This is a genomic window from Aeromonas sp. 9A (assembly GCF_963900955.1).
GTDB classification, from domain to species: domain Bacteria; phylum Pseudomonadota; class Gammaproteobacteria; order Enterobacterales; family Aeromonadaceae; genus Aeromonas; species Aeromonas salmonicida.
Genome location: NZ_CAWRFG010000001.1, coordinates 3,387,869 through 3,443,431, shown reverse-complemented (window position 1 = coordinate 3,443,431; position 55,563 = coordinate 3,387,869). Strand labels below are relative to the sequence as shown.

Sequence of the window (55,563 nt, the reverse complement as noted above, 5' to 3'; positions counted from 1 at the left end):
ATTGTGTAATATTGTTGTTGATTATGAGAAACAGAGTTTTAATTAGCTCTCCCTTTATGATAATATCATTGGTGACAATATTGCTTTCATCTCTTTGGGAGGCTTATATTGGCGGTGCTGTTCGGCATAGAATGATATCAATGTTGCTATTATTCCCCTTGGTTTCCTTTCATCTAACGTATTGCAATAAGAAAGTTGGCAAGGATTAATATCTATGCTTTAAATTTCTGTACAAGGATAAATAATGGCTCTGATTTCACTTGCGATATCTACTATATCAAATAGAATAGATTTTCTAAAACTACAAGAATATTCAAGTGCTGAGTATGTGATTGTACATCAGCGACCAAATGAAGGTGATCCAAAAGTAATATCAAGTTTGAAAGAACGACACGACATAATATATGTCCCATTAGATAGCTCGGGTCTTTCTGTCAGCAGAAATACAGCAATTAATAAATGTAGCGGAGATTATATTTTTATTTTAGATGATGATGTCTTCTTTTCTTTTGACAGTATGATGATGGTAGTTGATCTAATGAGTAAGGATGATGTGGACATTGGTACATATTATCATAAATACACCAACGGAAAGACTACAAAAAATAAGGAATACTCTTTTTCTCACAATATGTTAAATATCGCCAACCCTTCATCAATTGATATTTGTTTAAAGCGGGAGTCGATAGTTGCAAGTGGAGTGCTATTTGATGAGGACTTTGGTTTAGGGACCAGTTCACCTTCAGGTGAAGAAATGATATTTTTATCTGACTGTATAAAGTCAGGTTTAAAGTTGAAAAGATATCCTATTGAGGTATGTATTCATCCTCCTGTCACATCAGGTAGCGACTTCTATTCTACCAAAGAAAAGATCTTAGCTAAGAAGGCCATGTTTAAAAGAGTGTATGGCCAGTTAGGTGGGATTATGTTTATACTTTTTATTTTGAAAAAATATCCTGCGGCATACAAGGCTGGCTATAGTTCGTTTTTCTTAAAACACTCACTTTTTAAGTAAGCTCACATCCGTGTGGTAATATTATTATGGACGCATCCCCCCTCGTTTCAATCGTTATGCCGAGTTACAATTCGGGCAAAACGATATCTGCAGCTATACAGAGTATTCTTCTGCAAGAGTATGATAACTGGGAATTGTTGGTTACAGATGACAACTCATCTGATGATACCGTCGCTATATTAAAAGCTTTTGAAGCGCAAGACCCAAGGATTAATGTTGTATGCAATGACACTAATTCGGGTGCAGGATTTTCAAGAAATCATTCAATCAGAAGGTCGAAGGGTAAATATATAGCATTCCTTGATTCAGATGACCTTTGGAATCCGGATAAACTGAAAGTTCAGATTTCTTTTATGGAGGAAAATAATTATTCATTTACTTTTTCTTCATATCAAATGTTTTCCGACGATGGCGAGGGCAAGGTTGTCCATGCTCCTGAATTCGTGACTTATAATGAATTGTTGTATGGTAATGTTATCGGATGTTTAACTGCAGTATATAATGCTGATATCTTAGGTCGTCAGGAAATGCCACTTATAAGAAAGAGGCAGGACATGGGGTTATGGTTGGCGTTGCTAACAAAGTGTGATAAAGCTTATGGTTTACCTGACGTGTTGGCAAGATACAGAACAGACTCTGGTATGACGCAAAATAAATTGCATGTAGCGAAATATCAGTGGGAATTTTACAGGACTGTAGTACAGCTGAACCTGTTGAAGTCTTCATGGTACTTCTTCTGGTATGCACTAAATGGTTTTTTGAAACATCGGAAATAAAACATGAAAATTGCTATTGCGGGTACGGGATATGTTGGCCTATCTAATGCAGTATTGCTGGCACGGCACCATGAGGTGGTTGCTGTTGATCTGATTGCCAGCAAGGTCGAGCTGATCAATCAAGGGCTCTCTCCCATCGTTGATAAAGAGATCGAAGAGTATCTGGCTGGCGGAAAGCTTAATCTGCGGGCGACTTTAGATAAAGCAGAGGCATATCAACAAGCCGATTTCGTCATCATTGCGACCCCAACAGACTATGATCCCGACACTAACTATTTCAATACCAGTACGGTGGAGTCAGTAGTCAAGGATGTGATGGCAATCAATCCTGATGCTGTCATGGTGATAAAATCGACCATTCCAGTTGGGTATACCGCTAGGTTGCGCAAGGATCTCGGTTATGAGAATTTGATTTTTTCCCCCGAATTTTTGCGTGAAGGGCGAGCTCTCTATGACAACCTGCATCCTTCTCGTATCGTGGTCGGTGAGCGTTCAGAGCGGGCTCAGGTGTTTGCCAACCTGCTGTTGGAGGGCGCGATCAAGAAGGATGTACCTGTGCTCTTTACGGACAGCACAGAAGCAGAGGCGATCAAGCTGTTTGCCAATACCTACCTTGCGATGCGTGTTGCGTTTTTCAATGAACTTGACACCTACGCTCAGTTGCATGGCCTCGATAGCCGGCAGGTGATTGAAGGTATTGGATTGGATCCGCGCATTGGCAGCCACTATAATAATCCCTCGTTCGGGTATGGTGGTTATTGTCTGCCAAAAGATACCAAGCAGTTGCTTGCTAATTACAATCAGGTTCCAAATAACTTGATTCGGGCGATAGTCGATTCTAATACAACCCGCAAAGATTTTATTGCGGATTCTGTTATCCGACAAAAACCGAAAAGAGTCGGGGTATATCGATTAGTCATGAAGTCGGGATCTGATAATTTTCGAGCTTCAGCCATACAGGGTGTCATGAAACGCATCAAGGCGAAGGGCATTGAAGTGGTTATCTACGAACCAGCCTTGACGGAAGTGGAGTTTTTTCATTCCAGAGTCATCACAGATCTGGCAGAGTTTAAAGCCAGTTGCGATGTGATACTGGCCAATCGACGCGTGGCTGAGCTTGATGATGTTATCGACAAACTCTACACTCGTGATCTTTTCGGTTCAGATTGACATTATTTTCCCCTTATAAAAATCATATTGAGGAATCAAGTGAGTTATCAACGTCGCCACTCACGCTGGTATGAGCGCATCATATTTACTCCTCCGGCACTGTTTATCCTCGGGGCCCTGCTTACGGTTTGTTTACCAGCAATAGAGCGCTGGGGATGGGGGTTTTGGTATCAAATGGATGCTGTCAGGATCAATACTCTGAGCGGTGCCTTTGTGGCGTTTCTGCTGACCGGGATTGTGCTGCATCGCTTCCTGCGCTATCCGGGCGCGAGTCCCGTTGCCTATATGATCCCGACTGTCACGACACTCTACGGTACTTTGGTGGGGGTTCTCTTTTTTCTGCGCCTGCCTTACAGCCGTCAGGTACTGTTCGAGTCGTACATGGTGGCTTTGCTCTGCTGCTGGCTGGCCTACTTCATTGGTCGCCGCTACCGCACCCCCAAATATGCCTTGTTGCCTTTTGGCGACTATCAGGCCCTGACCCGGCATGTTTGTGTGGAATGGCGATTGCTGGACAAACCCGATCTTGGGGCCGTGCGCTATGACGCCGTGGTGGCAGATCTGCGGGATGAGAAACTGGCAGGGGAGTGGGAGCGTTTCCTGGCGCGCTGTGCCCTGGCTCATATCCCTGTCTATCACATCAAGCAGATCAGCGAGACCCTGACCGGACGGGTGAAGATCGACCATCTCCATGAGAACCAGCTCGGCTCCCTCTTGCCATCCCCCGTCTATGCCTTCATCAAGCGGGGCATGGACATCCTGGCCGCGTTGATCGCCATCCCGCTGTTCTCCCCCTTGATGCTGGTGACGGCCATTCTTATCAAGCTGGAGAGCCCGGGCCCCGTGATGTTTCTGCAAAACCGGGTGGGTAAGGGCAACAAGGATTTTTGCATCTACAAGTTTCGCAGCATGTGCCAAAACTCGGAACAACACGGTGCGCAGTTCGCTCAAGATGGCGATATGCGCGTCACCCGGGTGGGCAAGGTGATCCGCAAGCTGCGCATCGACGAGCTGCCGCAGTTCTTCAACGTCCTTAAAGGGGACATGAGCCTGATCGGGCCAAGACCGGAGCAGCGCACCTTTGTCGATCAGTTCGAGCGGGAGATCCCGTTCTATATGTATCGTCATATCGTGCGGCCCGGGATCAGTGGCTGGGCCCAGGTGGTGCACGGCTATGCGGCCGATGCCGATGACACTCGGATCAAGATTGAGCACGATTTCTACTACATCAAGCACTTCTCCCTCTGGCTGGATGTGCTTATCGTGTTCAAGACCATCCGAACCATACTGACCGGTTTTGGCGCGCGGTAATCCCAGATGCGTATTTTGTTGCTCGGCGCTCGTGGTCAACTAGGACGAGCGCTTTTTGCTGCCCTGTGCCGGGATTATCCAGATTGGCAGGTAGTCGCACTTGGCAAGGTGGAGTGCGACATCACCGATCCCGATACACTGATCGGCGCCCTGGATCGCCATCAGCCTGATGTGATCCTCAATGGAGCAGCCTTCACGGCCGTCGATCTTGCAGAGAGCCAGTCAGAGTGTGCTTATAGCATCAATCATCAGGCGGTAGCACTGCTTGCCCGCGAGGCTAATACTAGGGGGATCTTGCTGGTGCACTTCTCCACCGATTATGTGTTCGATGGTTCAGGCTGTGCTCCCTGGCGCGAGGTTGATGTGCCATTTCCGCTCAATGTCTATGGTGCCAGCAAGCTGGCTGGCGAGCAGGCCATTCAGGCTCTCTGCCCCGGTCATCTGATTGTGCGAACCAGCTGGCTTTATGGCGGGGAGGGGACACACTTCGCCCGCACCATCTTGCGCCGTGCCAAGGAGGGCAAGCCCCTTGAGGTGGTGGGGGATCAATGGGGAACGCCGACGCAGGTGGACTGGCTGGCAACGTCTGTCCTACTGGTACTGACACAGGTCGTGAAGGCGCCAGACAGGGGGGGCCTCTATCATCTCTGCCCCGCAGACGAGACGAGCTGGCATGGCTTTGCCTCAGCCCTGGTAAAAGAAGGTAGTCGGCTTGGTCTGCTGGCGAGGCCCGTTCCGATAAAACCCATTCCATCTGAGAGCTGGCCCCAGGCAGCCCGTCGTCCACTCAACTCCAGGCTCGATTGCCGACGGTTTTCTGCTGTATTTGGCGTCAGGTTGCCGCCGTGGCAGCAACAGATGAGACATTGGCTTGCGGGTCTAGGTACTGTGGATTGATGGCCTGCATTTGCTTTGCACCAGATGACGGTATGTAGGAACAAAGCAAATGACACCATGCATCTGGGCAGATGATTGAGTTAGGTATTCTTTGCCTGGATAAGTGCGATGAACGTCATCACCTGACACCGATCAGGAGACCGTCTGCTCCGGGGGGCGTATGATGCTTGCCAGCGTGTCTGCAGCCCCTTGGAGTCAGATATGTTGAGATAGGACGTTAAAGACCGTTACGTATGCTGATATACACTTGCCCCTTACACCAAAGACTCTTCTATGCATTTTATTCCACTAAAAATTCCAGATGTTGTTCAGATTAACCACCAATACCATGAAGATGAAAGAGGTGATTTCATGGAGCTCTTCCGCCACGACCTCTTTACTCGTAGATGCGGTGATTTTGGTTTTGTTCAGGACAATCTGAGTCGCTCCCGGCAAGGGACATTGCGCGGGCTGCATTATCAGCGACAAAAGCCGCAGGGCAAGTTAGTACAGGTTATTGCAGGTACCATTTTTGATGTAGCGGTAGATTTGCGAGAGAAGAGTGCTACTTATGGGAAATGGGTTGGCGCTCGGCTTTCGGCTGCAGAGGGCGCATCATTGTGGATCCCACCCGGTTTTGCCCATGGTTTTTATGTGATGAGCGAGGAGGCTCATGTGCTGTACAAGTGCACCGATTATTATGCGCCTGAACTTGAGGCTACCCTCAACTGGTCCGATCCGACCTTGGCAATTGAGTGGCCCATCTTGGATCAGGTTCCATTGATTCTTTCTGAAAAAGATCGCAACGCACCTTTCTGGCTATGACTTCACCTTTAGGGCTCAATATGAATAAAAATATGCTTGATAGTTCAGATACCCAACTGCCCCGGGGATGGCAGCCACCCTCCAATGATGAGATCGATCTGCGTGAGCTGATGCTGGTGTTGTGGCGCCAGAAGCTGCTGATAGTGCTTATTGCTGGCGTATTTGCTGTGGGCGGTATCTCTTATGCGTTGTTGGCACCGCAGCAGTGGTCCGCTTCGGCAGTGGTTGCCGCGCCGAAGCCGGAGGACATGACACCGATGCGGAAAGTCTCGAAGCAGGCAACTGCATTGGGTCTTGGCGGTTTTCCCAGCGGAGAAGGTCTTTATCTGGAGTTTATTCAGGAGTTCAACAGTTACGAGAATCGTCGTGATTATCTCAAAGCCAGCCCTTTATTTGCCGAGGTGGTAAAAAGCCATGGGCTGGATGGCAAGGCGCAGGTACGTTGGTTGCGCGACTGGAGTAAATCCGTGACGGCTCAGCCTGTAGACAAGAAGGGGGAGGTACCGGGGGTTGAGCTCAAGTTTGCGGCCCCCACTTCCGAAAGGTCGCTGGCAATGTTGAAGGGGTATGTTGACTACATTGTCAAGTTGCAACAAAAGCAGTTGACACACCGACTTGCTGAACAGCGTGATCTGCAGTTGGATGGCATGAAAACTGAGTATCTGATCATGCAGGAGGACACAAGACGAGCCCTGCAACAGGAAATAGTAGAATTGGCGATGGCCAACAAAGTCGCCAAGGCGGCTGGTGTCAGCGCTCCACTGGAAAACTATAACGTTCAGGATCGCCTCCTCATTTCTCTGGGCTCGAAAGGTTTGGAAGAAAAGCTGTCATTACTGAAATCCATCGACCTTGAGGTTTATCAACCCAAATTGCAATCTCTGCAGGTAAAGATGGCACGCTTAAAAAGCATCTCTTTGGACGGTATTGCATTTCGTCCTTTCTCCTATCTGGACGCGCCAGATGAACCTCTTAGCCGCGACAAGCCAAAACGTCCGCTGATCGTGGTGTTGGCTACCCTGCTCGGTGGCATGCTGGGCGTCGGCATTGTGCTGGTACGCCATGCTTTCCGCCGGCCTGAACAGGCATAATATGTTTACCAAGTAAGTAATGGGGGGCTTTGCCCCCTTTCTTTTTTTGGGGTTGGTGATTGTGTTCAAAAGCATGAAAGCAAGGGGTCAGGGCCGATGAGGGTGACAACAAGGGTCTTTGGGGTGGTCAGTGTGCTGTATTGGCTGCTGGCCATGCATTTTTTCATGCACAACCCCGGTGGGGCCGGGCTCTATCTGCCATTCAATGCCTGGGGCTGGGTCTTTGCCAGCCTCGTCATCGGCCTGGGGTTGTGGCAGGTCACCCTGCAACAACGGTTGGTATTCTCGTCATTGCAGGCCTGGCTATGGCTTGGTGGATGCCTGTTGTTGCTACCCATGGCGTATCCCGGTTTTGAGCTTAAGGACTATGCCATTCCCCGGCTGCTTGGGCTGTTTGCCGGTCTGCTGTTTCTGTTTTGTCTGTACCAATGGCAACTGGCTCGTCAGGCCCGTGATCAGTTGCTCTATCTGTTGTTGGGGGCGGTAGCGATAGAGGCCTTGCTCGGGCTGGTGCAGTATTACCTGCTGACCCCGGGCAACTGGCTCGGTTATGACACTCGGGCCAATCGCCCTTATGGCATCTTTCAGCAGCCCAATGTGATGGCGACCTTTATGGCGACCGGACTTTCCCTCGCCATCTGGCTTGAGCTGCGCGGCAATGCCAATGTCTGGCTACGAGGGCTGCGCTATGGGGTGATCCTGGCGGCCAGCTTGCTGCTGGTCGTGTTGCAATCCCGGGTGGGACAACTGGGTGGCTTGCTGGCCCTGCTCCTGCTTGCGCCACTGTTGCATCGTCAGCATCAACTGGCCCGTATTCTTGGCCTGGTTGCGCTCGGTGTCGGCCTGGGGTTGGCGTCCCAATACGGGATCAGCGGCGTCAAGCGCGGGCTTGAGGTGTATCAATCCGGTGGCATGCGCTCCGTCTACTGGCCCTATGCCGCTAGGCTGATTGTGGAATCCCCCTTGGCCGGCTGGGGCTACGGCAGTTTTGAGACCACCTTCCTGCATCACTACATGGCCGACAAGGCGCTTAACCCGGCCATGGTGCAGATTGAATACAACCTCGATCACCCCCACAACGAGTTTCTGTACTGGGCGGTGGAAGGGGGGCTGGCCCCCATGATTGGCATGGTGCTAATGGGCGGTGCTCTGCTGTGGCGGCTTGCCAGGGCGGGTTGGGTCAAGGGGGGGGCGCTGCTGGCACTGGTGACCCCCATACTGCTGCACACCCAGACCGAATATCCGCTCTATCACGCCATCGCTCTGTGGTGGGCTCTGCTGCTGCTGATCCATGTGCTGGATGCGGAAGTGGAGGAGGGAATGCAGACAGTCAGCTGGCGTGAATATGTCTATCGCCCCTGGTTGCTGCTGCGCTTCCTGGCCATCGCCATCCCTGTGCTGGTTGTGCCCTTCATGCTCACTGCCATTCATACCGCCTGGGTGGTGACCAAGTACGAGCGCGGCGGTTACAAGGATCCAACCCTGCTGCTCGATGTCGTCAACCCCATGGCATGGTTGACCCGGGTGGAGTTTGACGTGAACTCGGTGCGGTTGATGGTGGGCTTGCAGACGGATAACAAGGCGGAGCTGGAAGCCTATCTCGACTGGGGTCAGGCATTTGTACGCCATACCCCCAGAGCCAATATTTACGCAAATATGGTGATCGCACTCGGTGCGCTTGGACGACAAGAGGAGGCGCAGGCGCTACGAACGCAAGCCTTGATGCTCTATCCGGGTGATCCCTTGCTAACTGGCTCGGCCGCCAAATCCGTGGCCACTGCGCTGGAGGGTAAACCCTCCTCCTGATGCCGGTGGCAGGTGCAAAGCAGGGCGGCAAGGTTGCGCGATGTTTCACCAACCGCATTACTGCTTCGTAAAAATAGCGCCTTTGCTGGACGGCAGAGGCGCCATGGCTAAGATAGTGGCCTCAACGTCTTGTTTTAGAAAGGGAGTATGAAATGGAGTTAGTGCTAGGCCCATTGGAAGCCCGCGTGATCGGCGCTCTAATAGAGAAAGAGATCTGCACGCCGGATCAATACCCCCTCTCCCTTAATGCCCTGGTCAATGCCTGCAACCAGAAGAGCAACCGTGAACCTGTGCTGGATCTCTCCGAGCTGGATATCCGCGCCGTGGTGGATGAGCTGATCCGCAAGCGTCTGGTCGTCAACACTGCCGGTTTCAATGCCCGGGTACCCCGTTACCAGCACCGCTTCTGCAATACCGAGTTTGGCACCCTCAAGTTCAGCGAGCAGGAGCTCGGTATCGTCTGCGAGCTGCTGCTGCGGGGTCCTCAGACACCGGGTGAGTTGCGCTCTCGCACCAACCGCCTGTGCAGCTTCGATGATGTTACTCAGGTGGATGCTGCCTTGGCTGCTCTGATTGAGCAGGGGCCTTATGTGGTCAAGTTGCCCCGCGAACCGGGCAAGCGTGAATCCCGCTATGCCCATCTGTTCAGCGGTGAGGTGGATCTACAGGCGCTGGCCGAGGCACCCCCTGCCAGTAGTTATGCCTCCCCGGCGGCGGACAGGTTGAGCGCGCTGGAAGAAGAGGTCGAAACCCTCAAGTCACAGTTGCAGGCTCTGGAAGCCCGTCTGGCGCAACTGGAGGGCTGACATTTCGGCACGTTTCTCCCTAAAGAGGCGCTACGGCGCCTTTTTTATTGTCATTTCGCCGAGGTTCTCCCCTCTTGGCATGTCTTCTTCCATCCTTTGTGATCCTCCGTGCCCCTTGGTTTATATGAGCCAGTCGGCTTTTTTTGAGTTATTTCGCGGTTAAGGGTCGAGCCGCCGCCGCTTTCCCGTTAAAATTCCGCTTTTGCACCTGCCCGTGAGTCTTGATGTCTGCGTTCACCCTCTCTTTCGATTGTTATGCCCTGCTCAGTGAGCTGCAGTTGCAGCGCACCGCCAGTACCCGCTATTTGCAAGAACAGCTGCAAGCGCAGATGCCGCTCGGGCGGGCGTTGATCGACAAGTTGGAGCAGTTGCAGCAGCAGGGACTGGTGCGCCTGCGCGGGGAGCAGCAGTGGAGTCTGACGGCTGAGGGAACCCTGGCGTTGATCCTGGCGGTACGTTCGGGAGCCTGCCCCATGCCGAACTGGGCACGGGTGCCCTCGGTCACCGGCCAGGAGATGGCGCAGGCGCTGGTACGGGAGCTCTGTCTTGGTGAGGCGGGTCAGGTGCCGACCTACTATCTTGCGGCTGATTTGCTTGGCCTGCTCGACGTGACCGATGCCCATCGCCTGCTGCCGGGCTCCAGCCCGCAATGGCAGCAACTGATGCTGATGCACTTCTCCCTGCAAACGCTGCTTGATGCCGAGCCAGGGGCGCAGTGGCCGCTCGCACCGGTTGCCAGCGCCTGTGCCCCCGAGCTGAAAAGCGTGAGCGAAGGGTTCGCCGCCGAATGGCAGTGGCTCTGTGGCGACCTTGCCGGCGAGGTCACCACACACTGGCCCGCCTTGCAGCAGTTGGCGGAGCAGGGGGGAGAGCAACCCCTTGCCGAACGGCTGCTCGGTGCCTTGGGCCAGTGGCAGGCAGAGGGCGCCAAGGGGCAGTGGCCGCTGATGTTCAGTGCTCTGCTCTGGCTTGGTTGGTTGCAACAAGCTGACCCCGTGATCGCCAGCGAGCAGCGAAAGAAGTGGCAACGTAGCCTGGGTAATCAGTTTCCGTTGCTGGCGGATCTGCTGGGTCAGTGGGCCGGTGATCGTCATGGTCAGGCGGTCGGTCTGTTCGACACCCTTCAATTGCCGCTGGAAGAGTTGCACTGGGGTTACCTCTGGCTCGATCTCTGCGCCCTTGCCCGGCACGGGGAGCAGAGCCCCCAGGTTGCCATACTGCACAAGTGGGATCTCTCCCATGTGCTGGAGGCACAACCCCATCACAGACTGATGGCCTTTTGCCAGGATCTGCTGCGACTCCTGTTGGGGCAGGGGGCGCAGCGCGCACCGCTGCAGCAACTGCGAGCCGCCAACGGGGATGACGCATCCGCTGACCAGGACGAAGACGACAAGACGCCCGCCTCGGCCAGCTGGCTCAACTGGCTGCAGGGGTTGGGGCGTTCCAGCGGTGTGCGCAAGGCGCAGGAGCGGCTGGTCTGGCTGCTGCATGCCGAAGGGCCCGAGCTTGAGTGCAAGATCCAGAAGCAGAGCACCAAAGGGGAGTGGACCGCCGGCCGCCGGGTCGATCCCGCTCTGCTCTCGACTCAATATGCCGCCCTGCTTGACGAAGAGGACTGGGCGCTGGTGCGCACCCTGCCCAGGGTCATGGGCCAGCTGCCACGAGAGGCCTGGGCTCCCCTTGCCACTCATCCGCGCCTGTTCAATGCCAAGGGGCAGAAGTTGCAACTGGCCGTCAGTGCGCCACTGTTGCAGATTGTCGCCACCGAGCAGGGCATGAGTGCCTTGCTGAGCCCGTCCGCCGCCGCGCGCGGTGCTCATATACTGCCGCTGGCACAGGATTTGTGGCAGCTTATCCTCACCCCCCAGGCGCTGCTCGATCGCCTGCCTGCACTGGAATCTATCCCCCTGTTGCCCGCCGAGGGCTTAAGCGAATTGCAGCGCACCCTGGACGCCATCCCCGATCTGCCCTGGCACAGCCAGGTGGCAGGTCTGCAAGGCAATGCCGAGCTGGCCCCCTGGCCCGGTATTCCCTCGGTACAGCTGGATTGGCAGGATGGCCAGCTGGCGGTCAAGCTGGTGACCCGGCAGGGTGAGTTGCCGCCGCTTCCCCTTGGCAAGGGGGAGGCCATAGTGCGCCAGGGGATCAAGGATTATCACTACTGGCAGCGAGATCTTCTCGCCGAGAAGGGGCAGGCCCAGCAACTGCGTAATTCACTACCCATCGGCCTGCCAGGGAGTGAGTGGCTACTTCAGGGGGAGCAGGCGCTGGCACTGGTCAACGCCCTGCCCGAGCTGGTGGATGCCGGTGTGGTCATTCACTGGCATCAGGACAGCGCCCGCCTCAAGAGTCTGGACGAAGCGGCCCTGAGCCTGCGCATCGAGCGGCGCCAGGACTGGTTCCAGGTAGAGGGGGCATTGGCCCTCGATGAGCACCAGATCCTCGATTTGCGTCTCATCCTGCGCCAGATGACGCCGGGTCAGCGCACCGTCCAGCTCGACGAGAAGACCAGCCTGATGTTGAGTGACAAGCTGGTGGAGCGGCTCACTATGCTGGGCGCCATGCTGGATGAAGAGCAACGCATCAACAACAAGCTGGCCTATCCGCTCACCCGCCTGCTCTCCGTCATCACCACTGAGGGGGATGACGCCTGGCACTCCCTGCAACAGGAATGGCAGCAGGAGGTGGAGTGCCCGGCCGAACTGTTGACCCCGCTGCGGGATTATCAGAAGGACGGGGTACGCTGGTTGGCGACCCTGGCCCATCATGGCTTCGGTGCCTGTCTGGCCGATGACATGGGCCTGGGCAAGACCCTGCAAGCGCTCATAGTGCTGCGCATGCGTCAGCACCTGGGTCCGGCGCTGGTGGTGGTGCCAAAGTCAGTGGTCACCAACTGGCAGGAAGAGGTGGCGCGTTTCGCCCCCGAACTTGAGGTGGTGGTATTCGAGAACCCTTCCGAGCGGGAAGGGGTGATCCGCGATGCCAGGGCCGGCCAGGTGATCCTGCTCAACTACGGCATGCTCGGCAGCCTGGCGGAGGCGCTCAAGTCCCGCCGCTGGTCGAGCATGGTGCTGGACGAGGCGCAGCAGATCAAGAATGCCGGCACCCAGCGTGCCAAGCTGCTGTTCCAGCTCGAAGGGGATTTTCGCCTCGCCCTCTCCGGCACCCCCATCGAGAACCACCTTGGGGAGCTGTGGAGCCTGTTTACCTTTATCAACCCGGGTCTGCTCGGCAGTCTGGGCGAGTTCAAGCGCCGCTTCGGCAAGGCGGTAAAAGATCCCCAGCACATGGCGCTGCTGCGGGCTGTGATCAGCCCCTTTATTTTGCGTCGTCTCAAGCAGCAGGTGCTGACCGAGTTGCCGGACAAGACAGAGATCATTCATCACATCAGCCTCTCCCCCGAGGAGCGCCAGTTGTATGAAGCAACCCGGCGCGAAGTGGTGCAGCAGGTGCAAAGTGCCGATGGCCGCGCCCTGATGCACGTGCTGAGCGGCCTGACCCGGCTGCGCCGGCTTTGCTGCTCACCGGAACTGGTGATGCCCGAGTGGTCCCAGACCAGCAGCAAGCTGGACGAGGCGATGGCGCTGCTGGACGAGGCCATCGGCAACGGTCATAGAGTGCTGGTGTTCAGCCAGTTCGTCGATCTGCTGAGCCTGCTGCGTGCGCGCATTGAACAGAAGAAGTGGGATTACTGCTATCTGGATGGCGGCTGCTCCGCCAAGTCCCGCCAGGACTCCATACTGCGCTTCCGGCACGAGCCGGTGCCGCTGTTCCTCATCAGTCTCAAGGCGGGGGGCACGGGCCTCAACCTGACCCAGGCCGATACAGTGCTGCACCTGGATCCTTGGTGGAACCCGGCTGTGGAAGATCAGGCGAGCGATCGGGCCCACCGCATGGGGCAGACCCAGCCGGTGACTGTCTATCGGCTGGTGTGCGAGCAGACGGTGGAGGAGAAGATAGTCGCCCTGCACGACGAGAAGCGGGCGCTGGCCGATGGCCTGCTCAGCGGCCAGTCCGAAGTACGTGGGCTGGATGTAGAGAGCCTGCGTGCCCTGCTGATGGGCTGATCAGGCTGACGCCATGTACAAGGGGGGATCGCCAGCAGGCGATCCCCCCTTCGTTTATGTCTGTGTCTGCAAAGGAGATCCCGTCAAAGAGGCGGCCGCTCAGCCAGGCCAGCAGAGCGGCGAATTGGCATCTTGCCGCACCATCAGGAGAGGGGAGTCTGCCGGTTCGTGGCTACCCCTGATAGAGGTAGAGGTGCAGCCGTTCTATGATGGGCTCACCGCCAATCTTGCGATCCCGTCGCGCCTGCCGCAGCTTGGGCGGGTAGTGGCCGAGGTGGGTGACGCCGGGTTGGGTGTCCGAGCAGAGCAGCAGGGGCAGGCTCGCCTTGAGCTGCTGCTTGCGGGGCTCCCTGTCCTGCCAGAGCAGGTTGATCATGGGGTGAGTCTTGACCGGTCGCCGGATCCTGAGCTCGGCATCGGCAGGCAGGCGGCGAAGGTCATAGACCTCCTGATCCACCATCTTGCTCCACTCCTCATTGTTGGAGAGCGCTGGAATATAGCGGCGGCTGCGCTCCAGCATCTCCAGCACCTGCTCCCGGCTGAGACGGTTGATGCTTTGTTTGTCGGCCCAGGTAAAGCCGAGGGAATGCAACTCACCCTCCAGCAGGGTCAGCTTGCGGTAGACCTGCAAGGTGATCACCCCGGGCAGGGCCCTGTGTACCAGCTCGAATTTCTCATCCCGCCCGCCGGCCTGTTGCACCAGCCCCTTGAAAGCGAGTTTGCGGGCGTTGATCTCCTCGATCAGTGGGCGCAGCTGGCTGGCGCTGGCGGTAGAGAAGCGCAGCCAGCCCGGCAGGCGGTGGGTAGCCTTGGTGGAGCAGCCGGGGCGAGCGCTGTGATCCTGATAGGCCGCCAGGGTGGCCGCCAGTGCTTCCTCTCCACCCAGATAGCCCACTTCTATCTGCTCGATGGGCTCGTGTTCCTGCCCCTGGGGCACGGCGGGGAGGGGATAGACGTGGGCCTCCAGCAGGGGGAGCTGCTCCAGTTGTCGGGCCAGGCGGGCGAGCGCCTCTTCGAGCGCGCCCATCTGTTGACGCAGGGCGGCTGTCGGGGTAAAGGTGTCCATCGGCATGTCCTGTGGTCGCCCCTGTCACATCCTCTGAAAAGAGTTGGCAGGGGGGTGGCTGAACTACTGTATAAATAACCATACCAGTATGCCGGAAGTGAGCCAAGTGCCTCCTTTTTGATGCCCTTGGCGAGCATCAGAAGTGATAGCCATTTGAGTGTGTTGTTTTTGTATCTCTCTGTTAAACAAGGATCAATAAAAGATCTATTATTTAACAACTGGATGTAAACACCAGGTTGCCTGCCTCGCCTTTAGATCCGGTGACTGCATAGCCAAAGCAGGAAACTGCATAGTTAGAGGTGTGCCATGCAGGAGAATATGCTGCCGGTCTTTCAGACGGAATAAAATGATTATTTAATATTTTAAAATCAATCTGTTATGTTTTTTAGACTGACGATATTCACCATTAGCTTTACTAATGCGTTGTATCAAAATTCGTCAATTGAGTCGGTTGTCCCTCCTGACTAAGCTTTGCGCAACAAATATGCACCCGCGCAGACATCATCAAGAGGAGCCACATCATGGCCAACATGACTTATACCGAAGCCGGTTACCAGCATTCCAGCCAATTGAATCTGGCTGCTCGCGTCAAAATGACAGTACTGACCTGGCTGGAACGCAGCCGCAGCCGTCGCCAGCTCTCCGAGCTGCCCGAGTACCTGCTCAAGGATATCGGCCTGAACGAATCTGATCGTTATCAAGAGACCACCAAGCCCTTCTGGCGTGGTTGATCTGCCGGGCATGGATGCCTTGTTTTTCTGCTGATCCTGATTGCTTAATTCCGACTTGGCCCGTGCCAGCGTGTGAATGATTGCCTGATATTATTGCTTCCCCGCAGTGCTGTTTTACTTCCCGTGATTTCCTCTTCCTTTACCCCATACCTTGTCGATTTGTCACTATCTGTCGCCAGCTTTGTATCCTTACTGTTTGAATTTGTTTAAAAACTGATTTTAAGCCCACACGCCTTGCGTATAATCCGCCCATAGCATTCCTGACAAAAGGGTGAGATGGATGATTCCCCAGCATGATTTTTTGGCCCTGACCCGCCACCACGAGTGGCAGCTTGAGCCTTTCGCGTTTGACCTGCCCGATGGCTCCCGGGTGAGCGTGTGGGATACGGGAGTGCTCTGCCTGGAACCTGCCAGTGGCGCGGGCGATCAGCCCGGGGGACGCAAGGACATCGTCCTCTCCTGCGGTATTCACGGCAACGAAACCGCCCCCATCGAGATCTGCAACCAGCTGCTGACCCGGCTGCTCAGCGGTGAGCTTAGCGCCCGTCATCGGGTGCTGTTCCTGTTTGGCAACCCGGCCGCCATGAACCTGGGGTTGCGGGAGGTGGAGGAGAACATGAACCGGCTCTTCTCCGGTGCCCACAGCAAAGGCGAGGGGCTGTGCAATCAGGAGCGTATTCGTGCCATGCGCCTCGAGCAGTATGTGAGTCGCTTCTTTGCCGATCCTGCCCGGCCCCGTTATCACTACGACCTGCACACCGCCATTCGCGGTTCGCGTCACGAGAAGTTTGCTGTCTACCCTTTCCCCCATGAGCGGCCGCATTGCAAGGAGCAGGTGCAGTTCCTCGGTGCCTGCGGGGTGCGTACCATACTGCTCTCCAGCGGCCCCACCACCACCTTCAGCTATTACAGCTCGCACCAGCATGGTGCCCATGCCTTCACGGTAGAGCTGGGCAAGGTGCGCCCGTTTGGCGAGAACGACATGACCCGTTTCATCGAGACCCGTCAGGCGCTGCAGGAGCTGGTAACTCGGGATGAGGTGGTGCTCGAGCCTTGGCGGGCGGATGACTTCACCATTTTTGCCATCGACCGGGTGATCAACAAGCGTTCGGAGCAGTTTCGCTTCCTGTTTGCCAGCGATGTGGACAATTTCACCGAGTTTCCCCAGGGATTCGTGCTGGCCGAGGATGGTGAACTGCGCTACACGGTAGAAAAGACGCGGGAAGCGGTGGTCTTCCCCAACGCCAATGTGGCCATCGGTCAGCGTACCGTGCTGCTGGTGGTGCCGACCCGCTTGTGGGAGTGAGCCGAACCCGTCTTCTGTGCCATAGACCTGCGCGTCGTCCGGCTGGTGACGCGAATCCATTGATGTGGGAGTGATCCCGTATCCACCCAAAAGGGAGCCCGAAGCGGCTCCCTTTTTCGTCTCTGCTCAGCCGAAAAGTTCAGTGTCTTTCTGAAATTAAAGAAGTTTCTACTGGTCTTACCTGGTTAAATTACATTGCTCTTTGTTTAACATCTTATTTACATTCTAAAGGTCACCTCATGGTGGTGACGTTGACAACGGCAAGGAGCCAGTTATGACCCATGTCGACATCCCTTTCCTTCGTTACCTCGATGAGGAAGGGCGCCCGGTTGCGACACTGCCGACCTGGCTGGACAAGGCGATACTGCACACTTTCTACCGCAACATGGTGATGGTGCGCAGCTATGACAAGAAAGCAATCGCGCTGCAGCGAACCGGCAAGCTCGGCACCTTTCCCTCCCATCTGGGAGCCGAGGCGGTCGGGATAGGCGTCGGTCTCGCCATGCAGGAGCAGGATGTCTATGTACCCTACTACCGGGACATGCCCACCCTCTATGTGCGGGGCGTGCCCATGGAGAAAAACCTGCAATATTGGGGCGGGGACGAACGGGGTAGTGTTTTTTACAAGGCCGATGGCGAGTTGTCGGAGGACCTGCCCATCTGCGTGCCCATCGCCACCCAGATCACCCATGCAGCCGGCATAGCGGCGGCCTTCAAGTTGCGCAACCAGCCCAGAGTGGCCGTGGTCACCATAGGCGACGGCGGTACCTCCAAGGGGGACTTTCTGGAGGGACTCAACTGCGCCGGAGTCTGGCATCTGCCCATGGTGATGATCATCAACAACAACCAGTGGGCTATTTCGGTGCCGCGCAAGTTGCAGTCGAGCGCACCCACCTTGGCCCAGAAAGGAGTTGGTGCCGGGGTACGCAGCATCCAGGTTGACGGCAACGACGTGGTGGCTGTTTATGATGCCACCCGCATCGCCGTCGAGCGTGCTCGCAGTGGCAAGGGCCCGACTCTCATAGAGGCGATCAGCTATCGGCTGGGGGATCACACCACGGCCGACGATGCGACCCGCTATCGGGATGCTGCCGAGGTGGAAGCCGCCTGGGCCAAGGAGCCGGTCAAGCGGTTGCGACAGTTCATGTTTGAACAGGGCTGGTGGGACGAGCATCAGGAGCAGGCACTGCTGGCCGAGGCGAGCCGGGAGGTCGATCGCGCCGTGGCTGTCTATGAAAGCACGGCCCCGCAGGCGCCGGAAACTCTGCTCGACTATCAGTTTGCCGAGTTGCCCAGGGATTATCGCAGGCAGCGCCAGCGCATCATCGCCAAGGGCATGCAGCGTCACGCCGGGGAGGAACGCTCATGATCGATGAGATGAGACTGCAGGATGCCATCAAACCTACCTGGTGTGACGACATGACATGCCACGGAAATGCGGTGGCTGATGACGCCGAGTGGGGGAGGACGCATGAGTGAAATGACACTGCTCGAAGCCATCAATCTGGCACTGCACCATGAGATGGAACACGACCCTGATGTGGTTGTTCTGGGGGAGGATGTAGGGGTCAATGGCGGGGTGTTTCGCGCCACTGTTGGCCTTCGCGACAAGTTTGGCTTCAAACGGGTGATAGATACACCGCTCGCCGAGGGGTTGATCGCCGGGGTGGCGGTGGGGATGGCAACCCAGGGGCTCAAGCCGGTGGCCGAGTTCCAGTTTCAGGGCTTCATTTTCCCGGGCATGGAGCAGATCATCTGCCAGGCCGCGAGGATGCGTAACCGCACCCGTGGCCGTCTCTCCTGCCCCATCGTCTATCGCTCTCCCTACGGCGCCGGCATTCACTCGCCGGAGCACCACAGCGAGAGCGTTGAAGCCCTGTTTGCCCATATTCCGGGCCTGCGGGTGGTCATTCCCTCCAGCCCGAGGCGCGCTTATGGCTTGCTGCTATCGGCCATTCGTGACCCGGATCCCGTCATGTTCTTCGAGCCTGATCGTATCTATCGCTCCATGAAGTCGGGCGTGGTGGATGACGGTGTCGGCCTGCCGCTGGATGTCTGCTTCACCCTGCGGCCGGGGCGGGACATCACCATGGTTGCCTGGGGGGCCTGTATTCAGGAGGTGATGCGGGCGGCGAGCCTCTTGGCGGAGCAGGATATCCAGTGCGAAGTGCTGGATTTGGCGACCATCAAGCCGCTGGACATGGAGAGCATTCTGGCGTCGGTGCGCAAGACAGGCCGTCTGCTGGTGGTGCACGAGGCGTGCGGCAGCTTCGGGGTGGGGGCCGAGATAGTGGCGCGGGTGACCGAGGAGGCGTTGACCTCCCTCAAGGCGCCGCCCAAGCGTCTCACCGGAGTGGATGCCGCCGTACCCTATTATCGCAACGAAGAGTATTACCTCATCACAGAGCAGGATATTGCGGATGCGGCTTACCAGCTGATGGAGAACAAATGGCTATGACATTCTTCAAATTTTGGCGCTTCAGCAGCCGAGCAAAAAATAGCCATGGAATCTTCCAACGTTTGGTGATTGCCCCGCAGATGGAGAACTGGTCATGAAATTTTTCAAATTACCGGACCTGGGCGAAGGGTTGGCCGAGGCCGAGATCGTCGAATGGAAGGTGAGTGCTGGCGATACAGTGAGTGTCGATCAGGTGCTGTTGTCGGTAGAAACCGCCAAGGCGCTTGTGGATGTGCCCTCGCCGGTGGCGGGGGTGATCGCTAGGCTCTGTGGTCAGGAGGGCGACATACTCCACATCGGCGCGCCACTGGTGGAATTTGAAGGGGGTGAAGATGACGGCACTGTGGTGGGCAAGGTCAGCGCTCACCAACAGCATATCGAGGATCACTTCGTAGTGGGGGCCATAGCCCCAGGTGGCAACCTGATACAGGCTATGCCTGCGGTGCGGCTGCTGGCACAGAAACTGGGTCTGGATATCGATCGGATCAAGGGCAGTGGCGGTGCCGGTATGGTGACCGAGCAGGACGTGCAGGCGGCATTCGAGGCGCAGCAAAGCAGCGGCAACGAGTTCCTCAAGGGCTCGCGCCGGGCCATGGCCAAGGCGATGGAGCTTTCTCATCAGACAGTGGTGCCGGTCAGCATCACCGACGAAGTGGATCTGCGTCACTGGCGCCTAGACGAAGATGTGACAGTGCGGCTCATCAAGGCCATCGGCGTCGCTTGCCGGGCCGAACCTTCCATGAATGCCTGGTTTGACGGCGATACGCTCTCAAGGCGGCTGTTCAATGAGGTCAACGTTGCCATTGCGGTCGACTCCAGGCATGGGCTCTATGTACCCGTGATGGAGAACGTAGCCGAGCGGGAGGGAGCCGACATCCGGCAGGGGCTGGATCGGATGATCGCCGATGTGAAGGCGCGCGCTGTGCCGCGCGAGATGCTGCAGGGGGCGACTATTACCCTCACCAACTTCGGTGCCATCGCGGGTCGTTATGCCAGCCCAATCGTGACGCCACCGCAGGTGGCCATCATAGGTGCGGGCAAGTTGTTCGAGAAGGTGGTGTTCATCCACGGGGAGGCTCGCCCGGTCAGAGTGCTGCCTCTGTCGATGACCTTTGATCACAGGGCCTGCACCGGTGGCGAGGCGGCTCGCTTCCTCAAGGTACTGGTTCAGGCACTGGAATCGCCTGCTCTATAAAACGGCTGTGCCCTGCCATTGGCAGGGCACAAATTTGTTTGCGTAATCCCCAAAGCAACGTATAATCTAAATCAGCTTGAAAGGGCCAAAGTTATGTCAATGAATATGATGTTTTACATCTTTTCCTGTTGTTCATAAGTTAATCCCGTTTTTGAGCTTTATCCGCTGAAAAGCATAAGTAATTATTTAGAATACAGGTTAAAGATATGTCTAACATGATCACCGGTACCGTTAAGTTTTTCAACGAAACCAAAGGTTTTGGCTTCATCCAGCAAGAAAACGGCCCGGACGTTTTCGTTCACTTCAGCGCTATCAGCGGTAACGGTTTCCGTACCCTGGCTGAAGGTCAGCGCGTACAGTTTTCTGTGACCCAAGGTCAGAAAGGCCCGCAGGCTGAGAACGTAACTGCTCTGTAATTCTTACAGAATTTAAGAAAGCCGTGGTGCCTCTGGTTCCACGGCTTTTTGTTTATGGGCCATCTTCACTGTTTTCAGCATCATCTTTGACCTTGAATTTCACCATGACCCCATCACTTCTTCTTGCTGCCAGCCTGCTGACTATTGCCGATCTTCAGACACAGAGTACATCCGCCACAGAAGCGAAAGCTGTATGTCAGCAGTTTGTTCAGGTTCGTCTTGGGAATGGCAGTCAGCCTGATGAGATCAAGGCTCAGCCTTTGCCAAAGCGGGAAGGGGAGTGGATGGTCGACGGCAAAGTAAAAGGACCCGAAGGTCCTTTGCTGTTTGCCTGTTTGCTGCGCCAGGGCTTGCGCTGGGAGTTGATCAACTTTTCGCTCTGGGCCCCGCAGGCGATCAAAGGGGTTTGAGTGCGACTATCAGATGCTGCAGGTGCTCAACCATTGTCATGCCAAAAGGAGTCAGGTAGCCGCCATCTTCTGCGCTGATGAGACCTTGCTGATGCAGACGTACAGCCGCCTGACACAGTTCATCGGACATGTCACTGCGCAACTTGATCCCCAGGCTCATGTTGGCCGGATCAAAGCATGCCAGTATTTTCAAGTCGTTTACAAAGTCGTTAGAAATCTGGTCGATCCCAATCATGAATGCACTCCTTACGCTAAAGATGTATGCAAACTAGCATTCCCGGATCCACTTTAGTGGGCGCTGGTTCAAACTATTGGGCTTTATCCGTGCGGGGAGTGCTTGAACGCTGTTTTTTTGGGCGCGAATCTCCGAGTTGAGCAGTGAAAATGTGAGTCCGCTCGCCAGCGTTCAAACATGATAGGATAGGGCTCTCCTTTGTCTTTCTGGCCGAGCACTGTATATCGGCCTTCCAGTTCAAGGCGCCCCTCATGGTAAAAATCACGCTAGTATCACTGCTTCACACTCTCGGCCCCCGTTTCCCTGTCTATCCCGCCTCTCTACTGCTACCTCTGCTCGACAAGCATCATGGCGATGTCTGGCTGCCAGCCATCAAGGGGGGGGATGTGGCCGTATTGCGTCAGCATGGCAAGGCTGCGGCTGCGCAAACCCTGGCGCCGCTGACGGCTGGCTGGTGTGACTTTGCTGCCAGCGATATCGGAGCGACGCCCGAGCTGGATGCCCTTGCCAACTACGACAGCGAGATGATGGACAATCTGCTGATGTATTGGCACTGCCCAGCCAAGATAAACAGCCCGATCACCGATAACCTGTTCGAGCTGCGCCGCGAGGTGGTGGACGAAGCCCATGGTTCCAAACTGGCCAACGCCTGGGAGCAACAACAGCTGCTACGATTCGAGCAGATCATGCAGGGCGTACAGGCGGGACGGGATCAGCTCTGCTTCGTCGAGGTGGAGTCCGCCTACTGGCTGCGCCAGCGTTGTTGCGAGACGACGGAGATCTCCCTAGTGACGCCTGAACTGGGCTGATATTGCCGAAAAATAGGTGACCGATCTCTCATACTGGACAAGCTGTCAGCAAGATGTGAACATGGCGCCCTTTATTGAAAGAGAGACTTGGCCAATGAGCTATGAACTGAGCGAAACCGAGCGCAATGCTGCGCTGCAACTGAATGCCGACTACCGTTACGAGCACTTCATCAGCAAGCTGGTCGAGTACGAAGAGCTGTTTGTCCTGACCGATGAGCACGGCGTCATGATGCTGACCACAGACGATGAAGATTGCATCCCGGTATGGCCACACCCTGAGTACGCCCAGGCGTGGGCCGAGGGTGAATGGGCCGAATGCAAGCCGCAGTCCATCACCCTCAAGGTGTGGCTGGAGCGCTGGGTTGACGGTATGGAGCAAGACGAGCTGTGCGTCGCCGTGTTCCCGACGCCGGATCAGGAAGGCATAGTGCTGTCGCCGGCCGACGTGGCTGATGCCATTGCCGAGAAGCAGGCCAAGCGCGCTTAATCGCCTCTGGCGTCAAGGCTGCAACCAAGGTTGCAAACAAAAAAGACCCCGTCACCTCTGGTGCGGGGTCTTTTGTTTGATATGTACTTTGGTCTCAAGGCTGCCGATAAGTGGTGTCTATCTTCATGACGGCAGGAAAGGTCTTGTCGTTTTTGATGGCGGCTTTTGTCTCGCTTTTTAGCTGGTCGTCGATCCAGAGCAGACCGCCGTAGCTGTAGCCGCTACTTCCGCCATCGAGTGGCCAGTAAAGCAGATCACTTTTGGGTGTGGCGGGCAGCTTGGGCAATTGTATCCAGCGCCATGCCCCTTCCCGGGTATAGGGCACCTGATAGGCGGGGACAAAGCTGGCCAGTTCATACAGACGCTGCTGGATCTGCCGCGACAGCGCCGCTTTTTTGGCGAAGTCGAACTCCATGTCGTACTGCTCCACCAGGGCAGTGATGGCGTCATCATCTATGTTCATGATGTTGTTGGTCTGGGGCTTGTTGGCATTGACCTTGTGGAAAAATTCCCAATAAGCGGGATAGCGACCGCCGCTCCATGCCATCCAGGCACTCTGGTGTTTTTTCTCCAGCATGGACTTGAAACCCGAAGAGGCATCCATCAGGTTGAGCTCGAGATTGAGCCCCGCCTTCTTGGCTTCTTCCCGCAGTAAAGTGAGTCGCTGGGCATGTTCCGCCGTGGTGTAGGTGATGGTCAGGGTCAGTGGTTGCACCTTGTTGTTTTGCAAAATGCCCTGTGGCCCCACCTTGTTGAAACCAGCCTTGGCGAAATAGCTGCGCGCAAGTTTGGGATCAAATGGGCGTGCCTTTATCTCTGTGTTGGTAAAATCCCCTTGGCCCGACCCGTAGCTGTTGAGTCGCTGATAATCCCCTCGCAGCAAGGTGACGAGCATCTTGTCGAGGTTGAGGGAATGCTGGATGCCGAGCCGCACATTGAGCTCGCTGAGCAGCGGGTCTGCTGTGTTGAGATAGAGCCCCATGGGGGATTGTGGGGGCTGGTTGTAGAACCAGAGCCGCTCGATATAACCCTTCTCGAATTCTGCGGTTTTGGTCTTGTCGTGCCACCAGTTGGGCATGACCAGCGGGAAGGTATCCAGATCGCCGCGCAAGAAGTGTTGCCAGGCGATGTTCTGATCCCGCAACACCTTGATCTCAATCCTGTCCGGGTTGAAGCGGTGCTGAAAGTAGCGCTCCTCGTCTCCCCACCAATCTTTGATCCGCTTGAAGCTAACCGACTTGCCCTTTTTTACCTCGCCGAGCTGATAGGGACCTGTGACTGGCAGTATTTTCCAGTTGTACTCCTTGACCCAGTTGGCCGTGAGCTTGATGGCGTGGCTTGGCTCAGGGGTGAATGGCAGGGATTCCAGCAGATCTTCCCGACTCTTTTCGCTGCCGCTGGTGATGGAGAGGGTGTGGTCATCGAAGCGTGTCACGTCTGTGATCTGGGTACTGTAGTAGTTGTTGTACCAGGGGTCGTTTATTTCCTTGCTGCGCATCATCTTGAGGGTAAACACCCAGTCATCGGCGGTGACGGGCTGGCCATCGGACCAGCGAGCCTTGGGGTTGATGCGAAAATAGAGGGTCTTGTGATCGGCGCCAAAGGCCCACGCGTTTGCCAGCATGGGCATGGGGTTGCCAGTGACGGGATGGGTGCTCAGCAGCGGCAGGTTGCTTTCCCTGACATAGCTGGCAAAGCTGCCGTTGGAATCGGGCCCGAATTTGCGCAGGGTCAGCGGAAAGCTGGTGACAAATCCGCGAAAGGTGCCGCCCCGTTTGGCGGCCGGGTCGGCGTAGATAGGATCCGCATTGTTGCTCTCCCACTTGAGATCCGCAGGCAGGCTGGCGCCCCAGCCAAACTGACTCCAGCACAGGGTCAGGGTGATGGCGGCGGTGTAAACAGTGGTGCGAATAAGGGTTGGGATGGGGCTCACCCCGGTTGAGGCTGTCGATGGCATATCCTTGCTCTCTCCTGGTGGTCTGCATCCTGCAGGCACGGTTTGGTGACGTCAGCCCCGATAGGGACTGGCTCATGATGGAAATTTTTGCCAGTTGGGTCAATGGCGATGGGCAAATAACGCCCTGGCCATCAAGGCGCCGTCTGTGGCTTGAACCAGCGCAGCCGGCCACCCAGCAGATGGACCACGAAGCCGAGCAGCACCAGACCAGAGCCCAGCCACTGCAACGGAGTGGGGTGCTCATCGAGCAGGACGGCAGCCGCCACCATAGGCCAGCAGCCAGCGCTAGGGCATGGTGGGCCTGGGCACCAGCAAGATGGCAGGGAAGACCACGCCGACGAAGCGCAACGCTCCCAGCAACAGCGGCGGTATCCCCTCCAGCCCCCACTTGATCGCCACGAAATTCAGCCCCCAGCAGAGGATGACCAGGGCGGCCAGACACTTGTCCTTGGTTTGCATTCAGCTTCCTTGTATGACTGCCTTTTAAAAGAAGTACGGCGATCCCGCTGCCAGCGGGACGGGTCGGCAAGAGGACGAGCATACCCTTGACAGGGTGGCTGGCGTCAAGTCGCCAGACCGGCTTGCACCAAAGGACGGATCACTTGCTGGTTGCCGGCCACTCTTGTGGTCAAGAGGCGGCCGGGCAGTGGTCAAGGTATCTGTGGTGGATGGGGCGTTTGCCTGCCTTGACCTCGGTTTTTTGTCTGCGGCAAGATGGGGGGGGAAATCGAGAAGGGGCGGCGGACGGTCTACGCTATACAAAGACAGCCCGATAGTGCGGCTGGTGCCAATGGCTTAACGGAGGTATCCCCCATGAGCGACCACACTCTGCTGCCCCATGGCGAAGATCTGCGCCGCGCCGTACGCTGGCTCAGCGAGCATCATCAACACGATATCGGTGCCATTGAAGAGGCCAGCATCCGTTTTGATCTGTCACCGCTGGATGAAGAGTTTTTGATCCAGCACTGTGTCGAACGGGAAGGGGGCGCCAACTAGACGAAGTTGGCGAGGCTGATGCCAAACTCTTTGGGATCGACCGTGCTTTCTATGCTCTCCTGTACCCCGGACTTCGCCAGATCCAGCCACTGCACCTCGAGGTAGTGGCGCTGGGTCGCGTGATAGATCACCTTCACTACCGGCTTGAGCGGCTCTTGCGGATTGCGCTGCATGACGATGGCCAGTCGCTGGTTTGAAAGTTGCACCAGGGTGCCCACCGGATAGACCCCCATGCATTTGATGAACTTGGTCACCAGCAGTCGATCAAAATGGTGGTCTGCCCCCTTGAGCAGGATCCGGAATGCCTGGGTCGGCTGCATCCCCTGCTTGTAGACCCGATCCGCCGTCACAGCGTCGTAGACATCAACGATGCCGCTCATGCGGGTGTAGAGAGACAGCTGGTCACCTTTGAGGTGGCGGGGATAGCCGGTGCCATCGAGCCGCTCATGGTGATTGGCGGCGACTTCCAGCATGGTGGCTGTGATGCCTGGGGTGCTGCTCAGAATGTCATGGCTATGTACCACGTGCTGGCGCATCACGGTGAACTCTTCATCGGTCAGCTTGCCCGGTTTGTTGAGCACCTCATCCGGGGTCATGATCTTGCCCACATCATGCAGCAGCCCCCCCAGGGTCAGCTCCTTGAGCACGCTGCGCTCCAGCGCCAGATAACGGCCGAAGTTGGCCAGCAGTATGGCCACGTTCATGGAGTGCTCCATCAGGTAGGCATCCTTGGCACGAATGCGGGCCAGACAGAGCATGGCATCGCCGTGGGTGAACATGGTGTCCACCATCTCTTCGGCCACTGTTGCCAAGGGGGTAATGTCGATGGGCTCACCCGCCTTTAGCTGGCGAATGAATTTGCCTTGCAGCTCACGGGCCTCCTGATACAGGCGGCGGATCTTGAGCTCACGCCCCTCGCCGTTCGCGCTGCCTGTCGGGCGTTGTGACGCAATTGAAGAGGCTGCCGGGTCGGGAAAGATAATCTGCTCTATGCCAGCCAATTTGCTGCGGGCGAGATCGACGCGCACCGTGAGCACACCGCGCCGGATCAAGTCATCAATTTGCTGACGAGTCGTCACCAGCCCCATCTGGGCGATCTCCATGCCGCCGGTCTGGCTGGTGATGGCGATCACATACATGCCTGCTTGTAGCTGGTTGACGGGAATGACGGGATGAGGAGTGTGTGACTTCATACGGCTTCCTGACTTTATTATTATGCGTAATGTTAGGCCCTCAGCAGGCAGTCTAACATCCGCGCCATGCTTCGTCATTGTGGTACGGTTTACGCCAGCACTGCTTATTGCTGGAGTTGTTGGCCTTGGCCTATATAATGGCGCCCCTTTATTGATGGACTCTGAGGTTGTGCATGCGGCTCGATAAATTTCTTTGCGATTGTTCCGATTTGACCCGTTCCCTGGCGGGCAAACTGATCCGGCAGGGAGAGGTCACTGTGGATGGCATAGTGGTCAAACAACCCGCTTTTCACATCAACGAGCAGAGCCAGGTTGAATTTGACGGTGTCATGCTGACGCTGGATCAGCGCAATCGCTACTTCATGCTGCACAAACCGGAAGGTTACGTCTGCTCCAACGAGGATCCGGATCACCCGACCGTCTTCTTCCTGATGGATGAACCCGCCATGGGCAAGCTGCACGTGGTTGGTCGACTCGATCTCGATACCACGGGTCTGGTGCTGGTCACCGATGATGGCAAATGGTCCCACCGCATCACCTCGCCGCGCCATGAGTGTGCCAAGACCTACCATGTCTGGTTGGCTGATCCCGTGCATCAGGACGCCATATCGCTGTTTGCCGATGGGGTGTTTCTGCGCAACGAGACCGAGAAGACCCGTCCCGCCCAGCTGGAAATTCTGGCCGAGTGCGAGGCCCGCCTTACCATCCATGAAGGCAAGTATCATCAGGTGAAGCGGATGTTTGCCTCCATCGGCAACAAGGTGGTGGGGCTGCATCGGGAGCAGATCGGTGCATTGGCGCTGGATGAAGCGTTGGCTCCGGGCGAATACCGCGAGCTGACGGCAGAGGAAATCGCCCAGTTCTAAGCCGCTCGCCTGACACTGGGCAAGGCGCGCCTTGCTCAGTGTCCGCTGACCCCCAGCACCATGGCCGTACCCAGGGTCGCCAGCAGGGCGCCCGCCCAGGCCGCAAGGGAGGGGCGCTGACCCGAATGCCACCACAGCAGGGGGAGCAGAATGACTGGTGTGGTGGAGGAGAGGATCGCCACCATACCGACCTCTCCCTGGCGCAGGGCGACCAGGATCAGTGTCATCCCCATGGCCATGGCCAGGAAACCGTTGATGCCAATCAACCCCAGCACCTGACGGTTGATGGGGTTGTGGGGCATGGCGAGCGGTACTCTCAGCACTCGCAAGGTGCAGTGAGCCAACAGGGCACTGCCCATGCGGATGCCGGAGGCGCTCACTGCGTCGACATTGCCACTCATCATCACTGGCTTGGCGATGATGGCACCCAGGCTCTGACAGAAGGCGGCTGTCAGCCCCAGGCCGATGCCGATGGCAAGGTGTCCACGCACCTGTTCCCACTCGTTGTGCTGATTGCCGCCACGCCGGCCGAACAGGATGGCGAGCATGACACCGGCAAACACCAGCAGCGCTCCCACCAGTCGCCAGCCGCCGAGCTGCTCACCAAACAAACAGAGACCGAGCAGGGCGGAGAAGAGTGCATGGCAGGAGAACAACAGGCCGCTGCGCCTGGGGCCCAGCCGGTTCATACAGGCAAACAGGGCTGTATCCCCGACAAAGATACCGATCAGGCCCGACAGCGCCAGCAGGGGAAGGGCGCTCTCGCTAAGGGATTGCCAGCCTCCGGTGGCGATGCTGGCGGTGCCCAGCATCAGACTGACCAGAAACATGCGCCAGCGACTGTAGGCAAATGCCCCCAGGTGGCGGGCCGGTTTGACGGAAATCAGGGCCGCCACTGCCCACAAACTGGCCGCTGCCAGCGCCAGCCACTCGTACCCCATAAAAACTCCTGAGAATGTAGCCAGATTGAAAGACGTGTCAGGCCGTTACCAGCGACAGCCACTCGCATTTCATAAAAAACTACGGAAAAAAATAGCCCGAAAGACTCCATCTCTTGGGCAAGCCCGATACAATACGGGGCGTCTTCGGGGATAACAAGCGCAGCATCATGCATTCGTATTCAGGCGCGCTGCCGGCCTTCCCCCTTCTTGAAATAAAGTGAATTGAACGAGGTTTATGTCATGGTTTACCGCCCCGCTGTTTATCAGCCGGAACGCCGGCCAGCCCGTCGCTGGCTTTCTCCCTTGCTGCTGGGCCTGCTGATGGCCCCGTCGCTGCAAGCAACCACTGTTACCCAGGAGACTGTGCTGTCGGATCGCCAGACGCTGGTCAAGGGCAACGGTGATGAACCTGAGTCCCTCGATCCTGCCCAGATCCGCTCCGGTTTTCCGGGGGAAGTGGTGCTGGTGGATTTGTTTGAAGGGCTGGTGAGCGAAGATGGTCAGGGCAAGATAGTGCCGGCTCAGGCCCAGCGCTGGGAGACCAGCGAAGATGGGCTGGTGTGGCGCTTCTTCCTGCGACCCCAGCTCAAATGGTCCAACGGCGAGCCGCTTACCGCACAGGATTTCGTCTACGCCTGGCGTCGGCTGCTGGATCCGGCACAAGAGTCCCCTTCCGCCGGATTGCTGCTGGCGACCGGTATCAACAATGCTCAATCCATTTATGCCGGGGCTCTCGAGCTCACGTCGCTGGGAGTGGAGGCCGAGAGCAGCCAGATCCTCAAGGTGACACTGGAGCGGCCCGTACCCTATTTCCTGCAACTGGTCAGTCAACGCCCCTTTGTTCCCGTCAATGAGCAGGCGATCACCCGGTTTGGCAAAGAGTGGACCCAGCCCGGCAAACTGGTCAGCAATGGGGCTTACAAGTTGGTGAACTGGGCGCCCAATGAGCGTATCGAGGCTGAGCGCAACATCCATTATTGGGATGACTTGCACACCCGGATCAAGCGGGTGACCTATCTGCCGCTCTCCTCCCAGCATGCTGAACGGCTGCGCTATGAGGCAGGGGAGATCCAGCTCACCAACAAGGTGGCACTGGAGTATTACCAGAAGACCAAACAGACGACGCCAGAGCGGATCTGGGGTCTGCCGCTGCTTGGCACCTATCTCTATACCTTCAATCTGCGCCGTCCCGAGCTGCAGGATGTACGGGTGCGCCAGGCACTGGCCATGACCATAGACCGTCACGTGCTGACCGCACAGGTCAGCGGTCAGGGAGAGCGACCTGCCTGGTCTCTGCTGCCTGGCATGCCAGGCTATGAGGTACTTGGCTCACCGCTGGCTCTGCAGGATCAGCCGACACGGCTGGCCAAGGCTGCCGCCTTGATGGCGCAGGCAGGTTACAACAGTGCCCGTCCCCTCAAGCTGACGTTGACCTACAACACATCTGAGAGCCACAAGAAGCTGGCGCTGGCGGTGGCCGCCATGTGGAAACCGCTGGGGGTGGAGGTGTCGCTCAACAACATGGAGTGGAGCGCCTATCAGGTGGCAAAAGACAGTGGTGATTTCCTGCTGGTCCGCTCCTTCCTGTTTGGAGATTATGTGGAGCCCTCATCCATGCTCAATAGCTTCCGCTGTCAGGACCCCCAGAACGAGAGCGGCTATTGCAATCCGGCCTTCGATGGCTTGCTGCAGCAGGCATCGGACACCCTGGATGGTAGTACCCGGACCGGACTCTATCGTCAGGCCGAGCAGCTGCTGATGGACGAAATGCCCGCCATTCCCGTGTATCACTACAACCAGATGCGGCTGGTGGATCCCACACTGCGAGGGTTGCCGAGCCAGAACCTCAAGGGGGCTATCGCCACCAAGGATCTCTATTTCAGCAAGCAGTAAGGGAGTTCGCGATGAAGATTGCCATCATTTCAGACCTGCACGGCAGCCTGAGCGCACTGGAACAGGTGCTGGCCCAGCTTGCTCCCTGGCAGCCCGATCACTATCTGCTGCTCGGCGATCTGCTCAACCATGGCCCTCGCAATCCGGTGCCGCCGGGTTATGCCCCCGCCGCCGTGGCGGAGCGGCTCAATCAGCTGGCGCCGCACATCATGGCGGTGCGTGGCAACTGCGATTCGGAAGTGGATCAGATGTTGCTGAACTTCCCCATGACAGCACCTTATAACCAGTTGCTGGTGGATGGACGGCGCTGGTTTGTCACTCATGGTCATCTCTATCGCCCGGATGCGGTAGCGCTGCCCCCCGGCAGCCTGTTTATCAGCGGCCACACCCATCTACCCGTGCTGCAGCGAGAAGGGGAGCTGGTGCTGATGAATCCGGGGTCCATCTGTTTTCCACGGGGAGATCTGGCGGCAACCTATGGCCGGTATGAGGCGGGCGTGTTGAGCATCCATGCCTGTGCGGACAGCGAAGAACTGTTGAGGCTGGTGTTATAGGTTGGCGACGTGCGGAGCTTGCGCGAGGGGAAGCGGAAAGGGATCAGGCCTTGATGCCGAATGAGCGTGTGCCGGAGCGGGTGTTGCCCTTGGCGTCATAAGTCAGGGAGTTGCGATCCCGCAACTGGCTCAAAAAGCTTGCCAGGCGGCGGTTGGAGACGATGCTGAGCTCGAGCAGGCGACCATTCAGATCGTTTTGTTCCTGACAGGCATCGAGTTTTTCACGCAGGGCATTCATCTGCTCTGGAAAGGCAGACAGCTGCTGTTGCAGTTCGGGCAGCCGGGCCAAGATCTGGTCCAGCACTTCAATATCGGCAAGCAGTTTCTGCTTGCGCTCTGCCAGCTCAGGCAGCGCCAGTGCCTGGTGCTGCTTGAGCAGGTTGAATTCCTCCTCCAGCAAACCTTGCATCCGGGAGAGGTATTCGTCTTGGGTGTGCAGCAGCGAAGGTAAGTCCATCATCCGAGCAGCTTGTCCAGAGTGGATTCAAAGCTGAACATCTTTTTGGCTACCGCCTCGCTGTTGACCTGGTATTCACCATTGGCCACGGCTTTCTTCAGACTTTCGACCCGGCTTTCATTGCCGGTGGAGGCTGAGTTGAGATTTTTCTGCATCTGTTGCAATTGCTGCGCCTCATTGGTCAAGGAGACGGAGTCTGTCTTGACAGTCGCCGCACGGTTGTCGGGAGACGAGGTCGCTTGTTTGGTGTTGGCACCCTGGCTGTTACCGGTATTTTGCAACCGATTATTTGCCAAGTTGTTGATATTGTTAATAGCCATAGTGTTTACCTTCGTCTGCTTTGCTGTTCGCTTACCTGTTTATCGGTGATCGTCGTCAGAACTTTAGAAAAAAATAACCTGAAAAACGTATCAGAAGGTGACCACCACAGAGCCGACTGCGCTGACTTTCCCTTGCACTGTTTTTCCTGAACGAATATTGACGAGGCTGATCATGTCTCCGAAGCTGCCATCTTGCAAGGCTCGGGCCATGGTTTTGATTTGCATGCTGCTGTTTTCTGCACTGAGTGTGACCTGGTCGCCTTTGCAAACGACGCAGACTTGGCTGAGCCGTATGGGCTGACCCGGCTTGAGTTCCCGTTTGCTGCGTACTCCTATCAGGGGGGCCTGATCGCTCAGATAATCACCGCGGATCTGGGTCTGGTCCTGATAGGCCAGCGTCAAGACACTCTCACTGAGTATGTCGCCCTTGGCTACCGGGGTGGCCACGGTCACATAGGGTTTCTGGATGCTGACGCGCACCGGCAAATAGAGGTCCCAGGGTTTTTCTTCCTCACATTTGAGGTAGACGGTGGTGTTACGGCGCACTTCCATCCTGGCGGGAAGGCTGATGGTAAGATGCTGCTCGCAGCGGCTCAAAGGTAGCCTGTCATCAATGGAGGCAGTTTGCACGTGAGCCTGGGCATCGAGTGGAATATCGAGCTGGCCGAGCACAAACTCTTGCGCCATTTCTTGCAGATAACTGGTCACCTCGGATGCCGTGGCGTGAGATATGCCGCAAAACAGCAGTAAGATGAGGAAAAGTCTACTAATCATTTTCTCTCGCAGGCCGATAAGTTGTTCACGCATATCACCATATTTAACTATGCTTGCTTCAGAATTCGTTTGTAGTGACATCGATAGTCTGACGCAAGCCAATACGCATGCATGATTAATGCCAAGCGTTTTTAGGGAGTGTTTATGGCCAGTATTATGGACTCGGTCAACCAACGTACCCAGCTGGTGGGACAAAACCGGTTGGAGCTGTTGTTGTTTCGTCTCAATGGACGTCAAAGATTTGGCATCAACGTATTCAAAGTGCGTGAAGTGCTGCAATGCCCTCCCTTGACCGTCATGCCCAAGCTCAACTCCTGTATCCGTGGCGTTGCGCACATCCGTGGCCAGACCATTTCGGTGATTGATCTCAGCATGGCGGTGGGCAAACGTCCCATCGAGGACCTGAGCAAGTGTTTCATCATTATTTCCGAGTACAACCGTTCAGTTCAGGGCTTCTTGGTGCATTCGGTTGAACGCATCATCAACATGAACTGGGAATCCATTCTGCCGCCACCCAAAGGGGCAGGGCGCATCAACTACATGACTGCGGTCACAGAGGTAGACGGCGAGCTGGTGGAGATCCTGGATGTTGAACGTATCCTCAACGAAATCTCCCCGGTGTCGACCGAAGTAAGTGCCGAGTTGGTGGATGCCAGTGTCGAGCACAATACCCATGGTCGTCCCGTGCTGGTAGCAGATGACTCTTCTGTTGCTCGCAAGCAGGTGCAGCGAGCCCTCGAGGCGATTGGCGTGCAATGTGTGCTGGCCAAGGATGGGCGTGAGGCACTCAACATGTTGCTGGAGATGGCCAAGAATGGCCCCATCAAAGATCAGATTGCCTTGGTAATCTCGGATATCGAGATGCCGGAAATGGACGGTTATACTTTTACCGCCGAGATCCGTAACAATCCCAATCTCAAGGACTTACATGTTATTCTGCACACATCCCTCAGTGGGGTGTTCAATCAGGCCATGGTGCAGAAAGTCGGTGCGAACAATTTCATCGCCAAATTCCAACCGGATGAGTTGGCCAAAGCCGTACAAGGCGCACTCTAATCAAGAAGAACAAACTGCATGAAGACACTTTCGGACGACTTATACAAACAATTCAGCAACTTTCTGGCAGTTCAGAGCGGAATCGTGCTGGGTGACAACAAACAGTATCTGGTCAAGAGTCGGCTTTCACCCTTGATGACTCAGTTTGGTATTGAGAGTCTGTCTGATCTGGTTACTCGAGCGATGAGTGTGCGTGAGCGTGACCTGAAAATGGCAGTGGTTGATGCCATGACAACCAACGAGACCCTCTGGTTTCGCGATACTTACCCCTTTCAACTACTCACTGACAAGCTTTTTCCCGAACTGGGCAAGAGTGGCCGTCCGATCAAGATCTGGTCGGCGGCCTCCTCGTCCGGACAGGAGCCCTATTCCATCGCCATGACGGCGCTGGAACAGCAAGTCAAGAAGCCGGGTACCTTGCCCGGTGGCGTGCAGATTGTGGGCACAGATATTTCCAGCACCATGCTCAATCAGTGCAAGGAAGGGGTGTACGACAGCCTGGCGCTGGCCCGTGGCTTGTCACCTGAGCGCAAAAAATTGTTCTTCGAACCTTATGGTGACAACAAGATGCGGGTGGTGGAACGTGTCAGAAAATTGACCACGTTCCGGCCACTGAACCTGCTGGAGAGCTACAGTCTGCTCGGCAAGTTTGACATAATCTTCTGCCGCAACGTGCTCATCTACTTTGCGCCGGAAGTGAAGTCGAAGATCCTCAATCAGTTCGCAGCCAGCCTCAACCCTGGCGGTTATCTGATGCTGGGGGCCTCAGAGTCACTGGCTGGTCTGACCGAACGGTTCGAAATGGTCCGTTGCAATCCTGGCATCGTCTACAAAGTCAAATAACCCCGCTTAAAATCCCTCTTTGGCACACCTCTTGCTAATAATTTATCAAGCAGGAGGTGTGCTATGGCAATTTCATTCGACAAGGCATTCGGGATTCACCAATACACGCTGGGCGTTCGTTCCAAGCGTGCCGAGGTGTTATCCAGCAACATTGCCAACGCAGATACCCCAGGTTTCAAAGCCAGGGATATCAACTTCTCAGAGGCATTGGCACAGGCCCAGCATCAGCAAGGGTTTGCTATGGCCACCACCAGTGAGAAGCACTTTGCCTTGCAATCGGATGCCCCTGGTCTGATGCAGTACCGCAACCCCCTGCAGCCTGATACCGGTGACGGCAACACGGTTGACGTGCAGCAGGAGCGTAGCGAGTTCTTGCGCAACAGCCTTGAGTACCAGACCTCCCTTGAATTTATGAACGGCAAGATCAGTGGCCTGTTGAAGGCCTTGAAAGGAGAACAGTAATGAGTTTGTTCAAGGTCTTTGACATTGCAGGCTCGGCCATGAGTGCACAGTCTGTTCGACTCAACACTGTGGCCAGCAACATGGCCAACGCCGACAGCGTCAGCTCCAGCGTGGAAAAAACTTACCATGCCAGGCGGCCAATCTTTGCCGCTCAACTGGATCAGGCGATGTCAGACAAGCAATCATCGGTCGGGGTCGAGGTGAAAGGGATTGTCGAGAGCAAGGCCCCCTTGCTCAAGGAGTACAACCCCAATCATCCCATGGCGGACGATGATGGCTATATTTTCAAACCCAACGTCAACATGGTTGAAGAGATGGCGGACATGATCAATGCCTCGCGCAGCTATCAGACCAATGTGCAGGTTGCCGATTCTGCCAAAAAAATGTTGCAGCAGACTCTCAACCTCGGCAAGTCCTGATAGGGGTTAGCACAGATGGCAGATACAAGTAGTGTGAACGGCATCAGCCGTACCACAACCCAGACCACTGATACGACGACTGCTCCGAAGAAAGAGCTTGATCAGGCGTCTTTTCTGAAGTTGCTGACCATGCAGCTTTCCTATCAGGACCCGTTCAAGCCGGTGGATAATGCCCAGATGTTGTCCCAGATGACGTCAATGTCGACTTCGGAGGGGATCAATAGCCTGTCAACCCAGATGGGTAATCTCAATACTCTGATGACCTCCAGCCAGGCGCTGCAGGCCTCTGCGCTGGTTGGGCAAAATGTGCTGTTGCAGAGCAACGTCGGATTTTTGGAGAAAGATGGCTCCCTTGGCGGTGTTGTGGCTGTCGGCGTCGAGAACAAGTACAAGAATGTCAAAATTACCGTAGAAGATGAGAACGGACAGGTTATCAGAGAGTTCCCTCTGGAAGGTGATCAGCGCGGTAACGTTGAATTCACCTGGGATGGCAAAGACAAGAACGGTAATCCCGTCGCGTCAGGCAAATATGTCCTGAAAGCCAACGGTAACAATGTGGAAGGTAAACCAGAAAGCATCGCTACGTTTGCTTATGGGAAGGTTGATAGTGTGGTTTTGGGTAATGGAACCAACCCGACACAGCTCAATCTTAAAGGCCTTGGCACAACAACCCTGAACAGTATCCTGCAGATTGCAGGAGCGACAACCACACCACCAACCACCACGCCTACAGCATCGATCTAAGGAGCTGGATATGTCATTTAACAATGCCTTGAGCGGTGTCAACGCGGCACAAAAAGATTTGAACGTTACCGCCAACAACATTGCCAACGTCAATACCATGGGCTTTAAAGAGTCCCGTGCCGAGTTTGCGGATGTTTATGCCAACTCGATCTTTGTCAATGCCAAGACGCAGGTCGGTAATGGTGTGGCCACCGGGGCTGTTGCCCAGCAGTTTCATCAGGGAGCGTTGCAATTTACCAACAACGCACTGGATCTGGCGATCCAGGGCAATGGTTTTTTCGTCACCTCGGACGGTCTGACCAATCTTGACCGTACCTACACTCGGGCCGGCGCCTTCAAGCTCAATGAAAACAGCTATATGGTCAACAATCAGGGCCACTATCTGCAAGGTTATGAAATTAACACGGATGGGACGCCCAAGGCGGTCAGCATCAACGCCACCAAGCCGATTCAAATACCGGATCGGGCGGGCGAGCCAAAAATGACCGAGCTGGTGGAAGCAAGTTTTAACTTGAGTATTGAGTCGAAAACAACACCAACGGCACCTGCCGCGTTTGATCCCACCAACTCAGCCACCTTTGCACACTCAACCTCAGTGACGATCTATGATTCGCTTGGTGCCCCCCATGTGATCACCAAATATTTTGTCCGCCATGAGGATCCGCTTGTTCCAGGGACGCCAATGACGCCTGGGACCTGGAGCATGTACATGTATGAGGGGGACAAGCCCATTGATATCGCTAGTGGTGCACCCAGCCCGGGCCCGGGCATCCCCACAGGTGTTCAGATGACGTTTACCTCCGGTGGCAAATTGGATACAACTATTCCACCTGCCCCGATCAAAACAGTCACGCTGGGCACAGCGGCCGGTATTATTAACAACGGTGCAGATCCAACCCAGGAACTGGAAATTCGTCTCAGTGATGTGACTCAATACAACTCTCCTTTCAACGTCACCAAGCTGACCCAGGATGGCGCCACTGTGGGTAATCTGACCAAGGTGGAGATTACGCCGGACGGTATTGTTTCTGCCACCTACAGCAATGCGACGACGTTAAAGGTTGCCATGGTTGCGCTGGCCAAGTTTGCCAACTCGCAAGGACTGACTCAGGTTGGCGATACCTCCTGGCGCCAGTCTCTGCTGTCTGGAGATGCGCTGCCCGGCACACCTAATTCGGGCACCTTGGGCAGTATCAAGTCTTCGGCGGTGGAGCAATCCAACGTGGACTTGACCTCCCAACTGGTGAATCTCATCACGGCCCAGCGTAACTTCCAGGCCAACTCCCGTTCGCTGGAAGTGAACAGTTCGTTGCAGCAGACCATACTGCAGATCCGTTAATGACAACGGTGGTACAGGGGGCGCTTCGGCGCCCCTTTTTATTTTCCACACCTTCAGTTTTTCTTCCGTGCGTATTTCTTCAACAGACGTTGGCACCTAAATTGCAGTTATCTGATCAGAGTCATCGGTTTGACGGAGGATCTCATGGATCACATGCTTTACATCGCCATGTCAGGGGCCAAGGAAAACATGAATAGCCTGGCTGTTCGTGGCAACAACCTGGCCAATGCCAATACAGTCGGTTTCAAGTCTGACTTCGAGCAGGCGCGTAGTATGCAGGCGTTCGGTGAAGGGCTGCCATCCCGGGTGTTTGCCATGACGGAGCGGCCTGGTCAGAACTTGCAACACGGCATGTTGATGACGACAGGTCGAGATCTTGACGTGGCCGTTGATGGTCAGGGCTGGATTGCGGTGCAGGATCCCAAGGGTGGCGAAGCCTATACCCGGATGGGCAACCTGCAATTAAGCGCGACCGGCAACCTGCAGACCTCTACCGGCCTCAACGTCGTGGACGATGGTGGTCAACCCATAGTGCTGCCGTTGCCGATGGAAAAGATCGAGATCAATCGGGATGGCACCATCAGCGGTCGTCCTGAAGGGGCTGCCGCCAACCTGCCGGAAGACTTCCAGCGCATCAAGCTGGTAAAACCCGCGGCTGACGCCGTGGAGAAGGGCCAGGACGGACTGTTTCGTCGCAAGGATGGCCAGAATGAGGCGGCCTCGGCCACTGTGGGCCTGATTGCAGGCTCCCTGGAAGGGAGCAACGTCAACGTGGTCGACGAAATGACCAACCTAATCCGGTTGCAACGTCAGTTTGAAACTCAGGTCAAAATCATGAAGACCGCCGAGGAAAATGACGAAGCCCAAACCCAGTTGCTGCGCATCAGCTAATCAAGGAGTTTTACATGAACCCTGCACTTTGGATCAGCAAGACCGGCTTGGATGCACAGCAGACCAACATCTCGGTCACCTCGAACAACTTGGCGAACGCCAGCACTGTGGGTTACAAGAAATCCCGTGCCATCTTCGAGGATCTGCTCTATCAGAACATCAATCAGCCCGGAGGTCGCTCTTCGGCGGATACCGAACTGCCGTCCGGCTTGATGCTGGGTGCCGGTGCCAAGGTAGTGGCCACCCAGAAAAACCATGGTCAGGGCAATGTGCAGACCACGGACAACTCGCTGGATCTGATGATCAGCGGCCGCGGCTACTTCGAAATTCAGTTGCCAGACGGCAGCGCGGCTTATACCCGTAACGGCCAGTTCACCCTCAATGATGAAGGGACCATAGTGACCCCGGGCAACGGTTATCCGCTGCAGCCGGAGATCCAGATCCCCGAAAATGCCCAGAGCGTGACTGTGAGCACGGATGGTCAGGTATCGATCCAGCTTAAGGGGGATGGCGCTTCCCAGGTTGTCGGCCAGATCAACCTGTCTGATTTCGTCAATGCTTCCGGTCTGCAACCCATGGGGGAAAACATGTTCCTCGAAACCCAGTCCAGCGGCGCGCCCATCGAGGGGGTGGCCGGTGCAGACGGGCTCGGGGTCATCAAGCAGGGCATGCTGGAGACCTCCAACGTCAACGTGACCGAGGAGCTGGTCAATCTTATTCAGGCACAACGAGTCTACGAAATGAACTCCAAGGTTCTCTCGGCGGTGGACGGCATGATGTCCTTCCTGATCCAGCGCACATAAGTTGGCTGTGGACGGTATGAGCTCATTTTTGATCTCGCGCACATCAGTAGGAGGCGCATGATGAAAACCATATGGATGCTGGGACTGCTGGCGCTGGGAGGTTGCACTAGCACTCTCAATACCGCCAAGCCCGATGATCCCGAGTTTGCCCCCGTTTACGGGGAGTCGGATCCCGTGTCGGTCAGACCTACAGGGGCCATTTTTCAGCCCGATCAGGTCAACGGTATCTACTCGGACATCAAGGCGCACAGAGTGGGTGACATCATCACCATAGAGTTGGCAGAGTCCACCTCTGCCTCCAAGAAAGCCAATACCCAGAGTGGCAAGGATAACAGCCTCAATATTGCGCCCGGTCAGCTGGGCGGAGTTCCGGTTGAATTGGGCAAGTACAACCTCTCGGCTTCCCTCGGACAAGACAGCGCCTTCAAGGGACAGGCCAAGGCGGATCAGAGCAACAGTCTACAGGGCAGCATCTCGGTCAGCGTGGCCAAGGTACTGCCCAACGGCAATCTGGTGGTGCGTGGCGAGAAGTGGATCATGCTTAACAATGGCAATGAATACATCAGGATCACCGGCATGATCCGGCCCGAAGACGTGACGTCCGAAAACAGTGTGTCGTCACAGAAGGTCGCCAATGCCCGTATCCATTACGGTGGTACCGGTGATCTGGCCAACAGCCAGGAGCAAGGGTGGCTTACCAGCTTTTTCAATGGTCCCTGGTGGCCGCTCTAGGAGATGTTATGAAGTCACTCCGTCTTGTGACCCTGATCTGCTGCCTGATGCCTTTGGGAATGGCCAACGCCTCCCGTATCAAGGACATCAGCTCGGTGGAAGGCGTTCGTAACAACCAGTTGATTGGTTACGGTCTGGTCGTTGGTCTGCCCGGTACTGGCGAGAAGAACAACGCCTTCACCGAACAGACGTTCCGTACCATGCTCAACAACTTCGGTATCAAGGTGCCGGACAACATCAAGCCCAAGATAAAAGACGTGGCACCGGTTGCCATCCATGCAGACTTGCCCCCTTTCTCCAAGCCGGGTCAGACCATAGATGTGACAGTATCGGCCATCGGTGAGGCCAAGAGTCTGCGGGGCGGTACCCTGTTGCAAAGCTTCCTGAAGGGACTGGACGGGCGTGTCTATGCGGTGGCGCAAGGCAGTCTGGTGGTGGGGGGCCTCGGAGCCGAAGGGGCAGACGGCTCCAAGGTGGTGATCAATACGCCGACCGTGGGCCGTATCGCCAACGGCGCGACCGTGGAGCGGGAGGTGCCGAATTCCTTCGGCCAGGGGGATACCATCACCTTCAACCTGAATCGGCCGGACTTTACCACTGCTCGCCGCCTGGCGGATGTGGTCAATGATCTGGTGGGGCCCAACACGGCGCAGGCACTCGATGCCACCTCGATCAAGGTTTACGCGCCCAGGGATCCAGGTCAGCGGGTCTCTTATCTGGCGACCATAGAGAACCTGGAGGTTGATCCCGCCAGTGAGTCGGCCAAGATCATCGTCAATTCCCGTACCGGCACCATTGTTATCGGCAGCAAGGTGCGGCTCAAGCCTGCGGCTATCAGCCATGGCGGCTTGACGGTCACCATCGCCGAGAACCAGCAGGTCTCCCAGCCCAATCCACTGGCGGGAGGAGAGACGGCGGTGACCAACAACTCGACCATCAATGTCCAGCAAGAGCCGGGGCGCATGTTCAAGCTCGATACTGGCGCGACGCTGGATGATCTGGTCCGGGCGGTGAATCAGGTCGGGGTGGCTCCCGGCGATCTGATGGCGATCCTGGAGGCGTTGCAACAGGCGGGCGCCATCGAAGGTCAGCTGGTCATACTGTAACAAGCGGCAAGGGGTTGCCACGGGCGGCAATGAGGTAAGCAAAATGGCAGAGTTTGACACCAACAGCGGCATGAACATGGGCATGGTGCAGGATATCAAGAACCTGGATCGCCTGCGCCAGTTGAGCCAGAGCAAGGATGGGCAGGCTGCCGCACTGCAAAGCGCTGCCCGCCAGTTTGAATCCATCTTTACCCAGACCCTGTTCAAGGGGATGCGCCAGGCCAATCAGGTGTTGACCCAGGACAACCCCATGAGCAGCAGCTATACCCAGTTCTATGAAGGCATGCTGGATGAGCAGCGGGTATCCGACATGGCCAGCAAGGGGGGCATGGGGCTGGCCGACATGGTGATCAAGCAGTTCTCCCCCGAGACCTTTACCCGCCACGATGGCCGGGTGCTCAAGATGCCGCAGCGTACCGAACGGGTCTATAAACCCTACCAGCTGCCGACCTCGGCGGCCAACGATCTCATCTCGGCTTCAAAAGTTGGCAAAGATTTTGCTGATAAAGAGATGGGCGAGGCTGCCCAGCCGTTGGGCTCATCACGTCGCCCCCATCGGATAGTCCCCCCCATGGGGTTGGCACAAGAGGCCCAGGCAGTGCGGGGAGCCAAGGCGCTGGACAAGACAACGAAGGTGTTCGAGACCCCGGAAGAGTTCGTCAATCGGCTGATGCCCCTTGCCAAAAAGGCGGCGGACAAGTTGGGCCTGAGCCCGGCGGTACTGGTGGCCCAGGCGGCACTGGAAAGCGGTTGGGGCAAGCGGGTGATCAAGAACGGAGAGGGAGAAATCACCCATAACCTGTTCGGTATCAAGGCGGATCCGCGTTGGCAAGGCCCCAAGGCGGTGGTCAGCACCCTGGAGTATGAACAAGGGGTGGCGTCACGCCAGAAGGCAGCATTTCGCTCTTATGAGTCGTTTGAGGAGAGCTTCAACGACTATGTAGATTTCCTGACCTCGGGTACCCGTTACAAGGGTGCCCTGGCCAAGGTGGACAGCCCGGATCGCTATTTCGAAGCCTTGCAACAGGCGGGCTATGCCACGGATCCCCAGTACGCCAGGAAACTGAAACAGGTGTTGCGCAGTGATGCCATTGCTGGCTACTCCGCTACCACCAACACAGAAATGGAGCTGTAAGTCATGGCAAGCGATCTGCTTGGAATTGGTACCTCGGGTGTGTTGGCACAGCAACGCTTGCTGCAGACCACCAGCAACAACATAGTCAACGTCAACAGCCAGGGCTATGTGCGTGAGCGTACGCTGATCTATACCAATTCCGTCGGTATGGGCACGGGTGACATGCTGACCGATCGGGTCATCAATATCTACGCCCAGGGTGAGGTGCGCCGTGATACGTCCGCCTATTTCGCATCCGCCACTCGCTACGAGCAGCTCTCCAATACCGACATTTTGCTGGGGGATGCCAGCAACAGTGTCGGTGCAGCCGTTACCTCCTATTTCAAGGCGTTCCATACCGCCAACGAGGCTCCCGCCGACATCGCCGGCCGCAAGACCACCCTGAGCGAGCTCAGCGGCATGGTAAACCGCTTTCATACCCTGTCAGCCCAGCTGGACAAGCAGACCGACACCATCAACACCACCATAGGTGACGAGACCAAGAAGGTTAACAACCTCATCAACAGCATCAATGATCTGAATCAGGCCATCCTCCGCACTCAGGGAACGCCGGAAGAGAATCTGATGCTGTTCGATCAGCGGGATGAAGCCATTCGCCAGCTCTCCGAAAAAATGGAGATCAGCACAGTGCCTCAGGCCAATGGCAGCATGCTGGTCAATATGAGAACGGGTCACTCGCTGGTCCTCAATGGCGGGGTCGCCCAGTTCAGCGTTGTGTCGGGCAACCCGGATTCTCGGGAGTCCGAGCTGCAGCTGACTCTGGGGGCCAATAAAACTACCATCAATGACAAAGACATAGGTGGCGGGGTAGGGGGCTTGTTTTCCGCTCGCAATGATCTGGAGCCGAGCAAGCGTGAGCTCGGTCAGTTGGCGGCGGCCATGGCCGATGCTATGAACCGGCAGAACCGGTTGGGGATGGATCTGGATAACGAGCTGGGGGGGGATCTCTTCTCCCTTACCTCCAGCGATGGACTGACCTATGAGCAGAATACCGGTACCGGCGCCGCCAAGGTCAGCTTCGTGCCCGGGAAAGGTACCGAGGTCACCACTTTTGATTACGAGGTGCAGTTCAGCAGTGCCACCGGTTACGAGGTGTTCTCGCTGGACAAGGATGGCAACCGTACCTCGCTGGCAACTGGCAGCACACCACCAGCCAGCTTCGAGGTTGCCGGGCATGGTATTCAGATCGACCTCTCTGGCACACCTGCGGCAGGGGACAGGATCCTGCTGCAGCCGACCAAGCATGCTGCCGCTGGCTTGGGCCAGCTGGCAACCCGCCCGGAGGATCTGGCGCTGGCATCCCCCCTCAAGGCCGACAAGAACAAGGACAACTACGGTTCTGCCGAGATCAAGCTAAACGGCATTACCAACACAGGGACAGGCTCGGGTTTTGGTGCCAATACCCTGGATCCGGCAGCGCCCCAGGTGGTGAAGATAGATGGCAGCGGCAATTACGAAGTCTATGCGGCAGATGGCACTACCCTCATCGGCGTGGCGCCGGCCGCCAGCAAGGGACAGGATCTGATGGCTGCCATCGAAAGCCCGTTGGGGGGGCCAAAGGTGTATGCCGATCCGACCCAGACTCCCGGCTATGAGTTCAGCATCACAGGTACGGTAAGGGATGGTGACAGTTTCACCCTGAGCTACAACCAGGATGGCTTTGCCGACAACGCCAACGGATTGGCACTGGCGGAGCTGCAAAACAAGGATCTGGTGCGCAAGAGCACCAACGCCGGCACCAGCAATGACAAGATGACCTTCAACGAGGCTTACTCGGGCCTGGTGACAGGGATAGGCAACCAGACCAACCAGGCCAAGACCTTGCTCAAGGCCAACGAAACAAAATTGAACCAGAGCACCAGTATTTTCGAGAGCGTCTCTGGCGTGAGTCTGGAGGAGGAAGCGGCCAACCTTATCCGTTACCAGCAATCTTATGCGGCATCGGCCCAGGTGGTCAGCACCGCCAAAACCATCTTCGATACCCTGTTGTCTTCAGTGAGGTAAGTGCATGCGTATTACCACCAACATGGTCTATAGCCGGAATATCACCTCGCTGAACAATGCCAACGAAAGGTTGAGCACGGCTTATGAACAGCTGCAGAGCGGGGACAAGTTCAAGACTTCGGGTCAAGACCCCTCCGGCATGAGCCAGAAGATGGCACTGACCAAGGAGATCGATCTATTCAAGCAGTATGGTGTCAATGGCAGCCTGCTTGAGAACAGTCTGGGTCATGAAGAGACGGTGTTGACCGCGCTCAACACCGCCATGACCAGTGCCCAGACCCTGATCCAGAAATCCAACGACTCTGCGGTGAGTGCAGATGACCGTCTGGCGATTGCCAGTGAGCTGGAAGGGTTGCAAAAACAGATGTTTGACCTGATGAACAGCAAGAACTCTCAGGGTGAATTTATTTTTGGTGGCAACCAGAGCAAGACCCAGCCCTTCGTCAAGGATGCCAGCGGTAATTATCTGTTTCAGGGGGATACAGGTCAGCGCAATATTCAGGTGTCGCCGACGGTGCAAATTGCAGCCAATGATTCCGGCTTCGACCTGTTTGAGGTAGTCGCTACCCGCAGAACCGGCAGTGCTGCCAGTGCCAATATTCAAGTCGGGGTGGCCGATCAGGGAAACTTCGACAGTTTCTATCGCAATAGTTATGATCCCGCTCTTGCCAGCAACCAATATACGGTAACCACGGCCGCGGGTACGCCGGATACGTATGAAATACGGGATGGTGGTGGCACCCTGCTGCAGAGTGGGGATTATGTGGCGGGCAACAAGATCCCCTTCAATGGCCTGGAGCTGACGCTGGATCTGCCGGCGGGTGGTGCAGCGCAAGATTTTGTGCTGGATCCGCCCCAGAACAACAATATTCTGGATGGCATGTCCGACTTTATTACTGCGCTGCGTGATCCGAATATTTCAGCGGATGATTTTCAGATAAAAGTCGCGGATGCGACTTCCCATATGAAGAATGCCCGTTTGAGAGTCGATCAGGGGTTGGGCGAGATCGGTGGCAGAATGAACAGTCTGGAGCAGGTACTTGGCTCGAACGACGGTTTGAGTACCCTCAATCAACAAGCCAGGGCCAAGGTATCCGAGGCGGATTTGTATGAAGTGATCGCCACACTGTCGAAAGAGGACGCGGCATTGAGTGCCTCCCAGCTCTCTTTCAGCAAAATAAGCAAACTGACACTGTTTGATTATATTCGTTGATATTTTCACGGGCCCGGTCACCGCAATTTCATTGCCAGGTGACAGGGCCTGTTTGCTAAATACCCACTACCAACCCCCATATGAATCCACTCTCGCCCTAATTGTAACAAGATATTGCAGCAGGCCAATTACCTTGTCTTGGTGGCTTGACTCGTATTGAGCATTCGATAATTATGCAGCCCGCACAACAAAGGGTTGTGCGTACTTTTTGCAGCATCTCGTTAGGCGAGGCTCCTGTATAAACAAAGGCCACTGATCTCACGACGTCCAGAGACGCCCAAGATCAGGACAGTTTTCATCGGATTAAGGTGTAAACCCAAGTGGCTTCCGGCATGCCGGATACGTTATGCAGTGCTAAAGCTGGTACGTGGGGATGATGACACGCCGGACGGCGTCATTTCCTGCCTATTACTCGTCAATCAAATTGCTGTTTTCTTTCAGACGGCGACCGGATATCCGATCGCGCTCAGGCCCTGCCTGAAATCACATGAGGTCACTTGTGATGAAGAAAACACAGACTCTACTCAATCGTCATCAACTGCTCGATCTGGCCGCCCTGCAGGGCTGGCTGGAGAATAATCTGGATCCGGTTCAGCGCGCCGATCAACTGCTGACCCTGCGTCCGGAAGAGCTCAACTGTATCTTCGATACCCTGCCCACTGAACAAGGCGCTGCCCTGCTGAGCTCACTGTCGGCCGACGTTGCCGGCCGTCTGCTGCTACGCTTGCATGCCAGCCTTATCGGTGTGTTGCAAGGGGCTATCCCTCGTCGTGACATGCTGGACATACTGCGCCGACTGGGCAGCAGCGAGCGCACCATGCTGCTTTCTCGCTTCCCGGAGCCGGCTCAGTCCACCTTCTACTCCCTGCTCGACTGGCCACCCGAATCGGTTGGCGCCAACATGCGCCATGAGTTTCTGGCCATCAGCGATCAGCAGACTGTGGGCAGTGCCAAGCAGTTGATCCACGATGCCTGGGACAATGCCCAGTTGTTCCAGAACCTGTATGTGGTCAACGCTGAGCATCGTCTGCTCGGCAGTATCGCGCTCAAATCCTTGCTGATTGCCGATCCCCAACTGCCCGTCAGCGACCTGATGGACAGGGATACAGTGCGCATCAATGCGCGTGCGGATCAGGAGATGGCTGCCCGTTTGCTGATTGACCGCGACATCTCGACGCTACCGGTAGAGGAGAAGGGCAAGCTGGTGGGTATCTTCCACGTGGACGATGCTGCCGACATCCTGGAGCTCGAATCCACAGAGGATGCCGAGATGCAGGGTGGCTCCTCGCCGCTCGATACGCCCTATCTGCAGGCGACTCCCTGGCAACTGTGGCGCAAGCGGGTGGGCTGGCTGCTTATCCTGTTTGTGGCAGAAGCCTATACGGGCACAGTACTGCGGGCATTCGAAGAGCAGCTGGAAGCCGCCATTGCGCTGGCCTTCTTCATACCGCTGCTGATCGGTACCGGTGGTAACAGTGGTACCCAGATCACCACTACCATAGTGCGGGCCATGGCGGTGGGTGAGGTGAGCATGCGCAACCTGGGGACCGTCTTGAAAAAGGAACTCTCCACCGGTTTGCTTATCTCGGCAGCGATTGCGGTTGCGGCATGGATCCGGGCCTGGAGCCTGGGTGTCGGCCCCGAGATCGGCATGGTTGTGACCTTGACCATCATCGCCATCGTGCTCTGGAGCGCTACCGTTGCTTCCATCATTCCCATGGTGCTGCGTCGCTTCCGGATTGACCCGGCTGTTGTTTCTGCTCCTTTCATCGCTACCCTGGTGGACGGTACCGGCCTCATCATCTACTTCGAGATGGCCAAGTGGTTGCTGCCCGAGCTGCAGTAAGCCGCCGTTAAAACGAGTGGATAACAGCAAAAAGGCAGCCTGGGCTGCCTTTTTGCTTGTCTGTTTACGGGGTGGAGAAAGGGGATCAGCTCAGCTGGAACAGCAGCGGCCAGCCCTGCTCCTGACAATAACGGTGCTCTTTCTCCAGGTTCTGCATCAGCAGGCGGTTCTCGTCGCACCAATCGATCGGCAGGGTGACCACCAGCTTATCTTCGGCTGCCTGCACCTTCCATTCCGGCAACAGGTTGTCTTGCCGCCTGTGGTGCGCCGCCACGGCGAGGCGAAGGATGCGAATGCAACGCAGCACGGTCTGCTCGTCGTGGTTGGGCAGGGGAGGGTGCTCGGAGAGCTTGAGCCCCTTGCGCTGAAACCGCACCAGCGCCGCCAGCAGTGCCTGATCGTCCTGGTTGAAGCCGGGCAGATCCGTGTGCTGCAAGATATAGGCGGAGTGGCGATGGATGCCGCTGTAGTTGATGGCCAGACCAATCTCGTGCAGTCGCGCCGCCCAGCCGAGGATGGCGCGATAGGGCTCCTCCGGCATCTCCCAGGGACCGCTCAGCGCATCGAACAGGGTCAGTACGCTCTGCTCGACCCGATTGGCCTGGCGCTTGTCGATGCGATAGTGGGTGGAGAGGGCCAGGGCGGTACGCTCGCGAATATCGTGGTGCTGCAAACGCTCCTCGAATTCGTAGAGCAGTCCTTCACGCAAGGCACCGTCCGAATAATCCATTCTCTCTATGGGCAGAGAGGTAAAGAGTCCAAGCAGTATGGCCACGGCGGCGGCAAACACCTCCTGGCGCTCCTCGGTCAGGCCGGCGAGTTTCAACTGATCGACCCGCTTGTGGTCGAGCATTTCTCGCTTGAGCCGCTCCAGTCCCGCCAGTGTGATGCTGCCATCAGTCCAGCCTTCGCCCTGCAGCACGTCACGCACGGTGCGAATGGAGCCGGAGCTGCCCAGGCAACTCTGCCAGCCCAGCTTGCGATACTGGTTGATGATGGGGGCGAGCTGATGCTGCGTCTCCAGCACGGCGGCGTTGAAGGCCTTCTCGCTCAGCTTGCCGTTGGCAAAAAAGTGCTGGGTAAAACTGACACACCCCATCTTGCGGCTGGTGAGTGCCTTGCTGTCGAACCCCTCACCTATGATGAGCTCTGTGCTGCCGCCGCCGATATCCACCACCAGTACCTGTCCTTCAATGTGCTGGGTGTGGGCGACGCCCTGATAGATGAGACGCGCCTCCTCCTGGCCACTGATGATCTCGATGGGATGGTTGAGCACAGTGGCCGCCTCGCGCACGAACTCGCGTGCATTGCTGGCGCGGCGCAAGGTATAGGTGCCGGCGATACGGATGTGATCCGGCTTGATGTTGGTCAGTCGTTCGGCAAACAGGGCGAGACAGTCAAGGCCACGTCCCATGGCCTCTGCCGACATGCGACGTTGCTCATCCATCCCCTCCGCCAGCCGAACCCGCTCCTTGATGCGATCAACTATCTGCATACGCCCCTCGTTGAGGCGGGCGATCACCATGTGAAAACTGTTCGAGCCAAGATCCACGGCGGCGTACAGGCTATTGTCCATTGTTTGACTCTATGCGTTTGAGGTAGTCGTAAATCGCGACCTGGGAACGGATCTTGCGGCGGTTACCCCGCTTCACATATTCGTTCTTCTGATCCGCATCGATGACGCGAGCCTTGCAGGTGTCGCTCAGTTGCAGCTCAAGAATGTCCATGATGCGCTGTTTGAGGCGCTCGTCATAGATGGGCGTGGCCACCTCAATTCGGCCGTCGATGTTGCGGCTCATCCAGTCGGCGCTGGAAATATAGAGCTGGGGGTTGCCCTTGTTGTGAAACACCATGACCCGCGGATGTTCGAGGAAGCGGTCTATGATGCTGATCACCTTGATGTTTTCGCTCAAGCCCGGCACGCCGGGACGCAGGGCGCACATGCCGCGGATGATCATCTGGATGGGCACCCCGGCTTGACCGGCGGCATAGAGGCGGTTGATGAGATCCCTGTCCACCAGGTTGTTGATCTTGAGAATAATGCCGCTGGGCTGTCCCGCCTTGGCGTTGGTGAGCTCGTTGTCGATCAGCCGATAGAGCTGACGGCGGCTGTTGATGGGGGAGACCAGCAGGTGGTTGAACTTGTAACGCTTATAGGGGTACTCGATGTATTCGAACACCCCTTCCACTTCGGCTGTGATATCCGGATGGCGGGTCAACAGGGAGAAGTCGGTGTAAATCTTGGCCGTCTTCTCGTTGAAGTTGCCGGTGCCGATATGGGCGTAGCGCACCGCCTCGCCATTTTCGTGGCGGGTGATGAGGCAGAGTTTGGAGTGGATCTTGAGACTCGGCACCCCGAACACCACCTTGACCCCGGCGTCGGTGAGAATGTTGGCCCAGTCGATGTTGGCCGCTTCGTCAAAACGGGCCCGCAGCTCCACCACCACTGTCACCTTCTTGCCGTTGTTGGCGGCATCGATGAGGGAGTGAATGATCCGCGACTTCTTGGCGACCCGGTAGATATTGATGCGAATGGCACTGACCGCAGGATCGAACGCCGCCTGGCGCACCAGCTCGGTGAAGTGATGAAACTTGTGGTACGGGTAATAGAGCAGTATGTCCTGCTTGGCGATGGCGTCGAAGGCGTTGACGAAACCGTCAAAGTCGCGGCATTCGAGGGCCGGCAGCTTGGGGTTTTCCAGATAGTCCCGGCCTACGTTGGGGAAGCCGATGAAATCCTTGAAGTTGTGATAACGCCCGCCCGGCATGATGGCGTCGTAGGAGCTGATCTGCAGCTTGAGCTTCAAGAAGCTTATCATGGCGGCGGGCATCTCCCGCTCGTAGACGAAGCGCACCGGCATGGCGGTGAGACGCTGCTTCAAGCCGTCACTCATCTTGTCCACCAGACTGAGATCCAGCTGATCGGAGAGGTCATACTCGGCATCCCGGGTCAGCTTCACCGCGTAGGCGGCAATCTCGTCATAGTCGAAGAAGCCCTTGAAGATCTCGTCGAGACAAAAGCGGATGACGTTATCCAGAATGATGATCTGCTTCTTGCGGCGGGTGCCTTCCGGCGGCAGCTGGAAGAAGCGGGGCAGATCATCGGTCGGTACCTCCACCAGAGCGTACTGGATCACCTGGCCATTCTTCTTCATCTCGATGGCCAGATAGGTGTACTCATCCTTGAGGAACTTGACCGGGTTGACCTCTTTGTTGAGCAGGATAGGAATGATGTGGCGCAGTACCTTTTCTCTGAAAAAGACCCGCAGCCACTGATGGATTGACTCGGAAATCTGGGTCTCGTTGACCAGGAAGATGTTGTGGCGGGCCAGGGCGATCAACAGCTCCTTGTAGGTGTTGTCGAACGCTTCGCCGAGCGCCATCACCTTCTGCTGGATGGCGCGCAGCAGCACTTTGGCTTCGTCACCGCCGCCGTGTACTTCATTGATGAGAATACGGCGCTTGACGTCCGACACCCGCACCTTGAAGAACTCGTCCTGGTTGGAGGAGAAGATCCCAAGAAAACGGACCCGCTCTATGAGGGGCACCGTCTTGTCCATCGCCTCTTGCAACACCCGTTCATTGAATGAGAGCCAGCTCAGCTCTTTTTCTTCATACTGCTTGTCGGTGCTCATCTAATGCCTCTGTATCAGGTCGCGTCTGCGCGGCAGTTATGGCGTGTGAATATGACAGATTGATGACAATCCGCTCAGTCGGTGAAAGCCTGGTCGATATCGACGACAAGATCGTCAGATAGAGATTCAAGCGCCGCCACAAGATCGTCCAGCTCAAGCTGGGGTGGCAGGGCCACCAGGGCGTGAGCATAGAAGAGCGGGGCGCCCGAGTGGGGCGCAGGTTCGCAACCCGTGGTGAGATCGGCCACGTTGATGTTGAGCTGGCGCAGTATGCTGGCCACTTCGTGCACTATCCCTGCTCTGTCGTTGCCGGTGACGCTGAGCATGACTTGACGTTCCGGTTCCTGGCCGAGCTGGCCTTCGGCAAAGCTGACGGTGAGGCCGGGCAACATTACCAAGGCCTCACACAGGCTGCGGTAGTGCTCATCGGGCACAGTGACGTGCAGGATACCGGCAAATTGCCCGGCCAGCTCGCTCATGGAACTGCCCAGCCAGTTACCCTGTTGCTGTGTGATGACATCCGCCAGACTCTCGACTATGCCGGGTTTGTCTGTACCTATCACGGTCACGACCAATTGCTTCTGCATCCTGCTCTCCTTGGAATTGGGTTTCTGTAGCATTGTGCCTGCTGTGGCAGGCCATATGAAGCCCCGTCCGGCCTAAACAGGCTGAAAAAAACCAGAGGGGAGGTTTGTGCCCCATTTCAGCGCTGCCGGGTATCTGACCCCTGTGGTAGAGTGATGCCCTCTTTCGTTTTGTGAACTGGATAGTGCATTCATGAATACCCTTGTCGTATCGGGATTGGTGTTGTTGGTGCTGCTCCTGCTGGTGGTCTTCTGGACCAGGAGCAAGAGAGGCAAGGCGTTGCCCTATGATCTGCAGGAGGCCCTGTTCAGCCCGGCCGAGCGCTCCTTCCTCGGTGTGCTGGACTTGGCGGTCGGTGACAAGGCCCGGGTCTTTGCCAAGGTGAGGGTCGCCGATGTGCTGACGCCACAGGCAGGGCTTGGCAAAAGCAAATGGCAGCAACACTTCAACAAGATCAGCGCCAAGCACCTGGATTATCTGCTCTGCCACCCGGCCGATCTCTCCTTTATCTGCGCCATCGAGCTCGATGACAGTTCTCATCGACATCAGAAACGCAAGGCACGCGACCTTTTCCTGAAAACCGCCTGCGACAGTGCCGGTTTGCCGTTGCTGCAGATCCCGGCGAGTGCCCATTATCAGGTGGAAGAGCTGCGCGAGCAGATCTTGCCGCTGCTGGTCAAGACAACTGCACCGCTGGTCGACAATGTGATGCCGGGTGAGCGCCGCGAGCCAACCTTCAGCCCCTTGCTGCTGGACGGTGTCGACATGGTCGAGACCCGCCATGGGGGACGCTCGCCTTCAAGCTCGTCCCCTGTGATCACCACGCCGGTCAGGAATGCACTGGTCTCGACCGCCGACAGCGAGCTGGTGGATAACTTGTTTGCCGAAGTGGAGGACGAAGAGGACTCGCATTCGCACCAGGCGCCCCATTGTCCCCGCTGCGATGCGCCGCTGGTGGAACGGGAGGCCAAAAAAGGTCCCCATGCCGGTCGCCTGTTCATGGCGTGCAGCCGCTTCCCCGAGTGTCGCTACGCCGCCCCCCACACCAACGCCCGTCACTGATCCCTTGTTGCATGTTCCCGGCCTGTCACTGGGCCGGAAACATGCAGTCAATATCCCTGCCTCGCGGTAGCGCCCCATGCCTCATCAAAAAAGAGGCGACAAAATTTATCTTATTACGCAGTTGCGTCGATAAACTTAAGTCAAATGCGACAAATTTTGACAATGCGTCGGAATTTTGGCACTTTGTGCGGCCTGCATAAGGTGCGTGGCTTGACCACAGAAGCACATTAAAACAATAAGTTACGTCTATTATAAGAGGGATGGATATGATGGCGATGGGAGTATTGATTGTTGATGCCGATGCGCAGCGGCGCCAACAGTTGGGCACTGTGCTCTCGTTTATGGGGATCCCCTGGCAGGAGATTGCCGAGAGCGAGCTGGATGTGGCCATCGAAACGTCCGGCCCGCTGCAAGGGGTGCTGGCCGGTGCCTTGACCGGTCGTCCGTTGGACGAATTGCTGACCCTCTTTCCCCGCATTCCGTTTTTGTCGCTGGTTCCGGCTGATTTCCCCAACAGCAACTTCATCGGTGTCGCCGAAGCTCCCTTCACCTACGAATCCCTCACTCGGTATCTGCATTTCTGTCAGGCATTTGTCTCCTTGCATCCTCGCCAGCAGACCCATGACAAGGGCCAGGCCCTGCTGCGTCTGCTGGTGGGCAAGGGACGTGGCATCCAGGAGGTGCGCCGCCTCATCAGTCAGGTGGCCGAGACCGACGCCAACGTATTGATCCTGGGTGAGTCCGGGACGGGTAAAGAGGTGGTCGCCCGCGCCATTCACGAACTCTCTTCACGCTGTGCCGGTCCCTTCGTGCCCATCAACTGCGGCGCAATCCCGGCCGAATTGCTGGAAAGCGAACTGTTCGGTCATGAAAAAGGGGCCTTCACCGGCGCCATCGCCTCCCGTCGCGGCCGCTTCGAGCTGGCACAGGGTGGCACCCTGTTCCTCGACGAGATCGGTGACATGCCATTGCCGATGCAGGTCAAGTTGCTGCGGGTGTTGCAGGAGCGGCTGTTTGATCGGGTCGGCGGTGGCAAGCCGATCCAGGCGGACGTGCGCATCATAGCGGCGACCCACAGGGATCTGGAGGTGATGATCCGCACTCAGGGCTTTCGTGAAGATCTCTACTATCGCCTCAATGTCTTTCCCATCGAGACGCCGCCGCTGCGGGAGCGGGTCGACGACATTCCGCTGTTGCTGCAGGAGCTGCTCAACCGTCATGCCGAGCAGCATCATGGCATCATTCGCCTGACCCAGCGCGCCATGGAGTCCTTGATGCAATACCCCTGGCCCGGCAATGTGCGCGAGCTTTCCAACCTGCTGGAGCGGCTGCTTATTCTCTATCCGCAACAGATCGTCGATGTGGCCGATTTGCCGAGCCGCTATCGTCTGCTGCCGTGCGAGCCGAGGGATGAGCGGTTGACCGAAATGGACGAGCGCGATGCGCTGGCCGCCGTGTTCCAGGATCCGCCCGAGCTGGATATGCACAACAGTCACGCCCGCGCCATGCAGCTGCCGGAGGAGGGGGTCAATCTCAAGGAGATGCTTGCCGACTTGGAGGTGGAGCTGATCCGACAGGCGCTGGAGTCCCAGGATGGTGTCGTGGCCCGCGCCGCCGACTTGCTCGGCATGCGTCGCACCACGCTGGTGGAGAAGATGAAAAAGTACGGGATGAGCAAGGAAGTCTAAAGGTCAAAGCCTTGACGCTTATATTCAAGGCTTTGATTTATATTGATATTTTTAGTGGCATGGAAATTGAATAACCTGACCTAATCGCCAGTTTGAGGTCAGGTTTATGACAGCCCAGCAGCAGGACAACCCACTCCAGTCTCACGAGGTGAGCCAGCTTTATGCCATCTTCACGGCGTTGCCGACCGGTGTATTGCTGCTCGATGGCGAGGGTCGCATCACCCGTGCCAACCCGGCAGCCCTGGCACTGTTGGGTGAGCCGCTGGAAGGTCAGGCCTGGCGCCAGATCATCGACCGCTGCTTCCAGCCCCGTGAGGATGACGGTCACGAGATCTCCCTGCGTGACGGACGGCGGGTGCAGCTCTCAACCCAGCCGCTGCCGGATCAACCCGGCCAGTTGGTATTCATCACGGATCTGACCGAAACCCGCAAACTGCAGGACAGAGTCAACCACATGAAGCGGTTGTCTGCCCTTGGCAACATGGCAGCCTCGCTGGCCCACCAGATCCGCACACCGCTCTCTGCCGCCATGCTCTATGCGGCCAATCTTGCGAACCGCACCTTGAAACCCGAGTCCCGCAGCCAGTTTCAGCAAAAGCTGATGGCCAGGTTGCAAGATCTCGAGAAACAGATCAACGACATACTGCTGTTCGCTCGCAACGGTGACAACCAGGTGGTGACCCCCATCTCGGTACAGGGGTTGCTGGCCGAGGTACAGGCCGGTGCCGAGGCATTTTGCAACCAGCAAGGCTGCGAGTTGCACATGGAGGCGCCTGAGCCGGATCTGTGCCTGCTTGCCAACAGCAGTGCACTGGCGGGGGCCATCAACAACCTGATCGCCAACGCCCAGCAGGCGGGGGCCACCTCCTTGCTGGTGAGTGCGGTGCGCAGCGGCTCCCGGGTGGAGATGCGCATCCTCGACAATGGCAAGGGGATGCCCGCCCACCTGCTCAACCAGATTTTCGAACCCTTCTTCACCACCCGATCCCAAGGCACTGGCCTGGGTCTGGCGGTGGTGCAATCTGTGGTGCGTGCCCATCAGGGGGAGGTCAGCGTGGCCTCAGTGCCCACTGAAGGCACCTGCTTTACTCTGTCGTTCCCTCTGCATCAGCAACCTATGCAGCTTGGAGGTGTCGCATGACTCAGGCCCGTATTCTGGTCGTAGAAGATGACAATGGCCTGCGCGAAGCGCT

Annotated in this window: 53 protein-coding genes, 1 pseudogene and 1 riboswitch (1 of these 55 running past the window's edge); of the genes and pseudogenes, 41 read left to right on the top strand and 13 right to left on the bottom strand. The window is 56.6% G+C overall.

The genetic code is table 11. The features are described from left to right. The first annotated feature begins 244 nt into the window (after positions 1-244). From AACX78_RS15925 to AACX78_RS15880, 10 genes are all read left to right on the top strand, one after another. Positions 245-1,015: a glycosyltransferase family 2 protein gene (locus AACX78_RS15925; RefSeq protein ID WP_159166782.1), complete on the top strand. Its 771-nt coding sequence runs from the start codon at positions 245-247 to the stop codon at positions 1,013-1,015. A gap of 26 nt (positions 1,016-1,041) precedes the next feature. Continuing rightward, complete coding sequence (locus tag AACX78_RS15920; RefSeq protein ID WP_159166781.1) at positions 1,042-1,791, top strand: glycosyltransferase family 2 protein; 750 nt, start codon at positions 1,042-1,044, stop codon at positions 1,789-1,791. 3 nt (positions 1,792-1,794) lie between these two features. Beyond that, entirely contained in the window at positions 1,795-2,961 is a 1,167-nt protein-coding gene (locus tag AACX78_RS15915) for a nucleotide sugar dehydrogenase (protein ID WP_159166780.1), read from the top strand. A gap of 174 nt (positions 2,962-3,135) precedes the next feature. Beyond that, positions 3,136-4,272: a sugar transferase gene (locus tag AACX78_RS15910; RefSeq protein WP_236556345.1), complete on the top strand. Its 1,137-nt coding sequence runs from the start codon at positions 3,136-3,138 to the stop codon at positions 4,270-4,272. 6 nt (positions 4,273-4,278) lie between these two features. Next, entirely contained in the window at positions 4,279-5,169 is an 891-nt protein-coding gene (gene rfbD / locus AACX78_RS15905; RefSeq protein WP_159166778.1) for a dTDP-4-dehydrorhamnose reductase, read from the top strand. 273 nt (positions 5,170-5,442) lie between these two features. Then, complete coding sequence (gene rfbC, locus AACX78_RS15900; RefSeq protein WP_159166777.1) at positions 5,443-5,973, top strand: dTDP-4-dehydrorhamnose 3,5-epimerase; 531 nt, start codon at positions 5,443-5,445, stop codon at positions 5,971-5,973. 20 nt (positions 5,974-5,993) lie between these two features. Beyond that, positions 5,994-7,064, top strand: a complete 1,071-nt coding sequence (locus AACX78_RS15895) for an LPS O-antigen chain length determinant protein WzzB (protein ID WP_159166776.1) — start codon at positions 5,994-5,996, stop codon at positions 7,062-7,064. Positions 7,065-7,160: 96 nt separating this feature from the next. Next, positions 7,161-8,870: a PglL family O-oligosaccharyltransferase gene (locus tag AACX78_RS15890; RefSeq protein ID WP_159166775.1), complete on the top strand. Its 1,710-nt coding sequence runs from the start codon at positions 7,161-7,163 to the stop codon at positions 8,868-8,870. Positions 8,871-9,022: 152 nt separating this feature from the next. After that, positions 9,023-9,676 (top strand): YceH family protein, encoded by a 654-nt coding sequence (locus AACX78_RS15885; protein WP_159166774.1) that lies wholly within the window; start codon positions 9,023-9,025, stop codon positions 9,674-9,676. Positions 9,677-9,900: 224 nt separating this feature from the next. Beyond that, positions 9,901-13,743 carry a DEAD/DEAH box helicase gene (locus AACX78_RS15880; protein ID WP_159166773.1) on the top strand — a complete coding sequence of 1,281 codons (3,843 nt, stop codon included), beginning with the start codon at positions 9,901-9,903 and terminating at the stop codon, positions 13,741-13,743. A 172-nt stretch (positions 13,744-13,915) separates the two neighbouring features. On the opposite strand, the gene AACX78_RS15875 is transcribed toward AACX78_RS15880, so the two are convergent. Next, entirely contained in the window at positions 13,916-14,809 is an 894-nt protein-coding gene (locus AACX78_RS15875) for a DNA replication terminus site-binding protein (RefSeq protein WP_159166772.1), read from the bottom strand. 521 nt (positions 14,810-15,330) lie between these two features. Here AACX78_RS15875 and AACX78_RS15870 point away from each other — a divergent pair. The 7 genes from AACX78_RS15870 (at position 15,331) to AACX78_RS15840 (ending at position 21,325) form a co-directional block, all read left to right on the top strand. After that, the gene (locus AACX78_RS15870; protein ID WP_017412738.1) at positions 15,331-15,540 is read left to right on the top strand and encodes a DUF1127 domain-containing protein; all 210 of its coding nucleotides are present in this window, start codon (positions 15,331-15,333) and stop codon (positions 15,538-15,540) included. A gap of 280 nt (positions 15,541-15,820) precedes the next feature. Continuing rightward, positions 15,821-16,846, top strand: a complete 1,026-nt coding sequence (gene astE / locus AACX78_RS15865) for a succinylglutamate desuccinylase (protein ID WP_159166771.1) — start codon at positions 15,821-15,823, stop codon at positions 16,844-16,846. 274 nt (positions 16,847-17,120) lie between these two features. Beyond that, complete coding sequence (pdhA, locus tag AACX78_RS15860) at positions 17,121-18,215, top strand: pyruvate dehydrogenase (acetyl-transferring) E1 component subunit alpha (RefSeq protein WP_159166770.1); 1,095 nt, start codon at positions 17,121-17,123, stop codon at positions 18,213-18,215. 102 nt (positions 18,216-18,317) lie between these two features. Further along, positions 18,318-19,304, top strand: a complete 987-nt coding sequence (locus AACX78_RS15855) for an alpha-ketoacid dehydrogenase subunit beta (RefSeq protein ID WP_159166769.1) — start codon at positions 18,318-18,320, stop codon at positions 19,302-19,304. A gap of 94 nt (positions 19,305-19,398) precedes the next feature. Next, positions 19,399-20,499, top strand: a complete 1,101-nt coding sequence (locus AACX78_RS15850) for a dihydrolipoamide acetyltransferase family protein (RefSeq protein WP_159166768.1) — start codon at positions 19,399-19,401, stop codon at positions 20,497-20,499. Between the two features lie 206 nt (positions 20,500-20,705). Next, positions 20,706-20,915 carry a cold-shock protein gene (locus AACX78_RS15845; RefSeq protein ID WP_005331438.1) on the top strand — a complete coding sequence of 70 codons (210 nt, stop codon included), beginning with the start codon at positions 20,706-20,708 and terminating at the stop codon, positions 20,913-20,915. 104 nt (positions 20,916-21,019) lie between these two features. Then, a complete protein-coding gene (locus AACX78_RS15840) occupies positions 21,020-21,325 on the top strand; it encodes a hypothetical protein (protein WP_159166767.1) in 306 nt (101 codons plus the stop codon). Here the strand turns inward: AACX78_RS15840 and AACX78_RS15835 are convergent. Further along, positions 21,312-21,560 (bottom strand): TIGR02647 family protein, encoded by a 249-nt coding sequence (locus tag AACX78_RS15835; protein WP_005320240.1) that lies wholly within the window; start codon positions 21,558-21,560, stop codon positions 21,312-21,314. The genes AACX78_RS15840 and AACX78_RS15835 overlap by 14 nt on opposite strands. A gap of 251 nt (positions 21,561-21,811) precedes the next feature. On the opposite strand from AACX78_RS15835, the gene AACX78_RS15830 reads away from it, so the two are divergent. Both AACX78_RS15830 and AACX78_RS15825 read left to right on the top strand, forming a co-directional pair. Beyond that, complete coding sequence (locus tag AACX78_RS15830; protein WP_159166766.1) at positions 21,812-22,369, top strand: hypothetical protein; 558 nt, start codon at positions 21,812-21,814, stop codon at positions 22,367-22,369. A 94-nt stretch (positions 22,370-22,463) separates the two neighbouring features. Continuing rightward, positions 22,464-22,856 carry a DUF2750 domain-containing protein gene (locus AACX78_RS15825; RefSeq protein ID WP_005320236.1) on the top strand — a complete coding sequence of 131 codons (393 nt, stop codon included), beginning with the start codon at positions 22,464-22,466 and terminating at the stop codon, positions 22,854-22,856. A 94-nt stretch (positions 22,857-22,950) separates the two neighbouring features. On the opposite strand, the gene AACX78_RS15820 is transcribed toward AACX78_RS15825, so the two are convergent. The 3 genes and pseudogenes from AACX78_RS15820 to AACX78_RS15810 all read right to left on the bottom strand — a co-directional run. Continuing rightward, positions 22,951-24,813: an extracellular solute-binding protein gene (locus tag AACX78_RS15820; protein WP_159166765.1), complete on the bottom strand. Its 1,863-nt coding sequence runs from the start codon at positions 24,811-24,813 to the stop codon at positions 22,951-22,953. Positions 24,814-24,944: 131 nt separating this feature from the next. Then, positions 24,945-25,082, bottom strand: a complete 138-nt coding sequence (locus tag AACX78_RS15815) for a hypothetical protein (protein WP_236556344.1) — start codon at positions 25,080-25,082, stop codon at positions 24,945-24,947. Between the two features lie 19 nt (positions 25,083-25,101). Next, positions 25,102-25,272: pseudogene (locus tag AACX78_RS15810) on the bottom strand (EamA family transporter); the annotation flags it as partial. Between the two features lie 354 nt (positions 25,273-25,626). On the opposite strand from AACX78_RS15810, the gene AACX78_RS15805 reads away from it, so the two are divergent. Then, positions 25,627-25,809 (top strand): hypothetical protein, encoded by a 183-nt coding sequence (locus tag AACX78_RS15805; protein WP_159166764.1) that lies wholly within the window; start codon positions 25,627-25,629, stop codon positions 25,807-25,809. Here AACX78_RS15805 and AACX78_RS15800 read toward each other — a convergent pair. Next, positions 25,806-27,002, bottom strand: coding sequence for an HD-GYP domain-containing protein (locus AACX78_RS15800; protein ID WP_058394211.1), 1,197 nt, complete (start codon positions 27,000-27,002; stop codon positions 25,806-25,808). The two genes, AACX78_RS15805 and AACX78_RS15800, sit on opposite strands and share 4 nt — an antisense overlap. Positions 27,003-27,175: 173 nt before the next feature. Between AACX78_RS15800 and rsuA the strand changes: the two genes are divergently transcribed. Continuing rightward, positions 27,176-27,868 (top strand): 16S rRNA pseudouridine(516) synthase RsuA, encoded by a 693-nt coding sequence (gene rsuA, locus AACX78_RS15795; RefSeq protein ID WP_059168704.1) that lies wholly within the window; start codon positions 27,176-27,178, stop codon positions 27,866-27,868. A 35-nt stretch (positions 27,869-27,903) separates the two neighbouring features. Here the strand turns inward: rsuA and AACX78_RS15790 are convergent, their stop codons facing one another. Then, positions 27,904-28,809, bottom strand: coding sequence for a DMT family transporter (locus AACX78_RS15790; protein ID WP_099993848.1), 906 nt, complete (start codon positions 28,807-28,809; stop codon positions 27,904-27,906). A 240-nt stretch (positions 28,810-29,049) separates the two neighbouring features. Between AACX78_RS15790 and AACX78_RS15785 the strand changes: the two genes are divergently transcribed. Together AACX78_RS15785 and yfcE are read left to right on the top strand one after the other, a co-directional pair. Then, the gene (locus AACX78_RS15785) at positions 29,050-30,702 is read left to right on the top strand and encodes a peptide ABC transporter substrate-binding protein (RefSeq protein WP_159166763.1); all 1,653 of its coding nucleotides are present in this window, start codon (positions 29,050-29,052) and stop codon (positions 30,700-30,702) included. 11 nt (positions 30,703-30,713) lie between these two features. Further along, positions 30,714-31,256 carry a phosphodiesterase gene (gene yfcE / locus AACX78_RS15780; protein WP_159166762.1) on the top strand — a complete coding sequence of 181 codons (543 nt, stop codon included), beginning with the start codon at positions 30,714-30,716 and terminating at the stop codon, positions 31,254-31,256. A 43-nt stretch (positions 31,257-31,299) separates the two neighbouring features. Here yfcE and AACX78_RS15775 read toward each other — a convergent pair whose 3' ends face one another. From AACX78_RS15775 to flgA, 3 genes are all read right to left on the bottom strand, one after another. Then, complete coding sequence (locus AACX78_RS15775; RefSeq protein WP_201302877.1) at positions 31,300-31,716, bottom strand: flagella synthesis protein FlgN; 417 nt, start codon at positions 31,714-31,716, stop codon at positions 31,300-31,302. Further along, the gene (gene flgM / locus AACX78_RS15770; protein ID WP_005320221.1) at positions 31,713-32,033 is read right to left on the bottom strand and encodes a flagellar biosynthesis anti-sigma factor FlgM; all 321 of its coding nucleotides are present in this window, start codon (positions 32,031-32,033) and stop codon (positions 31,713-31,715) included. Before flgM ends, AACX78_RS15775 begins: the two co-directional genes overlap by 4 nt. Positions 32,034-32,123: 90 nt before the next feature. Further along, positions 32,124-32,729 carry a flagellar basal body P-ring formation chaperone FlgA gene (gene flgA, locus AACX78_RS15765; protein WP_265342339.1) on the bottom strand — a complete coding sequence of 202 codons (606 nt, stop codon included), beginning with the start codon at positions 32,727-32,729 and terminating at the stop codon, positions 32,124-32,126. A gap of 222 nt (positions 32,730-32,951) precedes the next feature. On the opposite strand from flgA, the gene AACX78_RS15760 reads away from it, so the two are divergent. The 14 genes from AACX78_RS15760 (at position 32,952) to mgtE (ending at position 47,400) form a co-directional block, all read left to right on the top strand. Then, a complete protein-coding gene (locus AACX78_RS15760) occupies positions 32,952-33,863 on the top strand; it encodes a chemotaxis protein CheV (protein ID WP_021139249.1) in 912 nt (303 codons plus the stop codon). Positions 33,864-33,881: 18 nt separating this feature from the next. Continuing rightward, positions 33,882-34,706, top strand: coding sequence for a CheR family methyltransferase (locus AACX78_RS15755; protein WP_159166760.1), 825 nt, complete (start codon positions 33,882-33,884; stop codon positions 34,704-34,706). Between the two features lie 63 nt (positions 34,707-34,769). Then, positions 34,770-35,168: a flagellar basal body rod protein FlgB gene (gene flgB, locus AACX78_RS15750; protein WP_159166759.1), complete on the top strand. Its 399-nt coding sequence runs from the start codon at positions 34,770-34,772 to the stop codon at positions 35,166-35,168. Beyond that, positions 35,168-35,587, top strand: coding sequence for a flagellar basal body rod protein FlgC (gene flgC / locus AACX78_RS15745; protein ID WP_005320210.1), 420 nt, complete (start codon positions 35,168-35,170; stop codon positions 35,585-35,587). Before flgB ends, flgC begins: the two co-directional genes overlap by 1 nt. A gap of 15 nt (positions 35,588-35,602) precedes the next feature. Further along, positions 35,603-36,331: a flagellar hook assembly protein FlgD gene (locus AACX78_RS15740; protein ID WP_111587566.1), complete on the top strand. Its 729-nt coding sequence runs from the start codon at positions 35,603-35,605 to the stop codon at positions 36,329-36,331. Positions 36,332-36,341: 10 nt separating this feature from the next. Continuing rightward, a complete protein-coding gene (gene flgE, locus AACX78_RS15735) occupies positions 36,342-37,670 on the top strand; it encodes a flagellar hook protein FlgE (RefSeq protein WP_159166758.1) in 1,329 nt (442 codons plus the stop codon). Positions 37,671-37,814: 144 nt separating this feature from the next. Further along, positions 37,815-38,561 (top strand): flagellar basal-body rod protein FlgF, encoded by a 747-nt coding sequence (gene flgF, locus AACX78_RS15730; RefSeq protein WP_005320205.1) that lies wholly within the window; start codon positions 37,815-37,817, stop codon positions 38,559-38,561. A 14-nt stretch (positions 38,562-38,575) separates the two neighbouring features. Beyond that, complete coding sequence (gene flgG, locus AACX78_RS15725) at positions 38,576-39,364, top strand: flagellar basal-body rod protein FlgG (RefSeq protein WP_021139243.1); 789 nt, start codon at positions 38,576-38,578, stop codon at positions 39,362-39,364. A gap of 60 nt (positions 39,365-39,424) precedes the next feature. Beyond that, a complete protein-coding gene (flgH, locus tag AACX78_RS15720) occupies positions 39,425-40,096 on the top strand; it encodes a flagellar basal body L-ring protein FlgH (RefSeq protein WP_159167545.1) in 672 nt (223 codons plus the stop codon). A gap of 8 nt (positions 40,097-40,104) precedes the next feature. After that, entirely contained in the window at positions 40,105-41,202 is a 1,098-nt protein-coding gene (locus tag AACX78_RS15715) for a flagellar basal body P-ring protein FlgI (protein ID WP_159166757.1), read from the top strand. A 43-nt stretch (positions 41,203-41,245) separates the two neighbouring features. After that, positions 41,246-42,337: a flagellar assembly peptidoglycan hydrolase FlgJ gene (flgJ, locus tag AACX78_RS15710; RefSeq protein WP_159166756.1), complete on the top strand. Its 1,092-nt coding sequence runs from the start codon at positions 41,246-41,248 to the stop codon at positions 42,335-42,337. Positions 42,338-42,340: 3 nt separating this feature from the next. After that, a complete protein-coding gene (locus AACX78_RS15705; RefSeq protein ID WP_159166755.1) occupies positions 42,341-44,341 on the top strand; it encodes a FlgK family flagellar hook-associated protein in 2,001 nt (666 codons plus the stop codon). Between the two features lie 4 nt (positions 44,342-44,345). Further along, positions 44,346-45,554: a flagellar hook-associated protein FlgL gene (gene flgL, locus AACX78_RS15700; RefSeq protein ID WP_159166754.1), complete on the top strand. Its 1,209-nt coding sequence runs from the start codon at positions 44,346-44,348 to the stop codon at positions 45,552-45,554. A gap of 210 nt (positions 45,555-45,764) precedes the next feature. Continuing rightward, positions 45,765-45,934, top strand: a riboswitch (M-box (ykoK) riboswitch). Between the two features lie 122 nt (positions 45,935-46,056). Continuing rightward, positions 46,057-47,400 (top strand): magnesium transporter, encoded by a 1,344-nt coding sequence (gene mgtE / locus AACX78_RS15695; protein ID WP_005320192.1) that lies wholly within the window; start codon positions 46,057-46,059, stop codon positions 47,398-47,400. 85 nt (positions 47,401-47,485) lie between these two features. On the opposite strand, the gene ppx is transcribed toward mgtE, so the two are convergent. The 3 genes from ppx to AACX78_RS15680 form a co-directional block, all read right to left on the bottom strand. Then, entirely contained in the window at positions 47,486-48,976 is a 1,491-nt protein-coding gene (gene ppx / locus AACX78_RS15690; protein WP_159166753.1) for an exopolyphosphatase, read from the bottom strand. Next, positions 48,966-51,035, bottom strand: a complete 2,070-nt coding sequence (gene ppk1, locus AACX78_RS15685) for a polyphosphate kinase 1 (RefSeq protein ID WP_021139236.1) — start codon at positions 51,033-51,035, stop codon at positions 48,966-48,968. The genes ppx and ppk1 overlap by 11 nt, the downstream gene beginning before the upstream one ends. Positions 51,036-51,109: 74 nt before the next feature. Then, positions 51,110-51,622 (bottom strand): glycine cleavage system protein R, encoded by a 513-nt coding sequence (locus AACX78_RS15680; RefSeq protein ID WP_021139235.1) that lies wholly within the window; start codon positions 51,620-51,622, stop codon positions 51,110-51,112. Positions 51,623-51,812: 190 nt separating this feature from the next. On the opposite strand from AACX78_RS15680, the gene AACX78_RS15675 reads away from it, so the two are divergent. From AACX78_RS15675 to AACX78_RS15660, 4 genes are all read left to right on the top strand, one after another. Further along, on the top strand, positions 51,813-52,682 hold the full coding sequence (locus AACX78_RS15675; protein WP_201302875.1) for a DUF2726 domain-containing protein: 870 nt from the start codon (positions 51,813-51,815) through the stop codon (positions 52,680-52,682). 266 nt (positions 52,683-52,948) lie between these two features. Next, complete coding sequence (locus AACX78_RS15670) at positions 52,949-54,370, top strand: sigma-54 dependent transcriptional regulator (RefSeq protein WP_034523731.1); 1,422 nt, start codon at positions 52,949-52,951, stop codon at positions 54,368-54,370. Between the two features lie 106 nt (positions 54,371-54,476). Continuing rightward, positions 54,477-55,511 (top strand): sensor histidine kinase, encoded by a 1,035-nt coding sequence (locus AACX78_RS15665; RefSeq protein ID WP_021139232.1) that lies wholly within the window; start codon positions 54,477-54,479, stop codon positions 55,509-55,511. Further along, a protein-coding gene (locus AACX78_RS15660; RefSeq protein ID WP_159166752.1) for a sigma-54-dependent transcriptional regulator crosses the window boundary here: on the top strand, positions 55,508-55,563 show its 5' end (the start). 1,288 nt of this gene lie beyond the right edge of the window; only the first 56 of its 1,344 coding nucleotides appear in the window; it begins with the start codon at positions 55,508-55,510; its stop codon lies beyond the right edge, outside the window. The genes AACX78_RS15665 and AACX78_RS15660 overlap by 4 nt, the downstream gene beginning before the upstream one ends.

Bases quoted from the DNA above. Each gene is read 5' to 3' on its own strand.
- AACX78_RS15830 (WP_159166766.1), top strand. From the start codon at position 21,812: ATGGTAAAAATCACGCTAGTATCACTGCTTCACACTCTCGGCCCCCGT.
- AACX78_RS15870 (WP_017412738.1), top strand. From the start codon at position 15,331: ATGGCCAACATGACTTATACCGAAGCCGGTTACCAGCATTCCAGCCAA.
- AACX78_RS15840 (WP_159166767.1), top strand. From the start codon at position 21,020: ATGACCCCATCACTTCTTCTTGCTGCCAGCCTGCTGACTATTGCCGAT.
- AACX78_RS15740 (WP_111587566.1), top strand. From the start codon at position 35,603: ATGGCAGATACAAGTAGTGTGAACGGCATCAGCCGTACCACAACCCAG.
- flgB (WP_159166759.1), top strand. From the start codon at position 34,770: ATGGCAATTTCATTCGACAAGGCATTCGGGATTCACCAATACACGCTG.
- flgF (WP_005320205.1), top strand. From the start codon at position 37,815: ATGGATCACATGCTTTACATCGCCATGTCAGGGGCCAAGGAAAACATG.
- AACX78_RS15675 (WP_201302875.1), top strand. From the start codon at position 51,813: ATGAATACCCTTGTCGTATCGGGATTGGTGTTGTTGGTGCTGCTCCTG.
- AACX78_RS15755 (WP_159166760.1), top strand. From the start codon at position 33,882: ATGAAGACACTTTCGGACGACTTATACAAACAATTCAGCAACTTTCTG.
- AACX78_RS15895 (WP_159166776.1), top strand. From the start codon at position 5,994: ATGAATAAAAATATGCTTGATAGTTCAGATACCCAACTGCCCCGGGGA.
- yfcE (WP_159166762.1), top strand. From the start codon at position 30,714: ATGAAGATTGCCATCATTTCAGACCTGCACGGCAGCCTGAGCGCACTG.
- AACX78_RS15820 (WP_159166765.1), bottom strand. From the start codon at position 24,813: ATGCCATCGACAGCCTCAACCGGGGTGAGCCCCATCCCAACCCTTATT.
- AACX78_RS15760 (WP_021139249.1), top strand. From the start codon at position 32,952: ATGGCCAGTATTATGGACTCGGTCAACCAACGTACCCAGCTGGTGGGA.
- flgE (WP_159166758.1), top strand. From the start codon at position 36,342: ATGTCATTTAACAATGCCTTGAGCGGTGTCAACGCGGCACAAAAAGAT.
- mgtE (WP_005320192.1), top strand. From the start codon at position 46,057: ATGAAGAAAACACAGACTCTACTCAATCGTCATCAACTGCTCGATCTG.
- AACX78_RS15670 (WP_034523731.1), top strand. From the start codon at position 52,949: ATGATGGCGATGGGAGTATTGATTGTTGATGCCGATGCGCAGCGGCGC.
- AACX78_RS15915 (WP_159166780.1), top strand. From the start codon at position 1,795: ATGAAAATTGCTATTGCGGGTACGGGATATGTTGGCCTATCTAATGCA.
- astE (WP_159166771.1), top strand. From the start codon at position 15,821: ATGATTCCCCAGCATGATTTTTTGGCCCTGACCCGCCACCACGAGTGG.
- AACX78_RS15705 (WP_159166755.1), top strand. From the start codon at position 42,341: ATGGCAAGCGATCTGCTTGGAATTGGTACCTCGGGTGTGTTGGCACAG.
- ppx (WP_159166753.1), bottom strand. From the start codon at position 48,976: ATGGACAATAGCCTGTACGCCGCCGTGGATCTTGGCTCGAACAGTTTT.
- AACX78_RS15890 (WP_159166775.1), top strand. From the start codon at position 7,161: ATGAGGGTGACAACAAGGGTCTTTGGGGTGGTCAGTGTGCTGTATTGG.
- AACX78_RS15680 (WP_021139235.1), bottom strand. From the start codon at position 51,622: ATGCAGAAGCAATTGGTCGTGACCGTGATAGGTACAGACAAACCCGGC.
- AACX78_RS15835 (WP_005320240.1), bottom strand. From the start codon at position 21,560: ATGATTGGGATCGACCAGATTTCTAACGACTTTGTAAACGACTTGAAA.
- rsuA (WP_059168704.1), top strand. From the start codon at position 27,176: ATGCGGCTCGATAAATTTCTTTGCGATTGTTCCGATTTGACCCGTTCC.
- flgH (WP_159167545.1), top strand. From the start codon at position 39,425: ATGAAAACCATATGGATGCTGGGACTGCTGGCGCTGGGAGGTTGCACT.
- AACX78_RS15845 (WP_005331438.1), top strand. From the start codon at position 20,706: ATGTCTAACATGATCACCGGTACCGTTAAGTTTTTCAACGAAACCAAA.
- flgC (WP_005320210.1), top strand. From the start codon at position 35,168: ATGAGTTTGTTCAAGGTCTTTGACATTGCAGGCTCGGCCATGAGTGCA.
- AACX78_RS15875 (WP_159166772.1), bottom strand. From the start codon at position 14,809: ATGGACACCTTTACCCCGACAGCCGCCCTGCGTCAACAGATGGGCGCG.
- AACX78_RS15850 (WP_159166768.1), top strand. From the start codon at position 19,399: ATGAAATTTTTCAAATTACCGGACCTGGGCGAAGGGTTGGCCGAGGCC.
- AACX78_RS15910 (WP_236556345.1), top strand. From the start codon at position 3,136: ATGGATGCTGTCAGGATCAATACTCTGAGCGGTGCCTTTGTGGCGTTT.
- AACX78_RS15925 (WP_159166782.1), top strand. From the start codon at position 245: ATGGCTCTGATTTCACTTGCGATATCTACTATATCAAATAGAATAGAT.
- AACX78_RS15885 (WP_159166774.1), top strand. From the start codon at position 9,023: ATGGAGTTAGTGCTAGGCCCATTGGAAGCCCGCGTGATCGGCGCTCTA.
- AACX78_RS15785 (WP_159166763.1), top strand. From the start codon at position 29,050: ATGGTTTACCGCCCCGCTGTTTATCAGCCGGAACGCCGGCCAGCCCGT.
- AACX78_RS15790 (WP_099993848.1), bottom strand. From the start codon at position 28,809: ATGGGGTACGAGTGGCTGGCGCTGGCAGCGGCCAGTTTGTGGGCAGTG.
- flgJ (WP_159166756.1), top strand. From the start codon at position 41,246: ATGGCAGAGTTTGACACCAACAGCGGCATGAACATGGGCATGGTGCAG.
- rfbD (WP_159166778.1), top strand. From the start codon at position 4,279: ATGCGTATTTTGTTGCTCGGCGCTCGTGGTCAACTAGGACGAGCGCTT.
- AACX78_RS15775 (WP_201302877.1), bottom strand. From the start codon at position 31,716: ATGATGGACTTACCTTCGCTGCTGCACACCCAAGACGAATACCTCTCC.
- AACX78_RS15855 (WP_159166769.1), top strand. From the start codon at position 18,318: ATGAGTGAAATGACACTGCTCGAAGCCATCAATCTGGCACTGCACCAT.
- flgM (WP_005320221.1), bottom strand. From the start codon at position 32,033: ATGGCTATTAACAATATCAACAACTTGGCAAATAATCGGTTGCAAAAT.
- AACX78_RS15800 (WP_058394211.1), bottom strand. From the start codon at position 27,002: ATGAAGTCACACACTCCTCATCCCGTCATTCCCGTCAACCAGCTACAA.
- AACX78_RS15920 (WP_159166781.1), top strand. From the start codon at position 1,042: ATGGACGCATCCCCCCTCGTTTCAATCGTTATGCCGAGTTACAATTCG.
- flgL (WP_159166754.1), top strand. From the start codon at position 44,346: ATGCGTATTACCACCAACATGGTCTATAGCCGGAATATCACCTCGCTG.
- AACX78_RS15805 (WP_159166764.1), top strand. From the start codon at position 25,627: ATGAGCGACCACACTCTGCTGCCCCATGGCGAAGATCTGCGCCGCGCC.
- AACX78_RS15715 (WP_159166757.1), top strand. From the start codon at position 40,105: ATGAAGTCACTCCGTCTTGTGACCCTGATCTGCTGCCTGATGCCTTTG.
- AACX78_RS15815 (WP_236556344.1), bottom strand. From the start codon at position 25,082: ATGGTGGCGGCTGCCGTCCTGCTCGATGAGCACCCCACTCCGTTGCAG.
- ppk1 (WP_021139236.1), bottom strand. From the start codon at position 51,035: ATGAGCACCGACAAGCAGTATGAAGAAAAAGAGCTGAGCTGGCTCTCA.
- AACX78_RS15665 (WP_021139232.1), top strand. From the start codon at position 54,477: ATGACAGCCCAGCAGCAGGACAACCCACTCCAGTCTCACGAGGTGAGC.
- flgG (WP_021139243.1), top strand. From the start codon at position 38,576: ATGAACCCTGCACTTTGGATCAGCAAGACCGGCTTGGATGCACAGCAG.
- rfbC (WP_159166777.1), top strand. From the start codon at position 5,443: ATGCATTTTATTCCACTAAAAATTCCAGATGTTGTTCAGATTAACCAC.
- pdhA (WP_159166770.1), top strand. From the start codon at position 17,121: ATGACCCATGTCGACATCCCTTTCCTTCGTTACCTCGATGAGGAAGGG.
- AACX78_RS15880 (WP_159166773.1), top strand. From the start codon at position 9,901: ATGTCTGCGTTCACCCTCTCTTTCGATTGTTATGCCCTGCTCAGTGAG.
- AACX78_RS15825 (WP_005320236.1), top strand. From the start codon at position 22,464: ATGAGCTATGAACTGAGCGAAACCGAGCGCAATGCTGCGCTGCAACTG.